Below are 57,482 nucleotides of genomic sequence, written 5' to 3'. Positions count from 1 at the left end.
GCGTCGCGGCCGCCCTGGGTCTCGGAGTAGCCCGCGAAGTGCTTGGCGGTGGCGAGGATCGCGGTCGGGTCATCGAGGCCGTCGCCCTGGTAGCCGGCCACCATGGCCGATGCGAGCTCGCCCAGCAGGTAGGGATCCTCGCCGAAGGTCTCGGACACGCGGCCCCAGCGCAGGTCGCGCGCAATGCACAGCACGGGCGAGAAGGTCCAGTGGATGCCGGTGGTCGAGACCTCGACGGCCGTGGCGCGCGCCACGCGCTTCACCAGGTCGCGGTCCCAGGTGGCGGCCAGCCCCAACTGGGTCGGGTAGATCTCGGCCCCCTCGAAGAAGGAGTGGCCGTGGATGCAGTCCTCACCGACGAGCAGCGGGATGCGCAGGCGAGACCCGCGCACGGCGGTGTCGGCCTCGAGCATCGCCTCGGGGGAGACGTGAAGGATGGAGCCCACGTGGAAGTCCTCGATCGCCGCGGTCACGTTGTCCTTGGCGTTGAGCTGCATCATCTGCCCGACCTTCTCTGGCAGGGTCATGCGCGACACGAGGTCGGCGACGCGTTCCTCGGTCGGCAGCGATGTGTCGAGGTAGGCCACGGTCTCCATGAGGGTCCTTTCGAGGGCGGCGGTGGGGCCGCGTCGATCGTATCAACATTCCTTACCGCATGGTAAGTTTCCTGCCATGACGGAGACCGAGCCGCTCGACGGGCGCCAACAACGTGGCCGCGACACGCGTGCTCTCATCATCGCTTCGGCCATGGAACAGTTCTCGGAGTCGGGGTATCGAGCGAGTTCGCTGCGCGACATCGCTGCGCGTGCGGGCATGACGCACCCGGGGGTGCTCTACCACTTTCCCACCAAGGAAGCGCTGCTGATGGCAGTGCTCGAGCAGCGCGACCAGGTGGGCGCGATGGACTACCCAGTCCGCAGCGAACTGGGCCGCGACGCCCTGCGGTCCATGGTGGGCTCTGCTAGGAACAACGAGTCGCAGCGGGGTCTCGTAGACCTGTTCGCGACGCTGTCCGCCGAGGCCACCAGTGCCGAGCATCCCGCGCACGAGTTCTTCGTGGCGCGCTACGAAGCGCTCCTGGCGAGCCTGGTGGGCGCCTACGAGGTCGCGCTGGCAGCGGGAGACCTTCGCGATGGCGTCGAGCCCGAGATCGCAGCGGCGCAACTCGTCTCACTCATGGACGGCTTGCAGGTGCAGTGGCTCATGGGAACACTCGCGGCTCCCATGCACCAGGTCATCGAGGCGCACCTCAATCTGCAGTTGCGGACTCCGCTGTAGCCGGTTCGCCCGTCGCGCCCGTCGTATCGAGCACGGCGAGCCACGCAGCGTAGGCCTGCGTGCTGAACTGTCGCCCGAGGAAGTCCTCGACCAGCTCGGCGGCCGGGCGCGAACCGCCGGGCGCGAGGATGGCGTCGCGGTAGCGCAGGGAATGTTCCTCGTTCAGCAGGTCTCCCGCGTCGAACCCCGTGAACAGGTCGCGCGCGATCGCAAGGCTCCACTGATACGTGTAATAGCAGGCCGAATACGTCGTGAGGTGGCCAAAGTTGGCGTACTGATGAGTGCCGCCCAAGGGAGTGCGCACGTCGTAGCGCTCTTCGATGGCGGCGGCAAACGCCGCGAGGTTCTCGGGCACGTCCCGGTGAAGCTGGTAGGACAGCTGCGCGTAGACCAGTTGGCGGCAGGTCAGTAGCCCATGGCCGAGGTACCTGCTCGCCCGCAGGCTCTCGACCAGCGACTCAGGGATGGCGGCGCCATCGTCGTCGACGGCGAACCGAGCGAGGACAGCGTGGTCCCACGCCCATTCTTCGAGCAGTTGCGACGGCGCCTCGACAAAGTCCCACTCGCCCTTGTCTGACATGCCCGCCAGGCGCATCCAACGGCCCGATCCGGCCAGGATCGCGTGCATCAAGTGGCCGAACTCGTGCAGGAACGTTTCCACGTCGTCGAAGGTCATCGAGCCGCGCGGGAAGTTGCACACCAGGGCGCTCACCGGCAGATGGAGCCCCGCGATACCCGTGACGACGGGGAAGCAGGCCATGTGCCCGTACTTGCCTGCACGGGGGTGCATGTCGAGCAGGATCCGGCCGATGCGCTCGTCGCCCATCGCGACGTCGTACGCCTCGACATCGGCGTGCCAGCGCGGCGCGTCGGCCACCGCGGTGAACGTCAGCCCGAAGAGGTTCGCGGCGAGGTCGAGAATCCCGTCGCGCACGCGCGCGTAGTCGAGGTAGCGCCGCACCTCGTGAGGGTCGACCCCAAACCTCTCGGCCTTGAGCTTCTCGAGGTAGTAGGACGAGTCGGCGACGGTCACCGCATCGGCGTCGGGGTGGTCCGCGCGCAAGCGCTCGAGCAGCATCGCGGCGTCGGTGACGCCAGCGGGGCGGGCCGCTGCGTCGACCTGATCAAGGAAGGACTCGATGCCAGCGCCGTCCGGCATCATCATCCGGGCCGTGGCGTAGTCGGGCCAGCCGCCAAAGCCCAGCAAGGTGGCCTTCTCGTGGCGCAGGCGCAGCAGGCGACCCAGCACCTCGTCGTTCACGGGGTAGCCGCGCTCGTAGTCGGCGCGCACCAGCGCTTCACGGGCGCCGCGGTCGTGCGCCATGGTCAGGAAGGGGTCGAGGTCGGGGTAGTCGGTAGTGATCTCGACCAGGCCGTCGTCGCCGGGAGCGTGGGCGGCCACGTAGTCGTCGGGCAGGCCCGCGAGCGCATCGGGCGTCACGCGGATGCGGCCAACGTCCTCACGGATGTTCTCCGAGAACTCCGTCTCCGCTGCGGCGAGCGCCTGGTCGATCTCGGCGAGCCGCGCGCGCAGCGGTGCGTCGAGGTGAGCCCCTTGCAGCTCGAAGTCGCGCAGTACCAGTGCGCGCAGGTAGTCCGCACCGGCGGGCGCGGGAGCGTCCGACAGTGCCGCGAACAACTCAGGGTCGCCATCGCGCGCAGTGCGGAACGCGGCGACCTCGAGCAAGAGGTCGGTGCAGGAGCGCCGCACGTGCGCATCCGGGTGCACCTCGGAGACCGACTCGACCAACTGATACGCGTTGACCACGGCCGTGTCGGCGATGTTCCACGACTCCCAAGCGTCGGCGTCGGCCCGGTCACGCACCCGCTGCAGCGCCGTGCGCGCGACGTCAAGGCGCTCGCGGATGTACGACTCGACGAACGGGCCCCACGGCTCATCGGGCGCGGGAAAGTGGGGGATGGTCGCGGCGGTGCTCATGCCCTCATGCTAACCACGCACCGCTACCGAGAGCGTCGTCAATCCTGGCCTCACCTGGGGTGTCGCTGTACTTCCGTTTGCGCCCGGCGTAATGTCAAGAAAGGGTCAACGATGACCCGTGTCCCCGGCTTACCTCGTGATCTAGGAGTACGTCATGGCAGTCAACGACCACGCGATAGAGACACAAACGGGTCCAGTCGGTTCCCGTGCAGGCTGGGTGATGCTGAGCATCACCCGGATCACCATCGGTTTCTACTTCTTCTGGGCCTTCATCGACAAGCTGTTCGGGCTGGGATTTTCCTCGTGCCGCACCACGGCCGAGGACGGTACCTACACCATCGAAGTCATGTGCGAGCGTGCGTGGCTTAACGGCGCCCGCATCACCGAGGGCTACCTCGGCTCCTCCACCGGTCCGTTTGCGGACTTCTTCAAGGACCTGGGAACTCAGGCCTGGACGGACTGGCCGTTCATGCTCGGCCTGTGCGGCATCGGCCTGGCGCTGATGCTCGGCATCGGTACCCGCATCGGCATGTGGTCGGCGATCGTCATGCTCGCGATGATGTGGGTCTCGCACGCGTGGCCCGGCCAGGGTGGCAACACCACCAACCCGTTCGTCGACGACCACATCATCATGATCGTCGCCGTCGCCGCGGCCGTCCTGCTTGAGGTGCGCTACCAGGCGGTTGGCCTCGGTGAGTGGTGGAAGCGCCTCGACGTGGTCCAAAAGCAGCGCTGGCTGGTCTAGGTTCCACCGGTTCTCCGTCCAGGGGGCGTCGCTCGATGCGGCGCCCCCTGTTCCATGTCCGCACGCGGGTATCCAGCGAACTCCACACCTCTCAACAGTGTTCTGACGGGTATCAACCGGGTGGGGCGGGAGCACGAGTAAGGCGACTCAGCGCGCAGGGGCCAGGCGCCCGCGCTGGTCCGCGCGCAACTCATGGGCGACCACCTTCGCCACGTGCGGTATCAGGTCGCGGCTTCGCAGCGCCACCCACGGCACGCCGTTGCGCGCGAGCCACCACGCGCGCGACCACAGATCAGGACTCGGCGGCGCGCTCGGCACCGGCGCCACCGCCGGCCAATCGCCCTCGAGCAGGGCCGTGGCGGCCCCCGCGAGACGGCGATGCCCCAGCGGGGACGGGTGCACACGGTCGATGTGCCACGCTCGCGGCCCGGCAGCCCTGAAGACCGCGCCGCCGTCGATCAAGGTAGCCCCGGCACTCGCCGTCGCCGCGATGATCGCGCCGTTGGCTGCCGCCGCTCGTCGTGCCATCACGGAGGTCACCGCCCGCGGCAACGCCTCAAACAAGCCGATGCGGTCGATGCCGAGCACGAGCACGCGGCGCCCAGGCCGGTTCAGCTCGGCCAGCGCCGCCGACAGGCACCGCTCCACCTCGATGGGATCGAAGTCGCCGCGCAGCACATCGTTGCCCCCGACGCTCAGGAGCACCAGATCCGGGTCCAAGGCCACCGCGGCGGGTACCTGAGATGAGGCGAGATCGCGGGCGCGAGTGCCGTTGACGGCCAGGTTGATAAAGGTGGGCGCCCCCAACGAGGCGGCGACATGCGCCGCCCAGCCGCCACCCGCATCGGCCGTGCTGCTGTCGCCGACGCCGAAGGTGAGCGAATCTCCCAGCGCCGCCACCCGGGGGCCACGTGCCACGCCGGCCGTCCTAGTGGACAAGGCGCGCACGCTCGCGGCGGCGCACGATGAGCGGCAGTTCGGCGGTGACGAGACCAAGCGAGCGCGCGTGCAAGGTCAACATGGACTCCACTGTGGTGTTCCACGGCAGGTGCTCGGCGCGCCGCCGTGCGCACGCCCGCGCCTCCACGGGGTCTGCGTCGAGGGTGGTCTCGAGTGCATCGGCGAAGGCCTCAGGGGTGCCGTCGGCGGCCATGCCCGCGTCCCCCATGACCTGCGGCAGGGCCGAGTCGCGGTTGACGACCACGGGGGTGCCCGCCGCGAGAGCCTCGAGCGCCGCCAGACCAAAGGTCTCGACGGGGCCGGGGGCGATCACCGCATCGGCGCTGGCGAGCAGTCGAGCAAAGCGCTCGCGGCCCTCGACGAACCCCGCAAACGTGACGGGAAGCTCGTCGGCAAGCGCACGCATGTGGCCCTCGAGCGCGCCCGAACCGGCGCACACCAGGCGCACCCGACGGCCGCGCTCGGTGAGCACACGGATCGCGTTGATCGCGAGGTCAGGGCGCTTTTCGGCGGACAGGCGCGAGGCCATGACCACGAGTGCCTCGTCGGGGTGTGCGTAGTGAGCGCGGGTGGCGCCGTCACGCAGGCCAGGGTGAAAGGCCTCGAGATCCACGCCCAGGGGGATGGTGGTGACCGGGTAGGGGATGCGCGCGAACTCCTCGCCCGCGAAATCGGTGGTGGCCACGATGGTCGTGAACCGGCGGACCATGGCCCGGTTGTGGTTGTCGGCGAGGCTGCCCAGCGGCAGCAGTCGGTGGCTCCACCGGGGCAGGTGGGCGGCGAGCACGCCGTCCGCACGCTCGTGCGCAATGAAGACCGACGGAATGCCGCGCTGCTCCGCCCACTTGCCGAGAGACCGCAGCGTGGTGCGGTCCGAGACCTCGATGACATCAGGCGCGAAGTCCTCGAGCGCCGCACGCACCGCTGCAAGGCGCGTGATCATGCGATAGCCGCCCGAGCCGGGCAGGGCGGGGCTTGCGATGGTGGTGCGCAGGCCCGAGCGTGTCGGGACCGTGGAGTCGGCGACGCCGGGCACCACCATCAGCACCTCGTGACCGCGCTCGACATAGCCGCGGCCGAGGGCGTGCATCGCGGTGCGCAGACCGCCGGAGGTGGGGGAGTAGAAGTTGGCGATGTGCGCGATTCTCATGGTCGTGCGGCCTCTCTGGAACGGGGGAATGGCGACGGGCGCGAGGGGTGGGTGGGTGTCGACGCCTTGCCGCCCAGCGCATCGGCGTAATGGGTGATGAGGTCCTCGCACACGGACGGCCAGGTGCGGCCCAGCACGCTGACGCGAGCACGAGCGGACATGAGGGCACGCCAGTCGGCGTCGTCGACGAGTTCGCGCACCATGGCGACCATCTGGTCTGTGCGCCCGGGCTCGTACAGGTAGCCCGTGAGGCCATCCTCGACCAGGTCGATGGGACCTCCGCGGCGCGGGGCGACCACGGGTACTCCCGACGCGTGTGCCTCTTGGATGGCCTGGCAGAAGGTCTCGAGTTCGCCGCAGTGGACGAATACGTCGAGGCTCGCGAGGGCGCGGGCGAGGTGGTGACCGTCGAGAAACCCCGTGAAGGCGGCGTCGGGCATCAGGGCCTCGAGGCGGGCCCGGGACGGTCCCTCGCCGATGACCACCACGCGCACGCCGGGAAGGGCGCTCAGGCGCGCGAGATCCTCAACGCGCTTCTCGGGTGCGAGGCGACCGGCGTAGCCGACGATCACCTCACCGTGAGGTGCCCAGGCGCGGCGCAGGTCGGGGTCGCGGTGGTCGGGGTGGAAGCGCTCGGCGTCGACACCCCTGGGCCACAGTCGTAGGCGCTTGACGCCGCGAGAGGCGAGCTGATCGATGGCCGCAGTCGACGGGGCGAGGGTCAGTGTGGCGCGGTCATGGATGTCGAGCACGCGCCTCCACATGGGGGCCTCGCCCCACGAGACCTTGTAGCGTTCGGCGTAACTCGGCACGTCGGTTTGGTATACCGCGACGCTGGGGATCGCGAGCCGCTCAGCAGCCTTCACGCCTGACCAGCCCAGCAAGAACGGGGAGGCGAGGTGGACCACGTCCGGTTGCCAGTCCTCGAGTAGTCGGCCGATGCGCGTGGTGGCTGGAAGGGTCACCCGGACGTCGTCGTACCCTGGGCAGCTCACCGCGGGCATGCGGTGGACGGTGGCGATGCCGTAGCGGTCGGGGCCCGCGGAGTCCTTGGCTTCGGGGGCGATGACGAGGGCCTCGTCACCCCTGGTTTCGAGGTGGTCGAGTACCCGCAACAGCGAGTGGGTTACGCCGTTGACGTGGGGCAAGAACGACTCTGCGACCAGTGCGATCCTCACAACTTCCATTCTCGTGAGGCGCTCGCGGCACGCCAGGGGCCGGGCGTCAATGTCTGGTGAACCTTGAGTGACGAGAGGGTGGCGCAGGGCTGCCCGGGAATCCCGGTCGACGCGGGTATCGGGCGTGCACGCCTGGGGCCACGGGCGGCGAGACGGGTATCAACGGGGGAGGGGGACTGTCACAATGGCGCCATGCATCCCCGTGTCACTTTCCGTTCCGCTCGCCTGTCCCGTGCCTTCGCCACGCTCGCGGCCGTGATCCTCGCCGCCGTGGTGCTCGCGCCCGCTGCGCAGGCCCACACCGAGCTCAAATCGTCCACGCCCGAACGGGACTCGACTGTCGAGGAACTGACGGAGGTCAGGCTCGAATTCACGAGCCACCTGCTCGACATTGGCGCGGAGCTGTCACTCGTCGACATCAACGGCGATGCGCACCCGCTCGAGCCCACGTTCCCTGAGGACATGGTGGTCGTGGCAGCGGTCGATGCAGAGCTTCCCGCGGGCACCACGACGCTGGTGTGGCGGATCGTTGCCGAGGACGGGCACCCCATCGAGGGCACCGTGCCCTTCACGTACGCGCCCGCCGAGGCCGACCCGGGCACCCCGACGCCGACCGCCGTTGAGGAACCCACTGCCGCGGCGGAGCCCACGCCGCACGAGAGCGTGAGCGCCGTGCCGATCTCCGAGCCCATCAGCGCTGAGCCCGAGCCCGCCACCCCCGGTTGGGTGCTGCCGCTCATCGGACTCGCTGCGCTCGGTGCCGCTGTGGCGGCCGTGGTCCTGGTGGTGCGCAAGCGCGGATGACAGACCTTCCCTCGACCCTGGATGCCGGCACGCCGCGCTGGCGACTGCCACACACGGCGCGCGACCCGCGTGCCGGACAGGTGCTGGCCGCGTTTGCGGCGATCGGGTTCGGGATCGGCATCACCCAAAACGGTGCGGCGTCGGTCGTGGCGGACCAGGTCACCGACCTGTCGACGACCGTCGACCTGCTCGGTTGGACCATGGTCGCCTACTCACTCGGAGTGGTCGTGGGTGCGCCCCTGTTCATGGTGGGGCTGGGTCGTGTCGCCCGGCGCACGGTGCTGCTGTGGATGTCGGCGCTCTTCTTGGTGACCACGATCGCGACGGTGATCGCGCCCACGGTGGAGGCGCTCATGGCGATCAGGTTCTTCGCGGGACTGCCACACGGCGCGCTGCTCGGCACCGCGTCCTACGTCGCGATGACGGTCATGGGACCCGAGCGTCGAGGCAAGGCCGTAGCGATCATCATGCTGGGCCTGACGAGCTCGCTCGTGGTGGGTGTGCCCTTCATGCAGTGGCTTTCCGACGCGGTGAGTTGGCGTGCCGCCTATGGCGCCGTGACGGTCATCGCCGTCATCGGCTGCCTGGGAGTGTGGGCTTTTGCTCCCGATGTCCCTGGCAACCCTCATGCGTCACCGCGCGCTGAAATGCGCGCGCTGCGAGGCGCGCGACTGTGGACCGCCCTCATCGCCATCACTGTGGGCTTTTCTGGCCTGGGAGCGGTGTTCTCTTACGTGGTGCCGCTGCTTGAGGACACCAACGGGTTGGCCTCCTCGCAAGTGACGTGGGTGCTCGTCCTGTGGGGCGTGGCGATGACCACGGGTGCGTATCTTGGCGGCAAGCTCACCGACTTGTCGCACGTGGGGGCGGGGCGCCTGGGCTTGGCCGCCGCGGCGGTCGCGCTCCTGGGCATTGGGCTGGCGGGCGATACCCCTGCCGCGACTATCCCGCTGCTGGTGCTGTTGGGCTGCTCGATGCAGGTCTTCTCGCAGTCCGCTCAGGTGCACCTGATGGACGTCATGCACGGTTCCCCTTCGCTCGGGTCGGCGCTTGCGCACGCGGCGCTCAACGCCGCCACCGCCGTCGGCACGGGACTGGGCGCCGTCGTGATCGGTGCCGGCTGGGGCTATCAGGCGCCGGCCTGGGTTGCGCTCGCGTTGGCGATTGTCGCGCTGGTGTTGCTGTGGTGGGGAGTGGGCTTTAGAGGCCGTGGAGGCTGGCGTCAGCACACCGCCTGACTATGAAACGATGGGCGCCATGAGGCTTCGACTCGGCACCCGCGGTTCTGCGCTCGCGCGCACCCAATCCGGCATGGTTGCCGACCAGATCACCCAGGTGGCCGCTGCCGCCGGGGTGGATCTTGAGGTCGAGCTGGTGTCGATCACCACGCACGGCGACATCTCGCGCGGGTCTCTCGTGGGCCTGAGCGAGGTGGGCGTGTTTGTCGCGGCACTGCGCGAGGCGTTGCTGCGCGACGAGTGCGACCTTGCGGTGCACTCGCTCAAGGACATGCCCACTCAGTTGCACCCCGAACTCGAGGTGGCCGCCATTACTGAGCGTGCGGACATGCGCGACGCTTTGTGCACCACCGGTCCCACACTGCGCGAATTGCCCGAGGGTGCCCGCATCGGCACCGGCTCACCGCGTCGCGCGGCGCAACTGCTCGCGCTGCGCCCCGACCTCGTCGTCGAACCGCTGCGCGGCAACGTCGACACGCGACTGTCGAAGGTCGGCACGGAGCTCGACGGGGTGGTGCTCGCCGCCGCTGGCCTGCAGCGCCTGGGGCGTCTCGACGAGGCCACCGAACTGCTCGACCCGGCCGAAATGATGCCCGCGCCCGGTCAGGGCGCGCTCGCCATCGAGATTGTTCCGGGAGCCGACCCCGCCTGGGCCCAGTTTGTCCGCGCGCTCGATCACCCGGACACCCGTGCGGCCGTCACCGCCGAGCGCTCCCTGCTGGGCGTGCTCGATGCAGGGTGTTCGGCGCCCGTGGCCGCCTACGGCACGGTCGAGGCCGACGTGCTGACGCTGCGGGCGCGCGTGGTCGACACGGCCGGGAAGCTCGCGTTGAATGAGAGCGGCACCGCGCCGGCGTCCGAGGCCGCGGCGCTCGGTCGCTCCACGGGGTGGACGCTGATGAGCCGCGGCGCTGGCCGCCTGATGGGAAGGAACTGAGATGGATCTCAGTGCGCTGGAAGGTAAGCACCTGCTCGTCCCCGTGACGGCGCAACGCCGCCACCTCGCGGTGCGGCTCGCTGAGGCGGGCGCCATCGTCGAAGAGGTCGAGTTCATCGCGATCGAGGCCACCTCGCAGCCGGAGGAACTCGAGGAGGCCACCCTCGCGTGGTGCGCGGGCGACTTCGACTGGCTCGCCGTGACCAGCCGCAACGCGCTGTCCGCGATGGACGCGATTGCTCGCCGGCGCGGCATGGACCTCGCCGCACCGCTGCCCGAGGCCAAGGTTGCGACCGTTGGCGAGGCCACCCGCGCCGTGTGCGCGGACCTGGGCCTGGAGGTCGAGCTCGTGCCCACCAAGCGCCAGAACGCGCGCGGGATTGTCGAGGAGTTTCCCGAGGGGCCCGGCAAGGTGCTCGCGCCGCTGGGCAATCTCGCCGCCCCCGTGCTGGCCCGCGGGCTCGAGCGCAAGGGCTGGAGCGTCTCGACCGTTGAGGCGTACCGCACGGTCGAAGGATCGGGCGTGGGAAAGCAACTGCGCGAGGAGATGGAGGCGGGCCGCTTTGACGCCGTCTTGCTGACCTCGGGTTCCGTGGCCCAGCGCCTCGCAGATTCGGGCGCGGTTATTCCTGAGACCACCCTCGTGGTCGCGATTGGCGACATGACTGCTGCGGCAGCGCGAGGCGCGGGCCTTCCCGTCGCCGCGGTGGCGACGGCACCGTCCTACGACGGCATCGTGACTGGCCTGCTCGCCGCGCTCGACCCGGACCAGGTCATGGAGTTTGACGCCGACGACCACGAGCCCCCGTCCACCCCCTCCGAGGCAACTGATGTCCACGTGGAGGTTCCCGACGAGGCCATCGAGGCAACTGATGTCCACGTGGAGGCCCCCGACGAGGCCATCGAGGCAACTGATGTCCACGTGGAGGAGCCCGAGCCCGAACCTCAGGTAGTCGCCGGCTCTCCCGCAGACTTGTCCTTCGACGAGATCATCGCCGGTACGCAGGAGGAGGAGCCGTCCAAGTGACCTACGCCCCGCATCGGCGCCCCAGGCGGCTGCGCACCAGCCCGGCCATGCGTCGTCTGGTGCGCGAGACCAGGGTGGTGCCCGCACAACTGGTGCTGCCGCTGTTCGTGCACGAGTCACTCACCGAGCCCAAGGCGATCGAGTCCATGCCGGGCGTCGAGCAGCTCCCGCTCGACCACCTCGCAGGCGCGATCGACTCCGCTGCCGCCGCGGGGCTCGGCGGCGTGATGCTGTTCGCGATCCCTGCGCACCGGGACGCGACCGGCTCCCAGGGTTGCGACACAGACGGCATCCTCAACCGCGCGATCGAGCAGGCGGTCGCCGCAGCGCAGGGCCGCCTGGTCGTGATGGCGGACCTGTGCCTCGACGAGTTCACCGACCACGGCCACTGCGGCGTTCTCGCCGCGGACGGCACGGTTGACAACGACGCGACGCTCGAGGTCTATGGCCGCATGGCCGTCGCGCAGGCAGACGCCGGAGCGCAGGTGCTCGGCCTGAGCGGCATGATGGACGGCCAGGTGGCCGCCGTGCGAGCGGCGCTCGACGAGGCCGGCCACCTCGAAACCTCGATCCTTGCCTACGCAGCCAAGTACGCATCGGCCGCCTATGGCCCCTTCCGCGAGGCCGTGGAGTCTGAGCTCCAGGGCGACCGCCGCACGTACCAGATGGATCCTGCCAACCGCATTGAGGGCTCGCTTGAGGCCGCCCTCGACGAGGCCGAGGGTGCCGACTTCCTCATGGTCAAGCCGGCGCTGCCGTACCTCGACGTGCTGGCGGACGTCGCCGCCGAGGCCACCGTCCCCGTCGCGGCCTACCACGTGTCGGGGGAGTATTCGCAGATCGAGGCGGCCGCGCAGCGCGACTGGATCGACCGCCGCACCGCCCACCTCGAGGCGGTCACGAGCATCGTGCGCGCGGGAGCCAGCATCGTGCTGACCTACGCCGCCATCGACATCGCGCACTGGCTGCGCGAGGACTGAACGACCAGGGCGCGCAGCGCCCGCAGGAGGATCACGTGACCACGTTTACCGACCGTGCCAAGGACATTCTGCCCGGCGGCGTCAATTCGCCCGTGCGCGCCTGGAACGGGGTGGGCGGCGACCCCGTCCCGCTCGCCAAGGCGCTTGGAGCGCGCGTCGCTGACGCCAACGGCCGCGAGTACGTGGACCTGGTGGGTTCGTGGGGTCCGGCGATCCTCGGACACAGCCACCCCACGGTGGTGCAGGCAGTCCAGCTCGCGGCCGCGGACGGGCTGTCGTTCGGCGCGACCACTCAGCGCGAGGTCGAGCTCGCGGAGGAGATCCGCGGCCGCTACGCGCCTGCCGAGCGGGTCCGCCTGGTCTCGACGGGCACCGAGGCGACCATGACGGCCATCCGTCTGGCGCGCGGCGCGACCGGTCGTGACGTGATCGTGAAGTTCGCCGGCTGCTACCACGGCCACTCGGACTCGCTGCTGGTCGCGGCGGGCTCTGGCCTGGCTACCGCCGGTGTCCCGGACAGCGCGGGCGTCACCAAGGGCACCGCCGCTGACACCATCGTGCTGCCGTACGGCGACGAGACCGCCCTCACGGACGCCTTCGCCGAGCACGGCCAGTCCATCGCGGCCGTCATCACCGAGGCGGCGCCGTGCAACATGGGCGTGGTGCGCCCGCCGCGCGGCTTCAATCGCCTGATCGCGACGCTGTGCCGCAACGAGGGCGCCGTCATGATCCTCGACGAGGTGCTCACCGGTTTCCGTGCGGGCCCCTCGGGTTATTGGGGCGTCGAGCGCGACGAGGACCTCGCCGCCGGGGTCGAGCCCTGGCAACCGGACCTCGTCACCTTTGGCAAGGTCATTGGCGGCGGTATGCCGGTGGCGGCCATCGCCGGTCGTATCGAACTCATGGAGCAGCTCGCCCCGCTCGGCCCTGTCTATCAGGCCGGCACCTTGTCGGGTAACCCGGTGGCGACCGCCGCAGGCCTCGCGACCATGCGCCTGTTGACCGAGGACGTCTACGCGCGCGTCGCGGCGGGCGCGGACACCCTCGCCACCGGCGTCAGCGACATCCTCACGCAGGCCGGCATCGTTCACTCGGTGGGCAGGGCCGGCACCTTGTTCTCGTTCTTCTTGGGCCTGGCCGATGCGCCCGTCACCTTCGCTCAGGTGTCCACCCAGGACACCGCCGCCTATGCACGGCTGTTCCACTCGCTGCACTCCGCGGGCGTGTACCTGCCCCCGAGTGCCTACGAGGCCTGGTTCGTGTCGCAGGCCCACCGCGAGGAGGACCTCGCGAAGGTGCTCGACGCGGTTCAGTCGTGGGCTCTTGCGGAGCAGGCAGCGCTCCGCTGAGGCCCACGAAACATCACGTCACGTCCCCCGCGGGCGTGAGAACAGGGTGACAACGGCGCGATTTCCCGTCTGTTCACGCACCAAGACGCCTTCGAGCGCGCTCGCCCTCACATTCTCACGTCTGCGGACGTGAGAAAGAGTTTCATCAGGATTCACACAAGCCGCTGAGCGGCGAAACATCCCCTCCCTAGCGTGAGAAGTGCCCGGAAAGGTCACTGATGCGGAGTGACCGGTTGCCGACGACGGCCCCGGGCATCCACCACCACGGAACCCTGGGGAGGGGTCATGTCCGTACAGGACCGGCAAGAACAGACGGCGACCGCAGCTGTCGAGCCCGGCGTCATCGGCAAGGGTCGATGGATCGAGCGCTGGACCCCAGAGAACGAACTGTTCTGGGAGTCACGGGGCAAGAAGATTGCCCTGCGTAACCTCATCTTCTCCATCATCGCCGAGCACATCGGCTTCTCCATCTGGATGCTGTGGTCGATCGTCGTCGTCAGCATGTATGGCCGGTTCGACGATTCCGGTGCCCTCATCGCGACGGGCGCCAACGGCTGGGCCCTCACTGCCGAGCAAGGCCTCACGCTGCTCGCGGTCGCCTCAGGCGTGGGAGCCTTCATGCGCATTCCGTACACGTTCGCGGTGCCGATCTTCGGTGGCCGCAATTGGACTGTCATCTCGGCCTTGCTGCTGATCATCCCCACGGCGGGACTGGCGTGGGTCGTGGGCCGGCCTGACACCTCGTTCGGCGTGCTGGTCGCGATCGCCGCGACGGCCGGTCTCGGTGGAGGCAACTTTGCCTCGTCGATGTCCAACATCACCTTTTTCTACCCGGACAAGGCCAAGGGCTGGGCGCTGGGCCTGAACGCCGCAGGCGGAAACATCGGTGTCGCCGTCGCGCAGAAGCTTGTGCCCTTTGTCGTCGGACTCGGTGGACTCGGCCTCGCGATGGCCGGACTGGTCTACTTGCCGCTCGCCGTCATCGCGGCTGTCCTCGCGTTCCTGTTCATGGACAATCTGCGCGAGGCCAAGGCCGACCCCAAGCCCACCGGCCGCTCCATGCGCCACGGGCACACGTGGCTCATGGCCTTCCTGTACGTGGGCACCTTTGGCTCGTTCATCGGCTATTCGGCGGCGTTCCCGACACTCCTCACGGTGGTCTTCGACCGCCCCGACATCGCGCTCGGCTGGGGCTTCCTTGGCGCGCTGCTCGGCTCGCTCGCCCGGCCATATGGCGGCAAGCTCGCCGACCGCTTTGGCGGCTCGATCATTACCGTCACGGCCTTCTGCCTTATGGCCGTCGCGGGCTGGTGCGCTGTTCTGGGTGTCCAGGGCGAGAACCTGCCGCTGTTCTTCGCGAGCTTCCTCGCGCTGTTCCTCATCACCGGCCTTGGCAACGGCTCGACCTACCGGATGATCCCGTCGATCTTCAACCGCCTGCGCGAGGACAAGGGCGACGGCTCCGAGGAGTCCTTCCTCGACTTCAAACGCCAGAGCGCCGGCGCGGTGGGCATGATCTCCGCCGTCGGCGCCTTTGGCGGCTTCGCGATCCCCTTCGTCTACAAGTGGTCGCGGGAGGCTTTCGAGGGCTCGATCGTCCCCGCCCTGCAGATCTACATCGGTGTCTTCCTGCTCATGGCCGTCCTCACGTGGGTGTTCTACCTGCGCAAGGGCGCCCGGATGGCGGGAGTCTGATCGTGCCCGCATCGCACGGCGCCGCGTCGTCCCGGGGGCCCCTGCCCTCGGGCGACGCGGTCGCGACCCACTGCCCGTACTGCGCGCTCCAGTGCGCACAGTCGCTCACCAAGACGGCCGATGCGCCGGTTCCGGTGACGGTGGAAGGTCGCCAGTTCCCCACCAACAGGGGAGGGCTGTGCCAGAAGGGCTGGACGTCGGCCGAGGTGCTACGCGCCGCCGACCGCATCACATCGCCCATGCTCCGCACCGAGGACGGCGGCTTCCGCGAGGCCGACTGGGGCGAGGCGCTCGACCTGGTCGCCGGACGCATCGCCCAGTTGCAGGACGCCCACGGCCGCGAGTCCATCGCAGTGTTCGGCGGTGGGGGCCTCACCAACGAGAAGGCCTACGCGCTGGGCAAGTTTGCGCGCGTCGTGCTGCGCACGCCGTTCATCGACTACAACGGCCGCTTCTGTATGTCTTCTGCCGCGGCGGCTTCCAACCGCGCGTTCGGCATGGACAGGGGACTGGGGTTCCCGCTCGCGGACCTGGGTGGGGCCGATGCGGTGCTCGTCATGGGCTCGAACATGGGCGTCACGATGCCTCCCTTCGTGCAGCACCTTGCGGGCGTGCGCGAGCGCGGCGGGCTGATCGTGGTGGACCCGCGCGAGACGGTGACGGCGAAGCTTGCGAGCGGAGACCAGGGCATTCACCTTGCGCCCGTGCCTGGCGCCGACATGGTGGTGTTGCTCGCCCTCACCCACGTGGTGCTCGCCGAGGGACTCGCCGACCTCGACTACCTCGCTGCCCGCACCAACGGGCTGGGCGAGGTGCGCCGGTCGGTGGCCGCGTGGTGGCCCGAGCGTGCCGAGGCGGTGTGCGGCATTCCTGCCGACCGACTCCGGCACACCGCGCGCGTACTCGCGGCGGCCTCGCCCTCGCACGGCGGTCGCGGAGCGTACGTGCTGACCGGACGTGGGCTTGAGCAAATGAGCCAGGGCACCGACGGTGTCACCGCCGCAATCAACCTCGCGCTGTGCCTGGGACTCGTGGGACGCGAAGGCAGCGGCTTTGGCCCCGTGACGGGCCAGGGCAACGGTCAGGGCGGGCGCGAGCACGGCCAGAAGTCGGACCAGCTTCCCGGCTACCGGATGATCACCGACCCCGCCGCTCGCGCGCACGTCGCGCAGGTGTGGGGCGTGGACCCCGACTCGCTGCCCGGCCCCGGCGTCCCTGCAGTGAAGCTCTTGAACTCGCTCGGCGCCGAGGGCGGCCCCCGCGCGCTGCTGGTCCACGGCTCCAATGTGGTGGTCTCCGCTCCCAACGCCGATGCGGTCGTGGAGGCGCTGTCCCGCCTGGACCTGCTCGTGGTGTGCGACATGGTTCCCTCCGAGACGGCGCTGCTGGCCGACGTCATCCTCCCGGTCACGCAGTGGGCGGAGGAGGAGGGCACCATGACCAACCTCGAGGGCCGCATCATCCGCCGCCGCAAGGCCGTCGACGCACCGGGTGAGGCCCGCACCGAGCTGTGGATCCTGCGCGAGTTGGCCTCGCGGCTCGGAGTGGCGCAGGGCTTTAGCGACGATGCCGAGACGGTGTTCGAGGAGCTGACCCGCGCATCGGCCGGGGGGAAAGCCGACTACGCGGGCGTCACCTACGAGCGGCTTGATGCTGGCGAGGAACTGCACTGGCCGGTCCCGCATGCCGGCCACCCTGGCACGCCCCGCGTGTTTCTTGACGGCTTCCCGACGCCCGACGGTCGCGCGCGCATGGTTGCGGTGGATCACCACGCGCCAGCGGACGACGTGCGCGCGGGCTCGCCGACCTACCTGGTCACGGGGCGAGTGCTGCAGCACTACCAGTCGGGCGCGCAGACTCGCCGGGTCGCGGAACTCGTCGCGGCCCAGCCGGAGCCGTTCGTCGAGGTCCACCCTCTGCTCGCCCAACGCCTGAGCCTCGCCGAGGGTGGGGAAGCGATCCTCACCACGGCCCGCGGCCGTGCCATCGCACGCGTGCGGATCACCGAGGCCGTCCGCCCCGACACGGTCTTCATGCCCTTCCACTGGGCGGGTGCCGGCAGCGCGAACCGCCTGACCAACGACGTCACGGACCCCATCAGCGGCATGCCCGAGTTCAAGGTCACCGCCGTCTCGATCGTCGCCGCCACCGCGCCCGAGGTGGCCACCGCAACCCGGGAGGTGAGCGTCCGATGAACGTGGTCGTGATCGGCAACGGCATGGTGGGCTCGCGGTTTGTCGACGAGCTCGTCTCCCAAGACCCCGAGGTGCAGGTGACGGTGCTGGGCAAGGAGCGTCACCTGCCGTACAACCGCGTGCTGCTGTCGAGCGTCGTGGCAGGCAAGACGGACGCGGAGTCGCTCGCGATGGCGTGCGCCGACTCCGAGCGCGTGCGGGTACTCACGGGGGTGCCCGCGATTGACATCGACCGCGCCGCGCGCACCGTGACCGACGCGACGGGCGAGGTACACACATACGACCGCCTGGTGTTCGCGACCGGCTCGCAGGCGCGGATTCCGAACATCCACGGCATCGCGACCGACCGCGGCCTCATGCCGGGCGTGAGCGTCCTCAAGGACCTCGACGACGCGCAGGGGATCCTCGCGGTGTTGCCCAAGGCGCGCCGTGCGGTCGTGCTGGGCGCCGGGGTCCTGGGCCTCGAGGTCGCCACCGGCCTGGCCTCGCGCGGACTGACGGTGACGCTCGTGCACCATTCGGATCGCCTCATGGAGCGCCAGCTCGGCGATGCCGCGGCGACCATCGCGACTGGGTCGTTGCAGCGCCTGGGGGTCAAGGTCGTCACGCAGACGTCGGTCGCGCAGGCCCTGGACCGGCGCGGCGTGCTGGCCTCGGTGCGCCTGACCGACGGTTCCGAGTTGCTCACCGACCTGCTCGTGATGTGCGCCGGCACCATCCCCGAGGCCGCCCTTGCGCGGCGTGCTGGCCTGCCGTGCGAGCGCGGCATCCTCACCGGGGCAGACCTCGCGAGCCCCTCCGACCCCGCCGTATTCGCGATCGGCGACTGCGCGCAGCCGCCCGAGGGCGGCTCCGGCCTGGTCGCGCAGGGCTGGGAGCAGGCCTCTCGCCTAGTGGCCCTGTGGACGGCCGATGCGCCCGCTGAGCAGGCAGAACCTGCCACCCCCGCATCGGCCGGGCCCCACGTGGACGAGGACGTGCTCGACGTCACCAACGTGGTGCGCGTCAAGGCCATGGGCCTTGACGTGGTCACCATGGGACTGTCCGGCAAGTTCGACCACGGCGAGCGCGACCTGCGCGCCGTGAGGATGGCCGATCCCGCCATCGGCAGGTTCGTCGAGGTCGTCGTGTCTCACGGACTGCTCGTGGGCGCGACGGTCGTGGGGGACAAGCAGTGCGCCTCGGAGCTGTCCGCGATGTACACGCGCATGCTCCCGGTGCCGTCCGACCCGGCACACCTGATCGTGCGCCCGCTCGCCGGTGCTGCCCGGCCAGCCGCCGCATCGGCCGCCGACATGGCCGACGAGGACACGGTGTGCCAGTGCAATTCCGTGCCCAAGGGGCGCATTGTCGCGGCCGTGAAGGACGGCTGCACGAGCGTCGAGGAGGTCTCGCGCGCGACGCGCGCCTCGACCGGCTGCGGCGACTGCCGCTCGCTCGTGGGCGACATCATCCGTACCTGCGACGTCCCCGATCAGGGAGCGGACGCGGGCGAGGACACCAAGTTTCCCGCGCTCGCGGGCACAGGGGAGGTAGTGAGATGAACGACACCCAAAAGATCGTGGTGGTCGGTGGCGGCATGGTCGCGCACCGCTTCACCGAGGCGCTGCGCGACCGCGACAGCGAGGGCCGTCACCACATCACGGTGCTGGCCGAGGAGCCCCGCGCGCCGTACGACCGCGTGGCGCTCACGAGCTACTTCACCGGCAAGGACCCCGAGGACCTTGCGCTGGGCGACCCCGCTCTGTGGAAGGACCCGTTGGTCAGGCTTGAGCGTGATGCGCTCGTCGAGACCATCGACCGCGAGGCGCGCACGGTCACCGACAAGCATGGCAAGACCTACCCGTACGACCACCTGGTGCTCGCCACGGGCTCGTACGCGTGGGCCCCGCCTATGGAGGGCGCGGACCTGCCAGGCGTCTTTGTGTATCGCACCATTGACGACGTCGCGGCGCTGCGCATTTACGTGAACGAGCGGGCCAAGGCCCTGGGCCGCGTGGTGCGGGGCGCCGTCATCGGCGGCGGATTGCTGGGACTCGAGGCCGCCGGCGCGCTCCAGGAGTTGGGCGCGACGAGCACCGTCATCCAGTTCGCCGACCGGCTCATGAACCTGCAGGTCGACGAGGGGGGCGGTCACGCGCTCAGTCGCCTGATCGAGAACATGGGCGTCAAGGTGCGCTGCAACACTGCGACCCAGGCCATCAAGCCAGACAAGACCGGCCGCGCGGGGCGCCTGACGTTTGCCGACGGTGGCGAGCAGCTCGTCGACGTCGTGGTCTTTGCCACGGGTGTGCGGCCGCGCGACGAACTCGGGCACAGCTCCGGCCTCGCCATGGGCGAGCGCGGCGGCGTCGTGGTCGATGACACGTGCCTGACGGAGGACCCTGCCATCAGCGCGATCGGTGAGGTCGCGTGCATTCAGGGCTCGTGCATCGGCCTCATCGCGCCTGGTAACACGATGGCGGAGATCGCTGTGGACCGGCTGCTCGGCGGGGTCTCGACGTTCCCCGGCGCGGATACCTCGGCCAAACTCAAGCTGCTCGGCGTTGATGTCGCGAGCTTTGGCGACGCGTTCGCGACCACGCCAGGGGCGCTCGAACTGGTCTACGCGGACCCGGTCGCTGGCGTGTACAAGAAGCTCGTGCTCACGGACGACGCCCGCACGCTGCTGGGCGGCATCCTCGTGGGGGACGCGAGCGCGTACGCCTCCCTGCGGCCCATGGTCGGCTCCGACCTTGGCGAGGACCCCGCCGCCTGGCTGCTGCCCGAGGGATCAGGGGAGCGGCCCACGGTCGAGCTGCCCGACGAGGCCACCGTGTGCTCGTGCAACAACGTCACCGCCGGGGCCATCCGCTGCTCGGTGACCGACGAGGGCTGCACCGACATCGCGGGCGTCAAGGCCTGCACCAAGGCGGGCACCAGCTGCGGCTCGTGCCTGCCGCTCGTGAAGAAGATCATGGGCACCGAACTTGAAAAGGCCGGCATCGAGGTCTCGAACACGCTGTGCGAACACTTCGACATGTCGCGCGCGCAGTTGTTCTCCGCGATTCAGGTCAGCGAACTGCGCACCTTCTCCGAGATCATCGAGCGGTTTGGAACCGGGCGTGGCTGCGACCTGTGCAAGCCCGCGATCGGCTCGATCCTCGCGAGCCTGTACAACGAGCACGTGCTCGCCCAGGACCGCGCTGCGCTGCAGGACACCAATGACCGAGTCATGGCCAACATGCAGAAGGACGGCACCTACTCGGTGGTGCCGCGCGTGCCCGGCGGCGAGATCCTCCCCGAGCACCTGATCCTCATAGGCCAGATCGCCCAGGACTACGGGCTGTACACGAAGATCACTGGCGGCCAGCGCATCGACCTGTTCGGCGCGCGACTCGAGCAGCTGCCCGCCATCTGGCAGCGCCTGGTAGACGCCGGCATGGAGTCGGGACACGCCTATGGCAAGTCGCTGCGCACCGTGAAGTCGTGTGTGGGGTCCACGTGGTGCCGCTACGGCGTGCAGGACTCGGTGGGCCTCGCGATCGCGCTCGAACTGAGGTATCGCGGCCTGCGCAGCCCCCACAAGATCAAGCTCGGCGTGTCCGGGTGCGCGCGCGAATGCGCCGAGGCGCGCGGCAAGGACGTGGGCGTCATCGCGACCGACAAGGGCTGGAACGTCTACGTGGGCGGCAACGGCGGCTTCACGCCCAAGCACGCCCAACTGTTGGTCGAGGACGTGCCCGACGACATGGTGTTCACCGTGATCGACCGCTACCTCATGTACTACATCCGCACCGCGGACCGCTTGCAGCGCACCGCGCCGTGGCAAGAGGAACACGAGGGCGGACTCGAGGCCATCAGGGCCGTCATCATGGACGACTCGCTCGGCATCTGCGCGGATTTGGACGCCCACATGGCTCGCCACATCGACACCTACGAGGACGAGTGGGCGGCCGTGCTCAAGGACCCCGAGCGGCTCAAGCAGTTCACCGCCTTCGTCAACGCCCCCGACCAGGCCGACCCCTCGCTCGCGTACGTCGAGCAGCGCGGTCAGCGCCGTCCTGCGACCCGCGAGGAGCGCCGTGACGGCGCCGTCCTCATCGCCCCCTCGACTCTGGAGGTCCGCTCATGACTGTCCCCGCACCCGCGCCCGTGTCGGAGGCCCCGGCGCCTACCGCATCGGCCCTGGCTACCGCATCGGCCCTGCCCGGCGAACCGACGCGTGCGGCGGTGTGTACCTACGGGCGTCTCACGCCCGACCTCGGGGTCGCGGCGCTCGTGGTCGACACCCAGGTGGCGGTGTTCCGGCTCGCCGACGGCACGGTGCATGCGGTGCAGAACCTATGCCCGTTTTCGGGGGCGTCGGTGATGTCGCGCGGCATCACCGGCTCTCGCGGGGACGAGCCCACCATCGCGTCGCCCATCTATAAGCAGGTGTTCTCGCTCCTGAGCGGTCAGTGCTTGGTGACCATGGACAAGCAGCCGGTCGCGGGGCTGTCGACCACCCTTGAGGTGTTCCACGTCGAGGTCACCGACGGCATGGTCTACGTCACCGTCCCCTCCCTTCCCGATGAAAATGGATCCATTTGACGGGAAGAGGGGGCTCTCCTCACGGTGAAAATGGATCCATTTGACGGTGGGGGGGAGGGCCGATGCGCTCGCCAGCAGGGCATGACGCGCCACCTCCGTAGCGGGCATAAGGTCACGGTTTTCGGGCGTTTTTCACGCATAGCCTCGGGTTATTCGGATCCCACCGCCGCGGCCCGCACACGGCGGGCCGGTCTGTCCCGGTGCAGGAGGGTTCCGGGAGGAGTAAAGCAATGAGTCCCGAGAAGGTCGTCGTCGTCGGTGCTGGCATGGTTGCCCACCGCTTCACTCAGTCGCTGCGGAGCAAGGACGTCGACGGACGCTTCAGCGTCGACGTCATCGGTGAGGAGACGTACGCGCCCTACGACCGCGTCGCGCTGACCAGCTTCTTCGCGGGCAAGAGCGCCCAAGACCTCGAGCTGGGCGAACCCGAACTGTGGGACGACCCGCTGGTGACCCTGCACCGCGACAGCCGTGCCGTGAGCATCGACCGCGCCGCGCGCAGCGTGACGCTCGCGGACGGCCGTGAGATCGGCTACGACCACCTGGTGCTCTCGACCGGCTCGTACGCGTGGGCGCCTCCCGTCCCCGGCGCTGACCTTCCCGGCGTGTTCATGTACCGCACGCTCGACGATGTCGCGCGCCTGCGCGAATGGGTCGAATCGCGCCGCGCCTTCTTCAACCGTCCGGTGCGCGGAGCCGTCATTGGCGGCGGACTGTTGGGCCTCGAGGCCGCCGGTGCGCTGCAGGAATTGGGCGCCACCTCCACCGTGATCGAGTTCGCCGACCGCCTGATGGCCTTGCAGGTCGACGAGTCCGGCGGCGAGGCGCTCAAGCGCCTCATCGAGCGGCTCGGCGTCACCGTGAAGTGCGGCATCGCGACCTCCGAGGTGCGCCCCGACCGCGACGGCAATGCCGGATCGCTGAAGTTCTCCGACGGCGGAGAGCAACTGGTCGACGTGGTGGTCTTCGCCACCGGCATTCGCCCCCGCGACGAGCTGGGCCGCGAGGCCGGCCTGAGCATCGGCCAGCGCGGCGGCATCATTGTCGACGACACCTGCCTGACCGAGGACCCACACATCAGCGCGATCGGCGAATGCGCCGCAGCGCCCGCGGACGGCCTGCTCAGCGTGGGGCTCATCGCCCCTGGTAACACCATGGCCGACGTCACCGTCGACCGCCTGCTGGGCGGCGAGGCCGCCTATGGCGGTGCTGACACGGCCACCAAGCTCAAGCTGCTCGGCGTGGATGTCGCGAGCTTCGGTGACGCGTTCGCCACGGCAGAGGGTGCGCTCGAGGTCGTGTACTCGAACCCGCTCAACGGCGCCTACAAGAAGCTCGTGCTGACCGACGATGCCTCGACGCTGCTGGGCGGCATGTTTGTCGGTGACGCCTCGGACTACGCGACGCTGCGTCCCATGGTGGGCTCGGAGTTGCCCGGCGACCCGTCGAGCTGGATCTTGCCCGAGGGCGCCGCTCAGCGCCCCGACCTCGAGCTGCCGGACACCGCGAGCGTGTGTTCGTGCAACAACGTCACCGCCGGCACCATCCGCGACGCCGTCAACGAGGGCGGCTGTCACGACCTGGGCTCGGTGAAGGCAGAGACCAAGGCCGGAACCGCGTGCGGATCCTGCCTGCCGCTGGTCAAGAAGATCATGAACGCTGAGCTGGCCAAGTCCGGCATCGAGGTCTCCAACGCCCTGTGCGAGCACTTCGAGATGAGCCGCGCGCAGCTGTTCTCCGCGATCCAGGTCAGCGGCCTGACGACCTTCTCCGAGATCATCGACCGGTTCGGTACCGGGCACGGCTGCGACATCTGCAAGCCGACCATTGGGTCGGTCCTCGCCTCGATCTACAACCAGCACGTGCTCGCGGACGACCGTGCGGCGCTGCAGGACACCAACGACCGCGTGATGGCGAACATGCAGAAGGACGGCACCTATTCGGTGGTCCCGCGCATCCCCGGCGGTGAGATTACGCCGGACAAGCTCATGGTCATCGCTCAGGTTGCCGAGGACTTCGGGCTGTACACGAAGATCACGGGTGGCCAGCGCATCGACCTGTTCGGTGCTCGCCTCGAGCAATTGCCCGCCATCTGGCAGCGCCTGGTAGACGCGGGCATGGAGTCCGGCCACGCGTACGGCAAGTCGTTGCGCACCGCGAAGTCGTGTGTGGGTTCGACCTGGTGCCGGTTTGGCGTGCAGGACTCGGTGTCCATGGCGATCGCGCTTGAGTTGCGGTACCGCGGCCTGCGCAGCCCCCACAAGTTCAAGCTGGGCGTCTCGGGATGCGCACGCGAGTGCGCCGAGGCGCGCGGCAAGGACGTGGGCGTCATCGCCACGGAAAAGGGCTGGAATGTGTACGTGGGCGGCAACGGCGGCTTCACGCCGGTCCACGCTCAGCTGCTGGTCGAGGACGTCGACGACGAGACCGTGTTCCAGGTCATCGACCGCTACCTGATGCTCTACATCCGCACCGCCGACCGGCTGCAGCGCACGGCGCCGTGGCAGGCGGAGTACGAGGGTGGACTCGAGGCGATCCGCTCGGTCATCGTGGACGACTCGCTGGGAATCTGCGCGGACTTGGACGCCCACATGGCCCACCACATCGACTCGTACGAAGACGAGTGGGCTGCGGTGCTCAGCGACCCCGAGCGCCTCAAGCAGTTCAGCTCCTTCGTCAACGCCCCCGACCTGGCCGACCCGTCGCTCGCGTATGTCGAGCAGCGCGGCCAGCGTCGCCCCGCGACCGATGCCGAGCGTGCCGACGGCACCCTTCTGACGCACTGACCCCCTGACTCATCGAGGAGATTCACGCCATGACCACCACCGCCCTTCCCTCCGGCGTTCGCGTGTGCGAGTACGACGCGCTCACTCCTGAGCTCGGCGTCGCGGCCATCGTCGAGGGCGTCCAGATCGCGCTGTTCCGCTTGTGGGACGGCTCGGTTCACGCCGTGCAGAACTTCTGCCCCTTCGCTGGAGCCGCCGTGATTTCGCGTGGCATCACCGGCACCAGGGGCGATGTTCCGACGATTTGCTCGCCTGTTTACAAGCAGGTGTTCTCGCTGGTGACCGGCGAATGCCTGGTCACCATGGACAAGGAACCCAAGGACGGCCACGGCGCCGACTTGGTCGTCTACCCCGTCACCCTCGACAATGGCCAGGTGTATATCGACCTGGCTGGTGGCAAGTGACAGCACTCTTCGGACTGGATCTGCGTGGCAGATCCGTCGTGGTCGCGGGCGCTGGCGCCGTGGCCTCCCGGCGAGTGCGCCGGTTTGTCTCCGAGGGAGCAGCCGTGACGGTGGTCGCGCCTGAGATCTCGGCCGACCTCGAGCGGCACGCGCTGCATGGTGACGTGACGCTGGTGCGCCGCGGCTTCATGCCCCGCGATCTGGATGGCGCGTGGTTTGTGCTGGCCGCCACGGACGACCCGGACCTGAACGACGCCATTGCGGCGTGGGCGCATGAGCGTCAGGTGTGGTGCATCGACGCTTCTGACGCCTCGCGCGGCAGCGCGCGTCAGGCCGCCATGTCCAAGCACGGCGACCTCGCGGTGGGAGTGCTGTCGCTCGACACGCCCGACCCTGGTCGCATCCGTGCGGTGCGCGACGCCGTCGCCGCCCACCTCGATGCGGGCGACGTGGACATGCGCCGCCGCCGTCCCGGCGCCGGGAAGGTCATTCTCGTGGGCTCGGGTCCGGGGGACCCGGGCCTCATCACGGTGAGGGGCCGTCAGGCATTGTCTGAGGCCGATGTGGTGGTCACCGATCGCTTGGGCGCCACCGAGTTGCTCGTGACCGTGCCGTACGACGTCGAGGTCATCAACGTGGGCAAGTCGCCCGACCGCCACCCGGTGCCACAGCACGAGATCAATCGGATCCTCGTCGAGCGCGCGCAGACGGGCAAGACCGTGGTGCGACTCAAGGGCGGCGACCCGTATGTGTTTGGACGCGGGGGAGAAGAAGTGCACGCGTGCATCGACGCTGGAGTCGATGTCGAGGTGGTGCCCGGCATCACCTCCGCGCTCGCCGTGCCCGCTCGCGCGGGTATCCCCGTGACCCAGCGGGGCGTCGCCACCTCGGTGCTCGTCACGACGGGTCACGCGGGGGCCGACAAGGCTGCCGTGGCAGCGATGGCTGCTGGCGCGACGGTGGTGTTCCTCATGGGCGTCAGCGCCCTGCCCGACATTGTGAAGGCGGCGCTCGCCGCGGGCTGCCGGCCCGAGACCCCCGTCGCGATCGTCGAGAACGGCACCACCGCGACCGAACGCGTGACCCACGGGACGCTCGAGGACATTGTTCTTCTTTGCGTCGAAACAGGGGTGAAACCTCCGGCCATTATCGTCGTCGGTGAGGTTGCGAGTCCCGGTCTCCTCGCTGGAGCCCTGGCCGCGACGCCCGAGCCGTAGGAGGACGGACGTGAGCCACGTGGGGGAGCCGCTTGCCGGTTGCGTGATGGTCATCACGGCGGATCGACGCAAGCGAGAGTTGGCGGCCGCGCTCGAGCGACGAGGCGCGCAGGTGCGCTTCGCTGCCGCGCTGTCGACCGTGCCGCACTTGAACGACGAGCGCTTGATCAAAGACACACGGGCGCTGATTGCGGCGCCGCCCGATGTGGTGGTCGCCACCACTGGCATTGGGTTTCGTGGCTGGATCGAGGCCGCCGATGCCGCGGGGATCGCAGAGGACCTGCTTGAGGTGTTGCGTGGCGCGCGGCTCATTGCCCGCGGCCCTAAGGCCCGCGGCGCCATCCAGCAGAACGGCCTAGAGGCGGACTGGGTGGCCGAAACCGAGACGGCTGCGGAGCTGCGCGACTATCTGCTGGCTGAGGGCGTCGATGGACTGCGGGTCGCCGTGCAGCACCACGGCAACGGCTCGGACGGGCTCGACGAGGCGTTCGAGGACGCCGGCGCGACGGTTCAGTCCCTGGTCATTTACGGCTGGGGTCTGCCGGCGGACCCGGTGCCGCACCAAGAGTGCATCAAGGCGGCCGCCGCTGGCGAGGTCGATGCCGTGCTGTTCACCTCGGCTCCCGGCGCGGAGGCCTGGATCGACGGCGTGCGTGACGCGGGCCTGCTCGAGGTGGTGCGCCAGCGGTCAGGTTCCGGCGAGCTGGTGCTCGCGTCGGTGGGACCGGTGACGGCCGCGCCGCTGGAAGACATGGGCTTGGCCACCTCCTACCCGGACCGGTGGAGGTTGGGCGCACTCGTGCGCGAACTGGTCAAGCACTACAGCGAGAACGCCGTCGGCATCGCTACCCCTGAAGGGCAGCTCGTGATGAGGGCCAGCGCCGCGGTGCTCGACGGCAGGGTGCTACCGCTGACCCCCACCGGCTTGGAGATTCTCCGGGCCCTTGCGAAGGCTGGAGGTAATGTGCTCACGCGTGAACAGCTCAGCGAACTGCTGCCCGGTGCTCAGGCGGGCCCGCATGCCGTGGAGGCGGCGATCAACCGGCTTCGTGAGAACGCGGGATCGCGCACCCTCGTGCGCACCGTCGTCAAGCGCGGCTACGCGTTGGCGGTGAGCGTCGCATGAGCGCCATCCTGATTGGCTGCGCCCACGGCACGCGTAGCGCCCAGGGCCAAGAGACGGTGCGGACCATCCTTCAGCAGGTGCGTGAGGCCATGGAGATCGACGTCAGGGAGGCCTTTGTCGACGTTCAGGAACCCACCATTGATGACGTGGTCGCCGCCATTCCCGCGAGCGAGCGGGCCGCAGCCGTCGTGGTGCCGCTGCTGCTGGGTGGCGGCTATCACGTGCACGTGGACATCGCGCGGGCGGTGAAGGACCGGCTCGACATTGTGGCCGCGCCCGCGCTCGGACCCGACTCTCGCCTGATCGACATTGTGTTGGACCGGGTGCGCCAAGCGGGTGTGCCCGACGATGCCACGCTCGTGCTTGCGGCGGCTGGTTCGTCCGATCCCCGTTCCCAAGCCGACACCGATGCCGCGGCAGAAATGCTGCGCTCGCGCTGGGAAGGGCCCGTGCGCATCGGCTTTGCGGCGGGGCCCAAGCCGTCGGTTGCCGAGGCGGTGGCTTCTGCGCGCGAAAACGGGGAGGATGGGATCGTGGCTGTTGCGTCCTACCTGCTCTCGCCCGGTCTGTTCCAGAACCGGCTCGCTGAGGCGGGCGCCGACTACGTCAGCGCGCCGCTCGCTCCCCATCCGATTTTGCTCGAGATCATCGCGGATCGCTTCGATGACGCCCTCTCCCTCTGACTCGCCGGGTCTGGACCCGTTCGTGCGCCAGCGTGCGCTGACGGGCTTTGGTGCCCGCGGGCAGCAGGCGCTGTCACAGGCGTCGGTCGCGCTGGTGGGGGTGGGTGGCCTGGGTTGCCCGGTCGCGCAGTATCTGGCCGCTGCCGGCGTGGGGCGGCTCACGCTTATTGACGCCGACCACGTCTCCGTCACCAACCTGCACCGCCAGATTCTCTTTGGGCCTGACTCCGTGGGACGGCCCAAGGTGCACGCGGCCGTGCGGGCGCTGCGCCTGATCGCCCCCGGAGTGGACGTGCGTCCGCAGCTCGTGCGGCTCGATCAGCACAACGCCAAGGACTTGCTGGCCGGACACGACGTGATCGTCGACGGCACGGACACCTTCCACACGCGACACCTGATCGCCGATGCGGCAGAAGAGTTGGGCATCCCCGTCGCCTGGGGAGCGGTGAGCGGGTGGCACGGCCAGGTCACGGTGTTCACGGGCGACGCACGCATGCGCGACCTATTCCCCGAGGAGCCGGGCCCCGACCTCGACACCTGCGAGGGTGGCGCCGTGCTGGGCCCGCTGTGCGGTCAGGTGGGCGCGGCGCTCGCCACCGAGGCCCTCAAGATTGCCTCGGGGACGGGTACCGCCCTCGCGGGCACGCTCGCGGTGGTCGACGCGCGCACGGGCCGCTGGCGCGAGATCGCCCTGGCCCCGGCGGCGCCCCGGAGCGCCGTGTCCTCGGAGCAGGCCCGTGCGTGATCTCGACGAGCACGTCGCCCACGCGCTGAGCCTCGTCGCGCCGCTTGCCCCCGTCACGGTGCCGTTGGCTCAGGCATGGGGCACCGTCGCCGCCGTCGATCACGTTGCCGTGAGCGCGAGCCCCGTCTTCGACAACTCGGCGATGGACGGGTATGCGGTCAGGGCCGCAGAGGTGGCGCAGGCTCGTGACGGTGCTCCGGTGACCATGCCTGTCACGGGGGAGACCGCTGCGGGTGGTGCACCGGGTGTCTTGGCGCCTGGCGGCGCCTGGCGGATCATGACCGGTGCGCCCGTGCCCGATGGGGCCGATGCGGTGGTCCCCGTAGAGATGACCGATGGGGGTCTCGAGACGGTCGCCATCACTGCGGCAGTGCCGCAGGGCAGGCATGTGCGCCTCGCGGGCGAGGACTGCGCGGTGGGCGACGTGGTGGTCAGTGCCGGAGCGGCGATGAGTGCGACGGCGCTGGCGGCGCTCGCCTCCGTGGGCGTGTCGCACGTCGCCGTCGTGGGTGCGCCGCGCGTGGCCCTTCTCACCACGGGGGACGAGCTCGTCGAGCCGGGTACCGCGCTGGAGCCCGGGCAGATTCCCGACTCGAATGGCACGCTGCTGTCGGGCTTGGTCCGTGAGGCTGGTGGCGTTCCCGTGGTGTTGCCGCGGGCGAGCGATGATCCCACGGGGCTGCGCGATGCCCTCTCCGGCGTCGACGCCGACCTGATCATCACTACGGGAGGCGTGTCCGTGGGCGCCTACGACGTGGTGAAGGCCGCGCTGTCGGGCGGCGACGTCGAGTTCGTCAAGGTAGCGATGCAGCCGGGCAAGCCGCAGGGAGTGGGTGTGCTCGATGGCACGCCCATCGTGTGCCTGCCGGGCAACCCCGTCAGCGTGCTGGTGAGCTTCGCGATGATCGTGCGCCCCATGCTGGATCGGCTTGCAGGGCGTGTCACAGGCGAGGTCACCGAGCACGCCACCGTCGTGGACGGGTGGCGCAGCCCTGAGGGGCGTCGCCAGCTCATGCCCGTGCGCTGGGTGGAGCCGGGTGCGGTGACCCCCGCGACGGCGGGCGGATCAGGCTCGCACCTGGTCGCGAGTCTCGCGCAGGCCCAGGCGCTGGCGGATGTGCCGGCCCACGTCGAGCACGTGGAGGCAGGCACTACGGTGAGGATCGTGAGGTGGAGCAGATGAGCGAGTTCACGCACTTGGACGGATCAGGCCAGGCGCACATGGTGGATGTGACCCACAAGCAGCCCACCGTGCGCGCTGCCGTCGCCGAGGGCTTCGTGGAGTGCGCTCCGTTGGTGGTGGAGGCGCTCCGGGACGGCGCGGTGCCCAAGGGCGACGTGCTCGCCGTCGCGCGGATCGCCGGCATTGCTGCGGCCAAGCGCACCCCTGAGTTGCTGCCGCTCGCGCACGTGATCGGCGTGCATGGTGTCACCCTCGATGCCGTGGTCGAGGACAGCGGCGTGCGCCTCACGGCGCGGGTGTCGACCGCCGACCGCACGGGCGTCGAGATGGAGGCGCTGACGGCGGTGTCCGTTGCCGCGCTCAACGTCGTGGATATGGTCAAGGGGCTCGACAAGTCCACCAGCATTCGTCAGGTGCGCCTGCTCGCGAAAGAGGGCGGTAAGTCCGGCACCTGGGAACGCCCCGCAGGCTCATGAGGGCCTTCGACGCGATCATCCTCAGCGGTGGCCGCGCGCAACGGCTCGGGGGAGTCGACAAGGGCGGCATCGACGTGGGGGGTCGCACCCTCATGGCCCACGCGCTCGACGCGACGGCCGGGGCGCGCGCCGTCGCGGTCGTGGGCCCTCCCATCGAGCGCTTTGGCATCATCTCCACGCGAGAGGATCCTCCCGGTGGCGGCCCGGTCGCCGGAGTTGCGGCTGGCCTGAGCGCCCTTGCGGGGGGAGTAAACACGGTGCTCGTGCTCGCCGTGGACGCTCCGCGAGCCGGTGCAGCGGTGCCCGACCTGCTCGCCGCGATCGACAGCGCAGAGGCGGCCATCGCGGTCGACGAGGACGGCAAGGATCAGCCGTTGCTCGCCGTGTACCGCCGCGCCGCGCTCGAGTCATCTCTTGCACGGCTCGGGTCGCCCGCCGGGGCATCCATGCGCCTGTTGGTGTCGCGGCTGGCGGTGACGCGTGTGCCCATCAAGCCGGGCGCCGCGCTCGACGCCGACACGTGGGCCGACGTGCGCGAACTGCGAGACAATCCATGGTGAGACGCACAACAGGGAAGTGGTGACGATGGCGAGCACGCAACTCGAATCTTGGTCCGACGCCGTGGCGCAGGAGTTGGGACTCGATCTAGCGCACGTCGATCCCGACGCGCTGCTGGACGTCGCACGTGATGCGGCGCACTCGGTGGCCCGGCCCGCGGCGCCGTTGACGACCTACCTCATCGGCTACGCCGTGGCCAAGGGCGCGAGCCTCGAGGAAGCCTGCGCGAGCGCATCGGCCCTCGCCCAGCGATGGACTCAGGAGATGCCTGGATGATGACCACCGTTCGACTCTTCGCCGCGGCCGCGGAGGCCGCCGGCACCGAACAGACCACCGTCGACGCGGGCACGGTGGGTGAACTCCGTGCAGCGCTCGTCGAGCTCCACGGCGAGGACCTCTCGCGGGTGTTGCGTCAGTGCGCGATCGTCGTGGGCGGCCACCGGGTGGACGACGACCACACCATCGGCGACGAACTCGTCGACGTGTTGCCGCCCTTCGCGGGCGGCTGACCAGCGCCCGTCGCTTACAGTCGAGTCAGGCTTCGTACGCCGCGAGACCGGGCGGCAGTGCAAACGCGACCGCTTGGCCTGGGCTCACCGCAAGTTCCGCCACGTCGATGTCTGCGGCGAGGTGCCGCCCTCGTACTCGCACGGCGTCGCCGCGTGGTTCGAGTGACACCACCTCGTCGTCGAGGGCTCCGGGGGTGCCGGACGCGACCAAGCGCACCGAGAGGGGCGAGATCGCGATCAGCGCCAGGGTGCCGTCCGCGATGCCTGAGGTGTCCGCGCTCACCCGTGCCCCCGATGCTATGACCATCGCGCCAGGCTCGGCCCGTCCCTGAAGGAGCAGGCGACCGGCGACCCGTGCGGCGAAGGGGGTACGGGGCCGCGCGAGCACTTCGTCGGTGGCGCCGTGCTCGGCGACCGTGCCCGCGTCGAGCACCATGACGTGTTGCGCGAGCAATCGTGCGTCGAGGGCGTCGTGTGTCGAGATCACCGTGGTGACGTCGCTTGCCACGCTCGCGAGCAGGTCGCGCACCTGTTGCGCGGCCTCGACGTCGATGCCGGCGAGCGGCTCGTCGAGCAGCAGCACGGCCGGCCGTGAGGCGAGCGCGCGCGCGATCGCGACGCGCCTGGCCTGCCCGGCGGACAGGTGCGTAGGACGCCTGCGCGCCATGTCCTCAAGCCCCACCCTGGCGAGCCAATCCGCGGCCTGAACCCGCGCATCGGCCCTGCTGGCGCCGCCGGCGCGCGAGGCGAAGGCGACGTTGTCGAGGACGGACATGGCGGGGAACAGGTCCTCGCCCTGGGTGACGAGCGCCATGCGCGGCCGATGCGCGGGCTGGCCGGACAGGCTGCTGCCAGGCAGCAGCCCTGCCAGCGCCGCCAGCACCGTGGACTTGCCGGACCCGTTGGGGCCAAGGAGGGCGAGCGTCTCGCCCTGGGGGACGGTGAGCGCGACGTCGACGCCGCGCTCGCGCACCACCACATGCGCGTCGAGGCTCATCGTGCCGCCTTGTGAGGCGTGGCGCGCTGGGCGAGCGGCCTGTAGGCGAGCGCCACCACGGTGACGGCCACGGCCACGAGCAGCACGGACAGCGCGACGGCCGCGTCGGCATCGGTCTCGCGCTGCAGGTAAATCTCGAGCGGCAACGTGCGGGTGACGCCAGGCATAGAGCCAGCGAAGGTCAGCGTCGCGCCAAACTCGCCCATCGCGCGAGCAAACGTCAGCACCGTGCCGGTCACGAGAGCGGGCCTGAGCGCCGGCAGCGTGATGCGCCACAGGGTGGTCGAACGGGACGCCCCCAAGGTGGTGGCGAGCGACTCGTGATGCCCAGTGCGGGCCCCGACCGCAGACTCCACCGACAGCACCATGAACGGCATGGCGACAAAGGTCTGGGCGAGCACGACGGCCGCAGTGGTGTAGGCGAGGGAGATGCCCCATGCCTCGAGGTGCTCGCCCACCAGGCCGCGGCGCCCGAAGGCGTACAGCAGTGCAAGGCCGCCCACGACGGGCGGCAGCACGAGCGGCGCCAGCACCAGTGCGCGCACCACGGGCTTGAGGCGCGAGTGCCACGAGGCCAGCGCGTAACCCAACGGGACCCCGAGCAGCAGGCACAGGCAAGTGGTCACGGCTGCGGTGCCGAGGCTGAGGGTGAGCGCGGAGACGGCGGATTCCGAGGTCAGCAGTTCCGGCAAGCGCGACCACTCGAGCCGCCCCACTGTCGCGGCCAGCGGCAGCAGCACCACCGAGGCCGCGACGAGCGCCAGCGGGACCAGCCAGCGCGGCATTGCTGAGGTCACGGCGCTCCGAAGCCTGCCGCCGCGAGAGTCTCCTGGCCCTCGTCGGACAGCACGAGGTCGACGAACGACTGCGCGAGGTCGGGGGAGTCGCCGTTCGTGAGTGGGGCGATGGGGTAGAGGTTGATGGCGGCATCGGCTCCGTCAATCGTGACCTGCTCGACATCCTCGGAGCGGGCGACGTCGGTGACGTACACGACCCCCGCATCGGCCTGCCCGGAAGCGACCTTGCCCAGGACGTCGGTCACCGAGTTCTCCTGCGAGGACGGCGCGAGGGCAATGCCCTGGAGGTCGGCGAGCTTCACCGTCGCGGCGCCACAGGGCACCTGCTCCGCACACACCACCGACACCACGTCTTCGCGAGCGAGGTCCCCGAGACCTGTGATGTTCAGGGGGTTGCCCGGTTCGACGATGACCGTCAGAACGTTGGTGGCAAAGATGCGAGGTTCGGCGGCGGTCTCCTCGAGTGCGACGTCCATCTGCTTCTCGTTGGCCGAGGCGAACACGTCTGCGGGCGCACCCTCCAGGATGGTTGCCGCGAGTTCGGAGGAACCACCGAAGACCGTGACCACGTCGATCTCGGGGTGGGCGGCCTCGTAGGCGGCTTCGAGGTCGCCGAAGACCTCGGTGAGCGATGCGGCGGCATAGACCGTCAGCACCCGCTCGTCGGGGGCGGGGGCGGGGGTGTCGGTGGCTGCCTGGTCCGCGTCGGCGGCGGAGCATCCTGCGAGGGTGAGCAGCGTGGCGGCCGCCGCGAGGCCCGTGACGAGTGTGCGCTTCATGACTTGTCCGATCGTTCGATGATGACGGTGGTGGCCTTGACGACTGCGGTGGCAACGGAGCCGGGCACCAGTCCCAGGTCCCGCACGGCCTCGGTGCTCATGAGCGAGACCACTCGGTGGGGCCCGCACTGCATCTCCACCTGGCTCATCACGACGTCCGAGGTGACGGCGGTGACGATGCCCACAAACGTGTTGCGCGCGGAGCGGGCGACCCCCGTGTCGTCGGGCGCGGCGTGGGCGCGCTGGGTCGCGAGCCGGGCGACGTCCACGCCGTCGATCAGGTGGCGGCCCGAGCCGTCGACAGTGGTGGGGATGGAGTCGGTGTCGATCCACCGGCGGACGGTGTCGTCGGAGACGCCGACGAGCGCGGCGGCCTCGGAGATTCTCAGATGCGGCATGGAATAAACCATATCGCCGCAGATGCGGGACGCGTGGCGGGACTTTGGTCCCGTTATCCGCCGATCGCGCTCATGGGTCGGTCGGGCTGCAAGAAGCCGGGGTCGTCGATGTCGTGCCCCGGCTGCTTGAGTTGCAGGCACGCCGCGATGGCCGCGGCGAGGTCCTCATCGGTCGCATCGGAGCGCACGAGCGCGCGCAGGTCTGACTCCTTGCGAGCAAACAGGCATGCGCGCAGTTGGCCGTCGGCGGTCAACCGCACCCGGTCGCACGTGCCGCAGAACGGCGCCGTGACGGAGGCGATCACGCCCACCGAGGCCGGCCCGCCGTCGATGTCCCACACTTGAGCAGGCGCGGCACCCCGATCGCCACGCTCGGTGAGCGTCCAATGCTCGGTCAACTGCGCGAGGATCTCCTCGCCCGTGACCATCTGCTGGCGGTCCCACGTGTGGCCCGCGTCCAGCGGCATCTGCTCGATAAAGCGCATCTGGTAGCCACGCTCGACACAGAACCGCGTGAGGTCGACGATCTCGTCGTCGTTGACCCCCCGCATGGCGACGGCGTTGATCTTGATGGGCTTCATGCCGCTCGCATGCGCGGCCTCGATGCCCGCGAGCGTCTCGGTGAGCTTGTCACGCCGGGTGAGCTCGTGGAATCGGTCGCGCCGCAAGGTGTCGAGCGAGACGTTGACGCGGGTGAGCCCGGCGTCGTGGAGCGCATCGGCCAGCGACGGCAGCCGCAGCCCGTTGGTCGTGAGCGAGATCTCGGGGCGGCCCAGCGGGCCGCTCAGGTGCGCGAGCCGGTCCACCACGTCGACTACGTCGGGCCGCAGCAGCGGCTCGCCGCCCGTGAGCCGAATCTCGTCGATCCCCATCTCGACGGCGACCCGTGCAATGCGCACCAACTCATCGGTGCTCAGCATGGTCTCGCGCGCGAGCCACGGCACCCCGTCTGCCGGCATGCAGTACGTGCAGCGCAGCGAGCAGCGGTCGGTGAGCGAAATGCGCAGGTCGCGGTGGACCCGACCAAAGCGGTCAGTCAGCCCGGGGTGGCGCTTGTCATTCACGAGATGCCTACCCAGGTGTGCGTGCCGTCGCGCAGAATCTCACGCTTCCAGATGGGGACCTCGGCTTTGACCCGCTCGACCACCTCGCGGCAGACCTCGAACGTCTCTGCGCGGTGCGAGCCCGCAGCGGCGACCACGATGGCCGCGTCGCCCACGGCGAGCAGCCCAATGCGGTGCGTGGCGGCCACGCTCACGGGAAAGGCCGATGCGCCCGTCACCTCGCGCACAATCCGCGCGAGGATCGCTTGGGCATCGGGATGCGCGGAGTAATCCAGGTGCGTGACCTCGCCCTCGACGGAGGGGTCGTGGTCGCGCACCTGGCCCAAGAAGGTGGTGACAGCGCCATGGGTGGGGCCGGTGACGGCGGCAATGTGCGCGTCGACCGACAGGGGAGCGTCGCTGATCCGGGCGAAGGCGACGGTCATCAGTGATCGCCTCCATCGACCTGGCTGAGCAGGTGTGGCACCACGGTGAGCAGTGTCGCGATGCCCTCGCTCGCACCCCGCTGCGAGCCGGGGAGGTTGACCACGAGGGCCGGCCGTGGTCCCGCGGTAAGCCCTGCACGGCCGCGGCTGAGCGCGGCGGCGGGTGTGGACTGCGCTCCCTCGCGGCGGAGCAGTTCCGCGACCCCGGGAAGGTCGCGCTCGATGAGCGGCGCGGTGGCCTCGGGTGTGAGGTCGCGGGGGGCCACTCCCGTGCCGCCCGTCGTGACCACCACGCGTGCGCCGAGCGCGATCGCGGCCTCGAGTGCCATGCGCACGCTGTCGACCCCGTCAGGGACCACACGCGTGGTGACGTGCGCGCCTTGGCCAGCCAGCGCATCGGCAATCGCCGGGCCGGCGGTGTCGTCGGCCTCGCCACGCGCGCGCCTGTCAGACACCGTGATGACCACGGCGCTGAGGCCTGCCAGATCGCTCACGCGATACCTCCTCGGGGACTCTTGTCAGTGTAGGTCGGGGCATGTTGCCGACTCATTGCCGTGGCCTCGCAGCAGTCGGGACGCGGCAATGAGTCGGGTGGCGGCCTCAATCCCTGCGCGACGGCTCCCAGCCGCGGCGCGGGGCACGCGAACCCGTGGGGTGCGACTCGCGCTTGCGGTACACGATGTAGGGGCGTGCGAGGTACTGGATGGGCGCCGAGAACACGTGCACCAGCCGGGTGAAGGGCCACAGGGCAAACATGAGGAACCCGGCGACGACGTGCAGCTGGAAGATCATGGGCGCTGCTGCCATGGCCTCCGGCTGCGGCTGGAACATGAGGATGGAGCGGAACCACACCGCCACATCGGCGCGGTAGTTGTGGCCCTCGCCAAAGATGCCCGAGGCATACCACGACACCAGCACGCCCAGCAGGATGGTGAGCCCCAGGAAGACGTACATGAGCTTGTCGCTCACGCTCGTGCGCTCGAGCACCCGGGTCACGGTGCGACGGCGGTAGATCAGCAGTGCCAGGCCCACGACGGTTGCTGCGCCGGCCGTGAGGCTCAGCGGCACCGTGAGTTGGTGATACGTGTGCTCGGAAATGCCGATCGCCTCGGTCCATGACTCGGGGATCATCAAGCCAAGGATGTGGCCGGCGATGACCGCGAGAAAGCCAAAGTGAAACAGCGGGCTCGCAATGCGTAGCAGGCGCTTCTCGTACAACTGGCTCGAACGGGTGGTCCAACCAAACTGGTCGTAGCGGTAGCGCCACACCAGCCCCACGATGAGAATCGCGACGCACACGTACGGCAGTGCAATCCACAGCAGTTCGTTGGCGACGTTGGGCTCTGGGAACTCGGTGGCGTCGAGCGGGACAGCGAGGGCGTTCATCGACGGCCTCCGGTGGGTTCAAGGTTGGGCACGAGGGCGAAGGGATCGAGGCCGACGGCCTCCTGTGGCGCGCCCATGCGGGCCAGGGTGGCCATGCGGTCGCGAATCTCAGGGGTGATCTCCGGCAGAGTGGCCAGGACGGCCTCGACCACGTCTGCGTAGGGTGAGCCGTACGAGGTCAGCGCCTCGCGCAGCAACCCGATCGAGACACGATGCTCGACCAGCAGCGCCTCTCCGGTGAGCACGTCGCCACGGGCGGCGAACTCAAGCACCACCGACAGGTGGTCAGGCAGCTCCTCGGGGCCCAACTCGTAGCCGTGGCTCAGATAAGCCTGCTTGAAGCGCAGTAGTGCGAGGCCACGATTGCGGGTGTCGCCGTCGGTCCAGTAACTGAGGTACGGGCAGGCCCTTCGCTTGGTGTCGAAGGTCGCGACGTACTGGCGCTGCAGGTCGGTCAGGTCGCCCTCACGCAGTTGCTGCGTGAAGCGCAACAGCGGCTCGGAGACCTTGGGCGGGGCCTGAGTGGCGACCGCTTCGATCTGGTCCAGGCGACCCAGCAGTTCCTCGTCCGGGTACCACAGCAGCCAGGCCGCAGCCAGGCGGGCGGCGGCAATCGTCTCAGTCATCAGCCTTCCTCACCTTCGGCATGCCCATCGCAACGCCCTTGCCATTCCAATGCGGAAGGTCGGTGCGTGTCGACGTCACCGACACCGGCTCGCGCTGTTCCTTTTCCACGGCCTTGAGCAGGTGGAAGCTCTCGGCGGAGACCTTCTGGGGCCCGGGGGGCGCGGCGTACTGACCGGGACCACCCTCTTCGTCGAGCGCACAGCCCATGGCGTCGAGGTCCGCGGCCACCTCGGCGTGAGCCGAGGGGATCACGTAGCGGTCCTCGTACTTGGCGATGGCGAGCAGGCGATACAGGGCCAGCATTTGCGCCTCGGTGAGTCCCACGCGCTCGGCGAGAGACGCATCGGCCGTATCGCCCAGGTTCTGGTCGCGCATGTAGGAGCGCATCGCGGACAGGGTGTCGAGCGAACGCAGCACCGGTCCCACGTCGCCAGCGGTGAACAGTTCCGCGAGGTACTCGACCGGGATGCGCAGGCTGCGCAGCGCACCGAACAGGTTGTCGGCGTCCTCCGCGTCGTTGCCCGTCTCGCGCAGGGCGTCGACGATGGGCGATAGCGGCGGGATATACCAGACCATCGGCATGGTGCGGTACTCAGGGTGGAAGGGAAGCGCGACGCGGTATTCCTTGGCGAGCTTGTACACGGGCGACTTCTTGGCCGCCTCGAGCCAGTCTTCCTGAATGCCATCCTTGCGGGCCTGTGCCTGCACCTCAGGGTCGTTCGGGTCGAGGATGAGGTCGAGCTGGGCCTCGTAGAGATCCTGCTCGTTGGGCGTGGCGGCCGCTTCCGTGACGCGGTCGGCGTCGTACAGGAACAGGCCCAGGTAGCGCAGGCGGCCCACGCACGTCTCGGAGCAGACCGTGGGTTGGCCGGCCTCGATGCGGGGGTAGCACAGCGTGCACTTTTCGGCCTTGCCAGTGCTGTGGTTGAAGTAGACCTTCTTATAGGGGCAGCCGGTCACGCACATGCGCCACCCGCGGCACTTGTCCTGGTCCACCAGCACAATGCCGTCTTCGACTCGCTTGTACATCGCGCCGGACGGGCACGAGGCCACGCAGGCCGGGTTGAGGCAGTGTTCGCAGATGCGCGGCAGGTAGAACATGAACGCCTGCTCGAACTCGAACTTCACGCGATCCGTGACGTCGTCCTTGATCTTGCGGATGACCGGGTCCTGAGGGGCATACTCGGGGGCGCCGCCCAGGTTGTCGTCCCAGTTGGCCGACCAGCGGATCTTCATGTCCTCGCCCGACAGCGCCGACTTGGGCGTGGCGACGGGCGTGTGCTCAGTGCTGGGGGAGTTCAGGAGCGTGTCGTAGTCATACGTCCACGGCTCGTAGTAGTCGCCCACCTCGGGCAGCAGGGGGTTGGAGAAGATCGAGGCGAGTCGCTTGAGGCGACCGCCCTGCTTGAGCTTCAGGCGTCCCCGCTTGTCGAGTTCCCAACCGCCCTTCCACTTGTCCTGATCCTGGTACGTGCGCGGGTATCCCAGACCGGGGCGGGTCTCGACGTTGTTGAACCACACGTACTCGACGCCGTCGCGGTTGGTCCAGGCCTGCTTGCAGGTGACGGAGCAGGTGTGACAGCCGATGCACTTGTCGAGGTTCATCACCATGCCGACTTGAGCCATGACCTTCATCGGTACTGCACCTCCTGGTTGTCGCGGCGACGGATGAGGGTGACCTCGTCACGCTGGTTGCCTGTGGGGCCGTAGTAGTTGAAGGCGAACGCGAACTGCGCGTAGCCGCCAATGAGGTGGGTGGGCTTGAGGATCAGCCTTGTGAGCGAGTTGTGAATGCCCCCTCGCTTGCCGGAGCGTTCGGTCAGCGGCACATCCACCAGCCGGTCCTTGGCGTGGTACATGTACACCGTGCCGGGCGGCATGCGGTGAGACACGACGGCACGGGCCGCGACCACGCCGTTGCGGTTGTACGCCTCGATCCAGTCGTTGTCCTTGACGCCAATCGCTTGGGCATCCTCGACGGACATCCAGACGTCGGGGCCGCCTCTGGACAACGACAGCATGTATTGGTTGTCCTGGTAGTTCGAGTGAATCGACCACTTCGAGTGGGGGGTGAGGTAGCGAACGGCGACCGATGCCGCATCGGCTTGCGGACCATCCTGAGAGATGCGTGCCATGTTCAGCGGCGGCCGATAGGTGGGCAGCTGCTCGCCCAGTTCGGTGATCCAATCGTGGTCCAGGAAGAACTGCTGGCGCCCCGTGAGAGTGTGCCAGGGCTTGAGGCGCTCGACGTTGATAGCGAACGCCGTGTAGCGCCGGCCGCCGTGCTCGGAACCCGACCACTCGGGGCTCGTGATGACGGGCACCGGGCGGGACTGGGTGTCCGCGAACGTGATGCGCTTGCCCTCGTTGTCCTCGGCGAGGTCTGCCAGGCGCTGTCCCGTGCGCTTTTCCATGTCGCGGAAGCCCTCGACGGCGACGCGGCCGTTGGTGGTGCCCGACAGGGCGAGGATCATCTCGCAGGCCTCGGCCGCAGTCAGGATGGACGGGCGCCCGGCCATGGGGCCGTCGGCGATCACGCCATTGACCTGACCGAGCAGTTCGATCTCGGGGGACTGGTTGAACTTCACGCCCTTGGTCGCGGTGCCGAGCTTCTCGATGAGCGGGCCAATGGCCCCCATCTTGTCGCCGAGCGTGAGGTAGTCGCGCTCGACCACCACGAACTTGGGCGCGGTCACGCCAGGGATGACGTCGGTGCCCTCGTCCTTCCAGTCGCGCACCACGCCACCGGGCAACGCCATCGCGTCAGGGGTGTCGTGCTGAAGCGGCGCGCACACCAGGTCGTGCCGCTTGCCCAGGTGGCCCACCGACAGACGGCTGACCTCACGGCCGAGCTCCTGGAACGTGTCGTAGTCGGACTTGGTCTCCCACGGCGGCGAGATGGCCGGCGTGAAGGCGTGGACGAACGGGTGCATGTCGGTGCTCGACAGGTCGTGCTTCTCGTACCAGGTGGCGGCCGGGAAGATCACGTCCGAGAACACGCCGGTCGACGTCATGCGGTAGTCGATGTCGACCAACAGGTCGAGCTTGCCGCCCTCCGGATCGTCGCGCCACGTAACCTCGTCGGGGCGGCGCTGCTCGGGGGTCTGGTCGGCGTCGACCGAGTGGTCGGTGCCGAGCAGGTGCCGCAAGAAGTACTCGTTGCCCTTGGCGGAACTTCCCAACAGGTTGGCACGCCACACGGTGAGGACGCGGGGCCAGTTCTCTTCAGCGTCGGGGTCCTCGATAGCGAACTTGATCTCGCCGCTCTTGAGGCGAGGTGCCAGGTACTCTGCCGGCGTCTGACCAGATTCCTGGATGGCGTCACCGAGGTCGAGCGAGTTGACGTTGAGCGAGGGGAACGACGGCATCCAGCCCGAGCGGGCCGACTGCGCCAGCGTGCCGATCATCGACTTGCCGGCAAACATGCCCTTGCCCAGGGGAGAGGCGATCGCCTCGGGCCCGAGCCCGTCGTACTTCCACTGGTTGGTGTGGGTGTACGCCCAAGCGGTCGTGATCATGTGGCGCGGCGGGCGCGACCAGTCGAGGGCGTTGGCGAGAGCCGCCCAGCCGGTCTGCGGACGGCACTTTTCCTGGCCCACGTAGTGGGCCCAGCCGCCGCCGTTGACTCCCTGGCAGCCCGTGAGGGTGATGAGGGCGAGGAATGTGCGGTACGTCTCGTCCGAGTGGTACCAGTGGTTGGTGCCTGCGCCAAGGATGATCATCGAGCGGCCGCCGGACTTCTCGGCGTTGTCGGCGAACTCGCGGCCCACGCGCTCGACCAGCGAGGCCTTGACGCCCGTGATCTCTTCCTGCCACGCGGGCGTGTAGGGCTCGGGGTCGTCGTACCCGGTGGGCCACTGGCCGGGCAGGCCGTCGCGGCCCACGCCGTACTGGGCGAGCATGAGGTCGTACACCGTGGTGACCTTGCGCTCGCCCGTGGTGGTCTCGAGGGTGCCGGTGGGGACACCGCGCCGATGCGCCGAGCCGCCCTCGTTGTCGTCCTGGTTCACGTCGAACCGCGGCAGCATGACCTCGACGTTTTCGGTACCCGTCGCTCCGTAGAGCGACAGGGCTGGGTCGATGCCCTCGAGGTCGAGGTTCCACTTGCCCTCGCCCTGCTCCCCGTAGCGATCACCCAGCGTGCCGTTGGGCACGCGGAGTTCGCCGGACTCGGCGTCGATGAGGACCGTCTTGAAGGCCGCGTTCTCACTCGTGTCGCCCATGTCGGCGGCCGTGACGAACTTGTCGGGAACCCACGAGCCTTCGTGCTCGCGCAGGGAGACCAGGAACGGCAGGTCGGAGTAGCGCTTGACGTAGTCGACAAAGCGCGGCACCTGCCGGTCGATGAAGAACTCCTTGAGGATCACGTGGCCCATGGCCATCGCGACCGCACCATCGGTGCCCGGGTGGGGGTTGAGCCATTCGTCGGCGAACTTGGTGTTGTCCGCGTAGTCGGGGGAGACGGTGACGACCTTTTGGCCGCGGTAGCGGGCCTCGGTCATGAAGTGGGCGTCAGGGGTGCGGGTCACGGGGACGTTCGCGCCCCACATGATGAGGTAGCTCGCGTTGTACCAGTCAGCCGACTCGGGCACATCGGTCTGGTCGCCAAAGACCTGCGGCGAGGCGATGGGAAGGTCGCAGTACCAGTCGTAGAACGACAGCATCGAGCCGCCGAGCAGCGAGATAAAGCGGCTGCCAGCGGCGTGCGAGGCCATCGACATGGCGGGGATGGGGGAGAAGCCAAAGACGCGGTCGGGGCCGTGGCGCTTGACGGTGTGCACGTGGGCGGCCGCGACAATCTCCTTGGCCTCCTTCCACGACACCCGCACCAGGCCACCCTTGCCGCGGGCGCGCTGGTAGCCCGTCCTGGCCACCGCATCGTCCTGAAGGGCCGCCCAGGCGTCGACGGGGTCGGGGTGCTGGGCCTTCTTGGCGCGGTACGCCTCGAGAAGGGTCGAGCGGATGTACGGGTACTTCACGCGCGTGGGCGAGTAGGTGTACCAGCTGAAGGCGGCGCCACGGGGGCAGCCGCGGGGCTCGTACTCAGGGCTGTCGGGGCCCGTGGTCGGGTAGTCGGTCTGCTGGGTCTCCCAGGTGATCACGCCGTCCTTGACGTAGACCTTCCAGGAGCACGATCCGGTGCAGTTGACGCCGTGAGTCGAGCGGACGATCTTGTCGTGGCTCCAGCGGTCGCGGTAGAAGACGTCGGAATCGCGGCCGCCGTCCAGGGTCACGGTGCGCTGGTCGTCGCTGACCTCGCCCTTGTGAAGGAACCTTCCCGCATTGATCAGGAAGCTGCCGGCGATCGAGGTGTCGGCGGGTTCGGTGGTGGTCATGCATGCTCCTCGGTGGGACGGGGCGTGGAGGGGGCCCCTACAGGGTGGCGGGGCTATTGGGGGTGGTGGGACTGCTCGGGATGGAAAAGACGGGCTGGACATCGGGGCGGGTCAGGCGGGCGCGGCACACGCCGGGGCGCACCCAGACGTCGACGCCGCTGAGCCTCACCGGCTGCTCGGAAGACTCGAGGACGGAGTGCACCAGTTCTGCGTGGATGGCGCAGATCTGAGGGTTGTCGGTGATGAGCTCGGCATAGGGGCAGCCGGTCATGGTGATCTCGTCGCCAATGCGGTTGCGGCTGACGTCGAATCCCACGTCCTGCAAGGCGGCGACGGCGTTGTCGACGGCCTGGTCGAGGTCGTCCGCCGGGCGTGCGTAGGTCGATCCTGGGGTCCAGGATTCCGCAGCGGACTTGGCGATCGCATCGGCTTCCGCCTGGGTGAGGGCGACCTTGAGCTCGGTCGCCAGTTCGTCGAGGGGGAACAACCGGCCAGGAATGGGCGCGTACTGGGTGCTGGGCCGGCCGCGACCGCCTGTGCGCACCCGCGTGCGGATCACGAGGCCGTCGTCGGCGAGCGATTCGAGGTGGTTGCGGACCGTGTTGGAGTGCAAGTCCAGTCGCGCGGCGAGCTCCGTCACGGTGACCGGTTCGCCGGCGGAACGCAGGCCCTGAACGACGCTGCGGCGAGTGGTCAGGGCGCCCGAGTCCGCAGCCATGCTGTGCTGGGACGCCGCTGTCCGCAGAGCATGTCCGATGCGCTCGCCGTCGGGGCTCATAACCACCTTCCTAGCACGCCGACACCGGTGTGCGCCTTTATTACACCACACGCTGGAGCAGATGTAATAAACATGTAGCATGTGCTGGGTAAGCGCAGTTGAGGTTTCCCCAATACCGTGATTTACGTGCGAGTTCAGTGTTGAAAATCGTGCATTGACCTCGTTCCTGTGTCGTGTCGCACATGGTGGCACGACCGTGAAAAAACGCCCGGCGACCGTCGCCGGGCGGGTCACAACCGGCCGCCGTCCCCGGGGCGCCTTTCACGTGGCACCGACGTCTGATTTCCGGCACTCTGGGAGAGTCCGGAGAGGGAAAGGCACTCACTCATGACCGATGCAACGGCGCAACCGCCCACCAGGACGGGACGGGATTGGCTTCAGCAGTGGGACCCCGAGGGGCCCGACTGGAACAAGGCACTCGCGTGGCGCACCCTATGGATCACCACGTTCAACCTGACGCTGTGCTTCATCGTCTGGTTCCTTGTCTCCGCCGTCGCTCCTGTCCTCAACGACTTGGGCTTCGACATCTCGAGCGCACAGCTGTACTGGCTCACCGCCATGCCGGGGCTCGCCGGCGGTCTACTGCGTATGGTGTGGACATTCCTGCCGCCCATCTGGGGCACGCGCAAGCTCGTCACCTACACCACAGCGATGCTGCTGATCCCGATCGTCGGTTGGGCGATCGCCGTTCAGAACCCCGGCACCCCGTTCTGGGTGCTCATGATCCTGAGCTTCCTCACCGGTATTGGCGGTGGCGCCTTCGCGGGCTTCATGCCGTCGACCTCGTACTTCTTCCCCAAGGCCAAGTCCGGCACCGCGCTGGGCATCCAGGCGGGCATCGGCAACTTCGGTGTGTCCGTGGTGCAGTTGGGCACGCCGTTCATCGTGAGCTTCATGCTGCTCGGCGGAGCCTTCCAGGGCATCATTGGTGACTCGCAGCAACTCGTTGACGAGGCCACCGGTGCGACGGAGGAGGTGTGGTACCAGAACGCCGGCTACGCGTGGGCCTCACTGACCGTCATCGGTGTGATCCTGGCGTGGTTCATGCTGCGCTCCGTGCCTGTGAAGGTCTCGAAGGTCTCCGACCAGTTCGACATCTTCAAGAACAAGCACACGTGGATCATGACCGTGCTGTACGTCATGACCTTCGGCGCATTCTCCGGATTCGCTGCGGTGTTCGCGCTGCTCATCAAGGACACGTACGGCACGGCCGTCTTTGGTGAGGCGGGTATCGACCCGCTCAAGTATGCGTTCTTGGGTGCGCTCGTGGGCTCCGCCGCACGCGTGCTGTTCGGCCCCGTGGCCGACCGCCTCGGTGGCGGCAAGGTGACCGTGTTCTCCGCAGTGGGCATCGCCGCCTCCTGTGCCTGGACAGCGCTGCAGCTGTCGCCTGACTCGGTCGATGACTTCCCCAAGTTCCTGTGGGGCATGCTCGCGATCTTCTTCTTCTCGGGTGTGGGCAACGCCTCCACCTTCAAGCAGATGCCCTCGATCTTCGACCGCCGACAAGCGGGCGGCGTGATCGGCTGGACGTCCGCGATTGCCGCCTTTGGGCCGTTCTTCTTCTCGGTCATCCTGGCCTCGACCCCCGACGCGGCCCTGTTCTGGTGGTGGACCGCCCTGTCGGTCATCGGTATCGGACTGGCCTGGTTCTACTACGCACGCAACGGAGCCGAAAAGCCCTCGTAACCCGCGCATCGGCCCTGCTGCCGAGCTAAGAGACGCTCAAATGCCAGGAGCGCCGGACCCCTGCCGGGGCCGGCGCTCCTGGTGCGTGGGTGCGGACTTACTGGACGGAACCGGTATTCGGGTCCGCGTCGTTGTCGCGCTCGTTGTCGAGCGAGTCGAAGACCTCGTTGTAGAGCAAGGCGTGGACCTTCTCGACATCGGGGATGTCCTCGAACTCGAGCGGGTCGTCGGACGCGGACTCGATGATGAGCGTGCCGGTGCGGAACATCCGGTCGATCAGGCCGTGGCGGAACTGCACGGTGTTGATGCGCTGCATGGGGATGTCGATGCCCGTCTTGGTGAACACGCCGGTGCGGAAGATCACACGGCGGTCGGTGATCACAAAGTGGGTGGTGCGCCAACGGATCCACGGCGCGACGGCGAGCCAGCCGATGAGTACGGCGAACACCACTCCCGCAGCGATGCTGAGGCCCATCTCGAGACCGTCATTGAAGTTGCTGTTGGCGAGCCACCACCACAACAGGCTCACGCCCGCGATGGTGAGGACTGAGACCACGATGGGCCAGAACAGTGCCTTCCAGTGAGGGTGGCGGTCAACGACGATCTCCTCGTCGGGAGCAAGCAACGCGCGTGGGTATCCCATGAGCGCGAACGTAGCAGGGCGGTGGGCGCCAGGGAAGGGGACCCGCGCGGCGCGCCTCACGGGTATCGGGCGTGCCTGCGGCGTCGCGAGGATGTTCAGACGGGTATCAACCGGCGGTGGCTGGCAACGGGGCTGACATACGCTCGCCACGCGCCCGACATGATCCCTGGTTAGCGTGGGGTCATGACGGCAAGCGACGACGCGACCCCGTGGGCTGGCTACACCCCGGCCGCAGCGTGGGACGAGGCAATGGACGTGGACGGCAACGTGCGCGAGCCCTACCGACGCGTGTACGCGGAGATCGGGCGCATGTCTGGCGACGACCTGTACTCGCGTGCGGAGGCGCTCGCGAACACGTACCTCGCTCAGGGCGTGACGTTCGACCATGCGGGCGAGGAGCGGCCGTTTCCCCTGGACATCGTGCCGCGCGTGGTCGGCGCCGACGAGTGGGAGATCATCTCGCCCGGCGTGGGACAACGGGTCAAGGCGCTCGAGGCGTTCCTCGCGGATGTATATGGCTCGCAGCACTGCGTGCAAGACGGGGTGGTGCCGCGCCGGCTGATCGCGAGCTCGCAGTACTTTTATCGGTCGGTAGCCGGGGTCGAGCCCGCCGGTGGGGTACGGGTGCACGTGTCGGGTATCGACCTGGTGCGCGACCAACACGGCATTTGGCGGGTGCTTGAGGACAACGTGAGGGTGCCGTCGGGGGTCAGCTACGTGCTGTCGAACCGCCGCGCGATGTCGCAGATGTTCCCCGAGATGTTCGGGGCTATGGGGATCCGGCCGGTGCTCGAGTACTCGCGGCGCCTGCGGGCCTCGCTCGCGAAGTGCGCACCGGATGGGGTCGACGACCCGACGATCGTGGTGCTGACGCCTGGCGTGTACAACTCTGCGTACTACGAGCACTCCCTGCTGGCACGGACGATGGGCGTCGAGCTCGTCGAGGGCCGCGACCTCGAGACGGTCAACGGCCGCGTCTACATGAGGACCACGGCGGGGCGCCGACGGGTGGATGTGATCTATCGGCGCGTGGACGACGAGTACCTCGATCCGGTTGTGTTCCGGCCCGACAGTGCGTTGGGGGCACCGGGGCTCATCAACGCGGCCCGGCTGGGCAACGTCACGATCGCGAACGCGATTGGCAACGGCGTCGCGGACGACAAACTCATGTACACCTACATGCCCGACCTCATCAGGTACTACCTGAAGGAGGACCCCATCCTGCCCAACGTCGATACGTGGCGGCTCGAGGAGCCGGCGGCGCGGGAGGAGGTCCTCGACAGGCTCGACGAACTGGTGGTCAAGCCGGTGGACGGCGCGGGCGGCAAAGGCGTGACGATCGGGCCCAAGGCGTCTGGCGAGGAACTCGCTCAGGTGCGGGCGCAGATCACCGAAGACCCGCGAGGGTGGATAGCCCAGCCCGTCGTGCAACTGTCCACGGTGCCTACGCTCACGGACGACGGGCTCGAGCCGCGGCACGTGGACCTGCGCCCGTTCGCTATCAATGACGGCGACGACGTGTGGGTGCTGCCCGGTGGGCTCACGCGGGTTGCGCTGCAGCGCGGACAGCTCATCGTGAACTCCTCGCAGGGCGGCGGGTCCAAGGACACCTGGGTGCTGGGTGGAGTCAGGCATCGAGGCTCGTCGCAGCCTCCGCCCGAGTCGCGGGTTGAGCTCGCGGGGCTCTCGCCCGTGCCGCAGACAGCTCACCCGGAGGACTACGTGGCCGGCCAGCAGCAACAGCAGCAACAGCAGCAGCGGCTGGACCTCCCCGAGCCTGACGGACGGGAGGCGTCATGCTGAGCCGCATCGCAGAGTCGCTGTTTTGGATCGGGCGCTATGTCGAGCGGGCAGACAACACTGCGCGCCTGCTCGACGTGCATCTCAACGTGCTGCTCGAGGACCCGTGGGTGGACGAGCCCAGCGCCAATGCGTCGTTGCTGTCCGTGATGAGCTGCCCCGTCGAGGGGACGGTCTCGCGCGTGGATGTCCTGCGCCACCTCGCCTTTGAAGAAGACAGCGCGACCTCGATCGCTGGCACGCTCACAGCGGCCCGCGAGAACGCTCGGCGGGCACGCGAGGTGATCTCCACCGAGGTGTGGGAGTCGCTCAACACCACCCGCATGGACCTGCGCCGCTGGACCCACGCGTCGCGACCCCACGAGTACTTCGTCTGGGTCAGGGAGCGCGCCGCGGTGGTGTGGGGGCTGTCCTCGGCCACCACGTCGCGCGACGATGCCTGGCACTTCATGGAGTTGGGGAGGTCGCTCGAGCGGGCCGACATGATCGCGCGGCTGCTCATGACGCGGTCGCTTGAGGGCACCACGGGGCCCAACTGGACCACGCTGCTGCGCACCTGTTCCGCACACGAGGCGTACCTGCGCACGGTGCGGGCACTGGTGACGGAGGAGCGCGCCGCCGAGTTCTTGCTCATCGACAGGCTCTTCCCGCGCTCCATCGCCTACAACCTCGACCGCGCGGAGTCGATCCTGGGACAGATCGAGGGCGCCGAGTCCAACCGCGCACTCGCGGGCCGGGCGCGCCTGGCGCTGGGGCGTGCGCGCACCAACCTCGAATACAGCCCCGTGCGCGATGTGCTGGATGACTTGGTGACTCAAATGCAGGAGGTCCAGCGGGCCTGTGCCACCGCATCGGACCTGATCCGTGACCGGTACTTCCTGCCAGCCGCGACCGTGACCTGGAACCAGGAGGCGCTGTGAGCACCTTGCGCATCGAGCACCGGACGCACTTTCGGTACACGAGCGAGATCGTGTCGTCGTACAACGAGGCGCGGCTGACGCCCGCGTGGCTGCCGCGGCAACGCGTGCTGGACTCGCGGATCGACGTCAGCCCGCTGACCTGGTCGACCACGTACCGGGACTACTGGGAGTGCGACGTGATGGCCTTCGAGGTGCTGCAACCGCATCGGACGCTGACCGTGACCGGATCGTCGCTGGTGGAGGTCTTGCCGGCTCAGTCGCGGGCCGAGCGGGCGTCGTGGGACGCGCTCGAGGGGCCTCGGTTCCGGGATCTGCTGTGCGAGTACCTCGACAACAGCGAGACCACGGCTCCGCCGGCAGACCTTGCCGACTACGCCCACGAGGCGGCAGCGAAACTGTCGCCCGACGCGGCCGCGCGCGCCGTGTGCGAGCACCTGCACGACCAGGTGAAGTACGTGCCCGGCGCCACGTCGGTGCACACGGCCGCGTCCGAGGCGTGGGAGGCGCGGTCTGGCGTCTGCCAGGACTTTGCCCAGCTGGCGGCCGGCGCGCTGCGCTCGATCGGGATCCCGGCGCGGTATGTGTCCGGGTATTTGCACCCCAAGCGCGACGCGGCGATTGGCGAGACCGTCCAGGGCGAGTCGCATGCCTGGGTCGAATGGTGGGCGGGGGAGTGGATGGGCTTCGACCCGACCAACGACCGCGAGGTGGGCGACCACCACGTGGTCGTGGGTCGAGCGCGGGAGTACTCGGATATCCCGCCGCTGTCGGGCGTGGTGGCAGGGGCGACCGAGGAGCTCGAGGTCACGGTGTCGGTGACGCAGGTGGCCTGACCGGCCCTGCCCCCGTCAAATGGATCCATTTTCATCGCTTGTGTGCCGCCTTTCCCCGTCAAATGGATCCATTTGCTCGTGTGGAGCGCCTGCCTGCCCCGTCAAATGGACCCATTTGGCTTGTGAAGGGCCGATGCGGGTGTGGGGTTTGTCCACAGTGTGGGGGTTTGCTCTGGCGGGGTGGGGGTGGGCTCGCTAGGGTCGCGTCATGACTCGACGCGGGTGGAGCGTGGGAATCGTTGGCGCTTTCGTGTGCCTGGTGGTGGCTGCTTGCGGTGGTGATCCGGGGCCGGTGGTGACGCCGTCTCCGTCGCTGACGCCTACTGAAGTGGCGGCGACGGTGTCGCCGGTGCCGAGTCCGACCCCGACGCCAAGTCCGAGCGCGACGACGCTGACGGAAGCCGAGATCCTCGCGGCGATCCCAGAGGATGCCCGGCATGAGGACTACCCGTCGTCCGTGGCGTTTGCTGCCGAGTATCTTCGTCGCGCCAATAACGCCACTACTACTCATGATCTGGATTGGCTCGAGTATGTGTCGGACGCAGAGTGTGCGTACTGCACGCTTACCCGGCACCTCATCGAAACGGACATGGTCGCTGGCGTGTCGCGCCGAGGAGGGGACATGATGCTGGACGCGGCGGCCGCTCTGGGTGGATTACAGGTTGACGGTCGCTGGCGTGTAGAGCTTCCGGTCGAGACAACGGACGCCACCTACGTGGGTCCCGATGGTGTCGTCGTAGATGAAGTACCGGGTGAAGAGCTGACCATGTGGGTGTTCCTCGAGTACGTGAACGGTCACTGGAAGGTCATCGAGGTTGCGCTGTGATGGTGGTAGCGCTTTCTGTGCTGGTGACGTCCGCACTCGGACTTTCGGGCGCGACGCCATCTGGGGGCGTTGGGCTGCGTGTCGCCGTGCCGGAATGCGAGCTAGCTCACCTTGATTCGAGTCGCGAGCAAGCCGCAAGAGCATGCAAGGACAGGTTGGAGTACGCGGTGGAGCTGATCGACGGCGGCGGATCGAGCGGCAGTTCCATGCGTTCCGCGGTCGTGGTGAACGCGCGATATCAGAGGCATCACAGTTGCGTCGACTGGTTTAGTACGCCTGGGGCGTCGGCGTCGGGGTTGTCGTGGGTGTTTGAGATCCCGACGTGTGTGGAGGTTCCGGATCTTGCTGGCTTCTGTCCGGATGGGGCCGCTCCGGTGCTGCCGTTGTGGCGTTCGATTGAGCAGCCGGACGACTCCTGGGGGCCGTGGACTCAGGTGAGCACATACTCGTGTCCAGTGGACCCCCTCCCGCCAGCGATCTTCGCTGCGTGGGAGCAGATGGTCATCGACCCGTCCCATGTGGCCTTCTACCCAGACAACGGGTGGGCGATCGCGGGGTTCGGCATCGTGCCCGAGATTGTTGAGGATCCGCAGACGGAAGCGGTGACGGTGTTGGGCACTGACGTGATCCTGCGTGCCACACCGACCGCATACAGCTGGTCCACCTCGGATGACACTGCACTGTCCATCGGTGCCACGGGCAAGGGCACGGAAGACAACGCGCTGAAGTTCGCTCGCAACCAACACCGGGCCACCATCTCCGTGACCACCACCTGGGAAGGCCACTACAGCCTCGATGGTGGCAGCACCTGGCGGGAGGCGCCGGGAGAGGCAACCACCGCATCGGCCCCAGTGGAGATTCACGTTCTGGCCCCGAGGGTCCGACTGGTGGACTGTGACCTGGAGGGTCGGTGCGGTTCAGGAAGGGCTGCGCCGAAAACCACGTTTACGCTGACCGACCCGGATGCTGACGGCGTCGACAACCACACCATCCCGTCAGACCAGATCGAGGACTACCTCGACACCCGAGAACGGGATCGCGCCTGGCGCCACAGCGAACGAGTCGACCTCACCGACCGCTAGCCGCGAACCGCCAACCCCTTTCACGATGAAAATGGATCCAATTGACCGTCGGCGGCAGCTCCGAGACCGAGCAAATGGATCCATTTGACGGAGAAGGGGCGGGGTGTGAGCGCTGAGGTGACCCGCGCATCGGCCCTCAACGGGGAACGCGCTACGCTGGGGGACATGAGTACGAGCGCGCGCCCCGCCATGCTGGCCGGCGCTGTCGCCGTGCCACGGGAGTCGGACGCGCCGATGCGCTCCGCACCTTCGCTGTTTATGTAGGCCCAGGGAGAACCCCTGGGCCGCCTAGGCGCAACTACGCCGCCTCGCCTGACCCCGCAACGCCACGCCACCCCACCACGCCCTCGTCGCGATGAAAATGGATCCATTTGACGGAGGGGCGGAGGGCGGAAGGCCGGGGTCGCGCCACGACACCGCCGGTAGACTTCCACCCGATCCCCCCAAGCCCCTGGAGTGGCTCCCATGACTGATCTGTCCCCCCTCGACGGCGCGGCCGTCGACGCGGCCGTCGAACAAGCGCTCGCCGCGATCGACGCCGCCACCACCCTCGACGAGCTCAAGGAAGCGCGCCTGGCCCACACGGGCGACAAGGCGCCGTTGACGGCCGCGAACAAGCGCATCGGCGGTCTTGAGCCTGCCGACAAGGCCGCGGCCGGAAAGACCATGGGCAAGGCCCGCGGTCGCGTCAACCAGGCCATCGCCGCGCGCCAAGAGATTCTTGAAGCAGAGCGTGACGAGCGCATGCTGGTCGAGGAGGCCGTCGACGTCACCTTGCCGGTCAACCGCGCGCTCAAGGGCGCCCGCCACCCCCTCGAGACCATGCAGGAACTCATGTGCGACAACTTTGTCGCGATGGGTTGGGAGGTCGCCGAAGGGCCGGAGATGGAGGCGGAGTGGTTCAACTTCGACGCCCTCAACTTTGACCCGGATCACCCTGCGCGCGAGATGCAGGACACCTTCTTTGTGGACCCGCCGGAGGCCGGGATTGTGATGCGCACGCACACGTCGCCCGTCCAAGTGCGGGCCGCCCTTGAGCGCCGCGACGCGCTCGAGCAGGAGGGCCGCGGCATCTACGTGGTGTGCCCTGGCAAGACCTTCCGCACCGACGAACTCGACGCGACCCACACCCCGGTGTTCCACCAGATCGAGGGCCTCGCGGTCGACAAGGGCCTCACGATGGCCCACCTCAAGGGCACCCTGGATGCCTTCGCAAGAAGCCTTTTTGGCCCGGAGGCCGTGACGCGGCTGCGCCCCAGCTTCTTCCCGTTCACGGAGCCCAGCGCGGAGATGGACCTGCGCTGCTTCATCTGCAACGGCAAGGACACGGAGTGCCGCACGTGCCGTGGCACCGGCTGGATTGAGTGGGGCGGCTGCGGCATGACCCACCCCAACGTGCTGCGCGCTGCGGGTATCAACCCGGACAAGTACACGGCTTTCGCGTTCGGCATGGGTATCGAGCGCACGCTCATGTTCCGTCACGGCGTCAAGGACATGCGTGACATGGTTGAGGGAGACGTGCGCTTCTCCCAGCAGTTCGGGATGGAGTTGTAATGCCCAAGATTCCGCTCAAGTGGCTTGAGGAGTCCGTGGACCTGGTCCCCGGACACACCGCTGAGGACGTCGCCGTCGCGCTGGCCAAGGTGGGCCTCGAGGAAGAGGGCATCGAGGGCGGCGGCATCACCGGCCCGCTCGTGATCGGCCGCGTGATCTCGCAGGTCAAGGAGGTCGCCTCCAACGGCAAGACCATCAACTACTGCCGCGTGGACGTCGGCGAGCACAACGATCCGGCCGGCCCGGGTCACAAGCCTGACAACAAGGAGGACTACCCCGAGTCCAAGGGCATCGTGTGCGGCGCGCACAACTTTGTCGAGGGCGACTGGGTGGTCTGCATCCTGCCCGGCGGCGTGCTGCCAGGCCCGTTCCCCATCGGCGGACGCAAGACGTACGGCCACTGGTCGGACGGCATGATCTGCTCGGTACGCGAGCTCGGCCTTGGCGATGACCACGACGGCATCATCGTGCTGTCCTCGCCCTCGGGCGAGTCCGCCGAGACCTTCCCCGGCCTGGTGAGCGCCGACTCTCTGGTGCCGGGCGGATCGGCCATCCCACTGCTGGGACTCGACGAGCAGACGCTCGAAATCAACGTCACCCCTGATAGGGGCTACAGTTTCTCGATTCGCGGCGTTGCTCGCGAATACAGCCACTCCACCGGGCAGGTCTTCAGGGATCCGGCCGATGCGCCCGTCACCGGGCAGGTCGGCGACGGTTTCGCTGTGGTCATCGAGGACGGCGCGCCCATTCGCGGACGCGTGGGTTGCGATCGCTTTGCCGCACGCGTGCTGCGCGGATTCGACCCGACGGCGGCGAGCCCGTCGTGGATGAAGCGCCGTCTTGAGCAGTCGGGCATGCGCTCGATCTCGCTCGCGGTGGACGTGACCAATTACGTGATGCTCGAGCTCGGTCAGCCGCTGCATGCCTACGACCTGGCCAAGGTGACGGCCCCGATCGTGGTGCGTCGCGCATCGGCCGGCGAGACGCTGCTGACCCTCGATGACGTGACGCGCGAGCTGCACGCCGAGGACCTGGTCATCGCGGACTCGGCCGGTGGGCACGGCGCGCGCGCCGTGGGGCTTGCTGGCGTGATGGGTGGCGCGGACACCGAGGTGTCGGACACGACCACGGACATCGTGCTCGAGGCCGCGCACTTTGACCCGATTACGGTGGCGCGCACGGCGCGTCGTCACAAGCTGGGTTCGGAGGCCTCGCGCCGGTTCGAGCGCGGTGTCGACACGGCGTTGCCGCCCGTCGCGATCGAGCGCGCGCTGCGGCTCATGCAGGAGTTCGGTGGGGGAGTCATCGAGGACGTGTACACGGACCTCGACTCGACCGTCGCCGCCGAGCAGATCGCGATGGACGTGGCGTACCCTGGCACGATTGTGGGCGTCGAGTACGCGCCCGACGAGGTGGTGCGGGCGCTCGAACTGGTGGGCTGCGACGTCGACCGTGACGCCGAGAGCCTGCTCGTGACGCCGCCCACGTGGCGCCCCGACCTGGAGGCCGCGATCAACCTGGTCGAGGAGGTCGCGCGCCTGCAGGGCTACGACGACCTGCCCTCGGTGCTGCCCGTCGCGCCGCCCGGGCGAGGGCTCACGCATTCGCAGAAGGTGCGCCGTTCGGTGGCGCGCACGCTCGCGGAGTCAGGGCTGACCGAGGTGCTGACGTACCCGTTCATCTCCGAGTCGCGGCTCGACGAGTTGGGTATCCCCGACGAGGATCCGCGTCGCGACTGGGTGGCGCTGGCGAACCCGCTGTCGGCGGAGCAGCCCTTCATGCGCACGACGATGATCGCGACGCTGGTGGACGCGGTGAAGGTCAACCTGGGCCGTGGCGAGCAGGATGTCGCGGTGTACGAGTTGGGCCGGTCGTACCAGGCCAAGGAGATCGGCGAGGTTGCGCGGACCTTCTCGGGCAGCGCGATCACGCCCGACGACGTCGAGGCGCTGAACAAGGCTCTGCCCGGTCAACGCCGCCGCGTGGGCGGCATCATGGCTGGCAACCGCGTGCGTGCGGGCTGGAATGGTGGTGCTGTCGCGTGGGATTGGGCCGATGCGCTCGCCGCTATCGAGCGGATTGTCGAGATCCCGGGTGCTGAGGTCACGATTACTCAGGGTGCGCGCATGCCGTGGCACCCGGGGCGTTCGGCGACGTACTGGCTGGATTCGGGGATGTTTGTTGGCCACGCGGGCGAGTTGCACCCCAAGGTGTGCGAGCGCTTGGGCCTGCCAGCGCGGACCGTGGCGTTCGAGGTCGTGCTCGACCCGCTCATTGACGCGACCGAGGGGCGCATTGCCGCGGCCGTGCCCGTGTCGCAGCAGGTGCTGGCCAAGGAGGACTTCGCGTTCGTCGTGGCCTCTGATGTGGCGGCGGGCGACCTGGTGCGCGTGGTGCGTGCCGCCGGTGGCGACGTGGTCGAAGACGCGACCGTGTTCGACGTCTACCAGGGTGCCCAGGTGGGTGAGGGCCTCAAGTCGGTCGCGGTGAACGTGCGCCTGCGGGCCGCGGACCACACTCTCTCTGCGGACGAGGTGCTCGCGGTGCGTGAGGCGATTGTCGCTGCTGCGGCGGCGGAGCTGGGGGCGGTGCTGCGGTAGGGCCGAATCGGGGAGCGCACCACGCCCGTTCGTTTCAATGCGCTCGCCTCGCAACCATTCTCAGCGCCGCGCCTCGCTCAGGCATTTCAGTCCCGTGGCATGTACCGCCGAATGAGACCGTGCTAGCAACGCTCCGCATCGATCGATCAGGTGTGGACAGGTCATACCCGAGTGCAACGCTTTCCTCCACGGCACCCGTGTGCACTGTCGCGGGCGTGCGGAATGCCCATGTGGCTTTGGTCGTGCCCCGCATGTCACCGCGGCCTGGGCAAACTCATACCCGTCGAGTTTGAGATGATCTACAGGACCGCAATCGCGGCCGGACGACTACACACCCCAAGCGTCAAGTGAACTCAGGGCAGACCGTGCGACGAGGAGAGTCGCGAATGGATTGCAGCAGCAACAATGGTGCCGATGGCCCAAAGTGGCGTGGCGTTGTCCTCAATCAACAGCCATGACTCCCGTAGCGCGCAAAACATGCGTCCGTCCCTGTCGTTCCAGTAGTTCTTGACTCTCGCGCCGGAGAACATACTGGCATCTCGACTTGCGGCACGGCGGCACGGACGGGGCGCCCTGCCGCTGGTTGTCGGCTCATGTAGTCGTCGACCTCTGACCCGGGCTCCTGCGCACCAGAACTGCTAACTGAGAGGCTTTAGACTTTTCGGGTGAGCTCTCAGGAGGTGGTCGGCGCGCGTTGCGCCGGCATCAGGTAGTCCCGCCCCGGGCTGCGCCATCCGGCGCGGCCCACAGCGTCGACCCTGAAAACTCCGCCCGCGTGTACTCCATGTGCGCCGCGGGCATCGCAGAAAGCGACACCTCATGCTTCCCCTGAACGACAAGGCCGTCCGCGCCTCCCTCATCAACGCGTCCCGTAAGGAGGTCTCCGACCTCACCATGCCCGCCGACTTCGACACCCTCGACTGGGACCGACTCGACCTCCTGGGCTGGCGCGACCCCAAGCTGGCGCGCCGCGCCTACGCGATCGTCCCCACGCTAGAGGGCGACCTCATTGGCATCCTGTTCCGCCACCCCGGTTCGATGCCGCGTACCCGTGCGCAGTGTTCTTGGTGCAACGACGCGACCCTGCCCATCGACGTGGTGCTATACAACGCGAAGCGCTCGGGCAAGGCCGGCAAGAACGGCAACACCCTCGGCTCGCTGATCTGCGAGGACTTCCAGTGCTCCGCCAACGTGCGGCGTCCTCCCAAGACCTG

The 57,482-nt window shown here is 68.6% G+C and carries 51 protein-coding genes and 1 pseudogene (1 of these 52 running past the window's edge); 34 read left to right on the top strand and 18 right to left on the bottom strand.

The window, feature by feature from the left end; all coding sequences use genetic code 11:
• Positions 1-596 carry the beginning of a glycoside hydrolase family 3 N-terminal domain-containing protein gene (locus ACK5NO_RS13050; protein WP_416813113.1) on the bottom strand. It extends 1,642 nt beyond the left edge of the window, so only the first 596 of its 2,238 coding nucleotides appear in the window; its start codon is at positions 594-596; its stop codon lies beyond the left edge, outside the window.
• On the opposite strand from ACK5NO_RS13050, the pseudogene ACK5NO_RS13045 reads away from it, so the two are divergent.
• Both ACK5NO_RS13045 and ACK5NO_RS13040 read left to right on the top strand, forming a co-directional pair.
• Positions 595-813 (top strand): annotated as a pseudogene (locus ACK5NO_RS13045) (TetR family transcriptional regulator); the annotation flags it as partial. The gene ACK5NO_RS13050 and the pseudogene ACK5NO_RS13045 overlap by 2 nt on opposite strands.
• Positions 814-864: 51 nt before the next feature.
• A complete protein-coding gene (locus ACK5NO_RS13040; RefSeq protein WP_416813187.1) occupies positions 865-1,278 on the top strand; it encodes a TetR family transcriptional regulator C-terminal domain-containing protein in 414 nt (137 codons plus the stop codon).
• On the opposite strand, the gene ACK5NO_RS13035 is transcribed toward ACK5NO_RS13040, so the two are convergent.
• Positions 1,250-3,217: a M3 family metallopeptidase gene (locus ACK5NO_RS13035; RefSeq protein WP_416813112.1), complete on the bottom strand. Its 1,968-nt coding sequence runs from the start codon at positions 3,215-3,217 to the stop codon at positions 1,250-1,252. The genes ACK5NO_RS13040 and ACK5NO_RS13035 overlap by 29 nt on opposite strands.
• A 154-nt stretch (positions 3,218-3,371) precedes the next feature.
• On the opposite strand from ACK5NO_RS13035, the gene ACK5NO_RS13030 reads away from it, so the two are divergent.
• Positions 3,372-3,962: a DoxX family protein gene (locus ACK5NO_RS13030; RefSeq protein WP_416813111.1), complete on the top strand. Its 591-nt coding sequence runs from the start codon at positions 3,372-3,374 to the stop codon at positions 3,960-3,962.
• Positions 3,963-4,109: 147 nt separating this feature from the next.
• Here ACK5NO_RS13030 and ACK5NO_RS13025 read toward each other — a convergent pair whose 3' ends face one another.
• From ACK5NO_RS13025 to ACK5NO_RS13015, 3 genes are read right to left on the bottom strand one after another with little or no spacing between them, the layout of a single operon-like run.
• A complete protein-coding gene (locus ACK5NO_RS13025) occupies positions 4,110-4,880 on the bottom strand; it encodes an SGNH/GDSL hydrolase family protein (RefSeq protein ID WP_416813110.1) in 771 nt (256 codons plus the stop codon).
• Positions 4,881-4,890: 10 nt separating this feature from the next.
• On the bottom strand, positions 4,891-6,072 hold the full coding sequence (locus ACK5NO_RS13020) for a glycosyltransferase (protein ID WP_416813109.1): 1,182 nt from the start codon (positions 6,070-6,072) through the stop codon (positions 4,891-4,893).
• The gene (locus ACK5NO_RS13015; RefSeq protein WP_416813108.1) at positions 6,069-7,250 is read right to left on the bottom strand and encodes a glycosyltransferase family 4 protein; all 1,182 of its coding nucleotides are present in this window, start codon (positions 7,248-7,250) and stop codon (positions 6,069-6,071) included. Before ACK5NO_RS13015 ends, ACK5NO_RS13020 begins: the two co-directional genes overlap by 4 nt.
• A 192-nt stretch (positions 7,251-7,442) precedes the next feature.
• Here ACK5NO_RS13015 and ACK5NO_RS13010 point away from each other — a divergent pair, with 192 nt between their 5' ends.
• The 22 genes from ACK5NO_RS13010 (at position 7,443) to ACK5NO_RS12905 (ending at position 31,734) form a co-directional block, all read left to right on the top strand.
• Complete coding sequence (locus ACK5NO_RS13010; RefSeq protein ID WP_416813107.1) at positions 7,443-8,054, top strand: copper resistance CopC family protein; 612 nt, start codon at positions 7,443-7,445, stop codon at positions 8,052-8,054.
• Positions 8,051-9,292 carry an MFS transporter gene (locus ACK5NO_RS13005; RefSeq protein WP_416813106.1) on the top strand — a complete coding sequence of 414 codons (1,242 nt, stop codon included), beginning with the start codon at positions 8,051-8,053 and terminating at the stop codon, positions 9,290-9,292. Before ACK5NO_RS13010 ends, ACK5NO_RS13005 begins: the two co-directional genes overlap by 4 nt.
• Positions 9,293-9,311: 19 nt before the next feature.
• Positions 9,312-10,229 carry a hydroxymethylbilane synthase gene (hemC, locus tag ACK5NO_RS13000; RefSeq protein ID WP_416813105.1) on the top strand — a complete coding sequence of 306 codons (918 nt, stop codon included), beginning with the start codon at positions 9,312-9,314 and terminating at the stop codon, positions 10,227-10,229.
• 1 nt (position 10,230) lies between these two features.
• Positions 10,231-11,256: a uroporphyrinogen-III synthase gene (locus ACK5NO_RS12995; RefSeq protein ID WP_416813104.1), complete on the top strand. Its 1,026-nt coding sequence runs from the start codon at positions 10,231-10,233 to the stop codon at positions 11,254-11,256.
• Entirely contained in the window at positions 11,253-12,236 is a 984-nt protein-coding gene (gene hemB / locus ACK5NO_RS12990) for a porphobilinogen synthase (protein ID WP_416813103.1), read from the top strand. The genes ACK5NO_RS12995 and hemB overlap by 4 nt, the downstream gene beginning before the upstream one ends.
• 35 nt (positions 12,237-12,271) lie before the next feature.
• Positions 12,272-13,585 (top strand): glutamate-1-semialdehyde 2,1-aminomutase, encoded by a 1,314-nt coding sequence (hemL, locus tag ACK5NO_RS12985; protein ID WP_416813102.1) that lies wholly within the window; start codon positions 12,272-12,274, stop codon positions 13,583-13,585.
• 285 nt (positions 13,586-13,870) lie between these two features.
• Positions 13,871-15,280 (top strand): MFS transporter, encoded by a 1,410-nt coding sequence (locus ACK5NO_RS12980; protein ID WP_416813101.1) that lies wholly within the window; start codon positions 13,871-13,873, stop codon positions 15,278-15,280.
• Positions 15,281-15,321: 41 nt separating this feature from the next.
• Positions 15,322-17,475: a molybdopterin oxidoreductase family protein gene (locus tag ACK5NO_RS12975; protein ID WP_416813186.1), complete on the top strand. Its 2,154-nt coding sequence runs from the start codon at positions 15,322-15,324 to the stop codon at positions 17,473-17,475.
• Positions 17,472-19,019: an FAD-dependent oxidoreductase gene (locus ACK5NO_RS12970; protein ID WP_416813100.1), complete on the top strand. Its 1,548-nt coding sequence runs from the start codon at positions 17,472-17,474 to the stop codon at positions 19,017-19,019. Before ACK5NO_RS12975 ends, ACK5NO_RS12970 begins: the two co-directional genes overlap by 4 nt.
• Entirely contained in the window at positions 19,016-21,589 is a 2,574-nt protein-coding gene (gene nirB / locus ACK5NO_RS12965; RefSeq protein ID WP_416813099.1) for a nitrite reductase large subunit NirB, read from the top strand. Before ACK5NO_RS12970 ends, nirB (ACK5NO_RS12965) begins: the two co-directional genes overlap by 4 nt.
• A complete protein-coding gene (gene nirD, locus ACK5NO_RS12960; protein WP_416813098.1) occupies positions 21,586-22,047 on the top strand; it encodes a nitrite reductase small subunit NirD in 462 nt (153 codons plus the stop codon). Before nirB (ACK5NO_RS12965) ends, nirD (ACK5NO_RS12960) begins: the two co-directional genes overlap by 4 nt.
• Before the next feature lie 230 nt (positions 22,048-22,277).
• Positions 22,278-24,833: a nitrite reductase large subunit NirB gene (gene nirB / locus ACK5NO_RS12955; protein ID WP_416813097.1), complete on the top strand. Its 2,556-nt coding sequence runs from the start codon at positions 22,278-22,280 to the stop codon at positions 24,831-24,833.
• 29 nt (positions 24,834-24,862) lie between these two features.
• Entirely contained in the window at positions 24,863-25,237 is a 375-nt protein-coding gene (gene nirD, locus ACK5NO_RS12950) for a nitrite reductase small subunit NirD (RefSeq protein WP_416813096.1), read from the top strand.
• Positions 25,234-26,454: a uroporphyrinogen-III C-methyltransferase gene (gene cobA / locus ACK5NO_RS12945; RefSeq protein ID WP_416813095.1), complete on the top strand. Its 1,221-nt coding sequence runs from the start codon at positions 25,234-25,236 to the stop codon at positions 26,452-26,454. The genes nirD (ACK5NO_RS12950) and cobA overlap by 4 nt, the downstream gene beginning before the upstream one ends.
• Before the next feature lie 10 nt (positions 26,455-26,464).
• Positions 26,465-27,580: a uroporphyrinogen-III synthase gene (locus ACK5NO_RS12940; protein ID WP_416813094.1), complete on the top strand. Its 1,116-nt coding sequence runs from the start codon at positions 26,465-26,467 to the stop codon at positions 27,578-27,580.
• Positions 27,577-28,263, top strand: a complete 687-nt coding sequence (locus tag ACK5NO_RS12935; RefSeq protein WP_416813093.1) for a sirohydrochlorin chelatase — start codon at positions 27,577-27,579, stop codon at positions 28,261-28,263. Before ACK5NO_RS12940 ends, ACK5NO_RS12935 begins: the two co-directional genes overlap by 4 nt.
• Positions 28,244-29,008, top strand: a complete 765-nt coding sequence (locus ACK5NO_RS12930; RefSeq protein WP_416813092.1) for a HesA/MoeB/ThiF family protein — start codon at positions 28,244-28,246, stop codon at positions 29,006-29,008. Before ACK5NO_RS12935 ends, ACK5NO_RS12930 begins: the two co-directional genes overlap by 20 nt.
• Positions 29,001-30,191, top strand: a complete 1,191-nt coding sequence (glp, locus tag ACK5NO_RS12925; protein WP_416813091.1) for a gephyrin-like molybdotransferase Glp — start codon at positions 29,001-29,003, stop codon at positions 30,189-30,191. The genes ACK5NO_RS12930 and glp overlap by 8 nt, the downstream gene beginning before the upstream one ends.
• Positions 30,188-30,667 carry a cyclic pyranopterin monophosphate synthase MoaC gene (gene moaC / locus ACK5NO_RS12920; RefSeq protein WP_416813090.1) on the top strand — a complete coding sequence of 160 codons (480 nt, stop codon included), beginning with the start codon at positions 30,188-30,190 and terminating at the stop codon, positions 30,665-30,667. Before glp ends, moaC begins: the two co-directional genes overlap by 4 nt.
• Positions 30,664-31,227 carry a molybdenum cofactor guanylyltransferase gene (gene mobA, locus ACK5NO_RS12915; protein ID WP_416813089.1) on the top strand — a complete coding sequence of 188 codons (564 nt, stop codon included), beginning with the start codon at positions 30,664-30,666 and terminating at the stop codon, positions 31,225-31,227. The genes moaC and mobA overlap by 4 nt, the downstream gene beginning before the upstream one ends.
• A 25-nt stretch (positions 31,228-31,252) precedes the next feature.
• Complete coding sequence (locus tag ACK5NO_RS12910) at positions 31,253-31,501, top strand: DUF6457 domain-containing protein (protein WP_416813088.1); 249 nt, start codon at positions 31,253-31,255, stop codon at positions 31,499-31,501.
• Positions 31,501-31,734 (top strand): MoaD/ThiS family protein, encoded by a 234-nt coding sequence (locus tag ACK5NO_RS12905; protein WP_416813087.1) that lies wholly within the window; start codon positions 31,501-31,503, stop codon positions 31,732-31,734. The genes ACK5NO_RS12910 and ACK5NO_RS12905 overlap by 1 nt, the downstream gene beginning before the upstream one ends.
• Positions 31,735-31,759: 25 nt before the next feature.
• Here the strand turns inward: ACK5NO_RS12905 and ACK5NO_RS12900 are convergent, their stop codons facing one another.
• The 12 genes from ACK5NO_RS12900 to ACK5NO_RS12845 form a co-directional block, all read right to left on the bottom strand.
• A complete protein-coding gene (locus ACK5NO_RS12900) occupies positions 31,760-32,731 on the bottom strand; it encodes an ABC transporter ATP-binding protein (protein ID WP_416813086.1) in 972 nt (323 codons plus the stop codon).
• A complete protein-coding gene (locus tag ACK5NO_RS12895; protein WP_416813085.1) occupies positions 32,728-33,528 on the bottom strand; it encodes an ABC transporter permease in 801 nt (266 codons plus the stop codon). The genes ACK5NO_RS12900 and ACK5NO_RS12895 overlap by 4 nt, the downstream gene beginning before the upstream one ends.
• The gene (modA, locus tag ACK5NO_RS12890) at positions 33,525-34,307 is read right to left on the bottom strand and encodes a molybdate ABC transporter substrate-binding protein (RefSeq protein WP_416813084.1); all 783 of its coding nucleotides are present in this window, start codon (positions 34,305-34,307) and stop codon (positions 33,525-33,527) included. Before modA ends, ACK5NO_RS12895 begins: the two co-directional genes overlap by 4 nt.
• Positions 34,304-34,705: a TOBE domain-containing protein gene (locus ACK5NO_RS12885; protein ID WP_416813083.1), complete on the bottom strand. Its 402-nt coding sequence runs from the start codon at positions 34,703-34,705 to the stop codon at positions 34,304-34,306. Before ACK5NO_RS12885 ends, modA begins: the two co-directional genes overlap by 4 nt.
• Before the next feature lie 53 nt (positions 34,706-34,758).
• On the bottom strand, positions 34,759-35,769 hold the full coding sequence (gene moaA / locus ACK5NO_RS12880) for a GTP 3',8-cyclase MoaA (protein ID WP_416813082.1): 1,011 nt from the start codon (positions 35,767-35,769) through the stop codon (positions 34,759-34,761).
• Positions 35,766-36,194, bottom strand: a complete 429-nt coding sequence (locus ACK5NO_RS12875) for a molybdenum cofactor biosynthesis protein MoaE (RefSeq protein ID WP_416813081.1) — start codon at positions 36,192-36,194, stop codon at positions 35,766-35,768. The genes moaA and ACK5NO_RS12875 overlap by 4 nt, the downstream gene beginning before the upstream one ends.
• On the bottom strand, positions 36,194-36,688 hold the full coding sequence (locus ACK5NO_RS12870; RefSeq protein WP_416813080.1) for a MogA/MoaB family molybdenum cofactor biosynthesis protein: 495 nt from the start codon (positions 36,686-36,688) through the stop codon (positions 36,194-36,196). Before ACK5NO_RS12870 ends, ACK5NO_RS12875 begins: the two co-directional genes overlap by 1 nt.
• 106 nt (positions 36,689-36,794) lie before the next feature.
• Positions 36,795-37,580: a respiratory nitrate reductase subunit gamma gene (gene narI / locus ACK5NO_RS12865; RefSeq protein ID WP_416813079.1), complete on the bottom strand. Its 786-nt coding sequence runs from the start codon at positions 37,578-37,580 to the stop codon at positions 36,795-36,797.
• Positions 37,577-38,206: a nitrate reductase molybdenum cofactor assembly chaperone gene (gene narJ / locus ACK5NO_RS12860; protein ID WP_416813078.1), complete on the bottom strand. Its 630-nt coding sequence runs from the start codon at positions 38,204-38,206 to the stop codon at positions 37,577-37,579. The genes narI and narJ overlap by 4 nt, the downstream gene beginning before the upstream one ends.
• Positions 38,199-39,842 carry a nitrate reductase subunit beta gene (gene narH / locus ACK5NO_RS12855; RefSeq protein ID WP_416813077.1) on the bottom strand — a complete coding sequence of 548 codons (1,644 nt, stop codon included), beginning with the start codon at positions 39,840-39,842 and terminating at the stop codon, positions 38,199-38,201. The genes narJ and narH overlap by 8 nt, the downstream gene beginning before the upstream one ends.
• On the bottom strand, positions 39,839-43,543 hold the full coding sequence (locus tag ACK5NO_RS12850) for a nitrate reductase subunit alpha (RefSeq protein WP_416813076.1): 3,705 nt from the start codon (positions 43,541-43,543) through the stop codon (positions 39,839-39,841). The genes narH and ACK5NO_RS12850 overlap by 4 nt, the downstream gene beginning before the upstream one ends.
• A 37-nt stretch (positions 43,544-43,580) precedes the next feature.
• Positions 43,581-44,321 (bottom strand): helix-turn-helix transcriptional regulator, encoded by a 741-nt coding sequence (locus ACK5NO_RS12845; protein WP_416813075.1) that lies wholly within the window; start codon positions 44,319-44,321, stop codon positions 43,581-43,583.
• A 327-nt stretch (positions 44,322-44,648) separates the two neighbouring features.
• Here ACK5NO_RS12845 and ACK5NO_RS12840 point away from each other — a divergent pair, with 327 nt between their 5' ends.
• Positions 44,649-46,010 carry an MFS transporter gene (locus tag ACK5NO_RS12840; protein WP_416813074.1) on the top strand — a complete coding sequence of 454 codons (1,362 nt, stop codon included), beginning with the start codon at positions 44,649-44,651 and terminating at the stop codon, positions 46,008-46,010.
• A gap of 97 nt (positions 46,011-46,107) precedes the next feature.
• Here the strand turns inward: ACK5NO_RS12840 and ACK5NO_RS12835 are convergent, their stop codons facing one another.
• Complete coding sequence (locus tag ACK5NO_RS12835) at positions 46,108-46,653, bottom strand: PH domain-containing protein (protein ID WP_416813073.1); 546 nt, start codon at positions 46,651-46,653, stop codon at positions 46,108-46,110.
• A gap of 183 nt (positions 46,654-46,836) precedes the next feature.
• Between ACK5NO_RS12835 and ACK5NO_RS12830 the strand changes: the two genes are divergently transcribed.
• The 8 genes from ACK5NO_RS12830 to ACK5NO_RS12795 form a co-directional block, all read left to right on the top strand.
• Positions 46,837-48,456 carry a circularly permuted type 2 ATP-grasp protein gene (locus ACK5NO_RS12830; protein WP_416813072.1) on the top strand — a complete coding sequence of 540 codons (1,620 nt, stop codon included), beginning with the start codon at positions 46,837-46,839 and terminating at the stop codon, positions 48,454-48,456.
• Entirely contained in the window at positions 48,450-49,373 is a 924-nt protein-coding gene (locus ACK5NO_RS12825) for an alpha-E domain-containing protein (protein ID WP_416813071.1), read from the top strand. The genes ACK5NO_RS12830 and ACK5NO_RS12825 overlap by 7 nt, the downstream gene beginning before the upstream one ends.
• Positions 49,370-50,206 carry a transglutaminase family protein gene (locus tag ACK5NO_RS12820; protein ID WP_416813070.1) on the top strand — a complete coding sequence of 279 codons (837 nt, stop codon included), beginning with the start codon at positions 49,370-49,372 and terminating at the stop codon, positions 50,204-50,206. The genes ACK5NO_RS12825 and ACK5NO_RS12820 overlap by 4 nt, the downstream gene beginning before the upstream one ends.
• A 208-nt stretch (positions 50,207-50,414) precedes the next feature.
• Positions 50,415-51,032 carry a hypothetical protein gene (locus ACK5NO_RS12815; RefSeq protein WP_416813069.1) on the top strand — a complete coding sequence of 206 codons (618 nt, stop codon included), beginning with the start codon at positions 50,415-50,417 and terminating at the stop codon, positions 51,030-51,032.
• Between the two features lie 455 nt (positions 51,033-51,487).
• Positions 51,488-52,114: a hypothetical protein gene (locus ACK5NO_RS12810; protein WP_416813068.1), complete on the top strand. Its 627-nt coding sequence runs from the start codon at positions 51,488-51,490 to the stop codon at positions 52,112-52,114.
• A gap of 465 nt (positions 52,115-52,579) precedes the next feature.
• Positions 52,580-53,668, top strand: a complete 1,089-nt coding sequence (gene pheS, locus ACK5NO_RS12805; protein WP_416813067.1) for a phenylalanine--tRNA ligase subunit alpha — start codon at positions 52,580-52,582, stop codon at positions 53,666-53,668.
• Positions 53,668-56,268 carry a phenylalanine--tRNA ligase subunit beta gene (pheT, locus tag ACK5NO_RS12800; protein ID WP_416813066.1) on the top strand — a complete coding sequence of 867 codons (2,601 nt, stop codon included), beginning with the start codon at positions 53,668-53,670 and terminating at the stop codon, positions 56,266-56,268. Before pheS ends, pheT begins: the two co-directional genes overlap by 1 nt.
• Positions 56,269-57,087: 819 nt before the next feature.
• A partial coding sequence (locus ACK5NO_RS12795; RefSeq protein ID WP_416813065.1) for an FBP domain-containing protein occupies positions 57,088-57,482 on the top strand: 395 nt, incomplete at its 3' end.

Origin of the sequence: Demequina sp., from assembly GCF_047975725.1 — a bacterium.
In the GTDB taxonomy this organism is placed as follows: domain Bacteria; phylum Actinomycetota; class Actinomycetes; order Actinomycetales; family Demequinaceae; genus Demequina.
This window is presented reverse-complemented; position numbering and strand designations above follow the sequence as displayed.

Bases quoted from the DNA above. Each gene is read 5' to 3' on its own strand.
- ACK5NO_RS12935 (WP_416813093.1), top strand. From the start codon at position 27,577: ATGAGCGCCATCCTGATTGGCTGCGCCCACGGCACGCGTAGCGCCCAG.
- ACK5NO_RS12835 (WP_416813073.1), bottom strand. From the start codon at position 46,653: ATGGGATACCCACGCGCGTTGCTTGCTCCCGACGAGGAGATCGTCGTT.
- ACK5NO_RS12815 (WP_416813069.1), top strand. From the start codon at position 50,415: ATGACTCGACGCGGGTGGAGCGTGGGAATCGTTGGCGCTTTCGTGTGC.
- ACK5NO_RS13030 (WP_416813111.1), top strand. From the start codon at position 3,372: ATGGCAGTCAACGACCACGCGATAGAGACACAAACGGGTCCAGTCGGT.
- narI (WP_416813079.1), bottom strand. From the start codon at position 37,580: ATGAACGCCCTCGCTGTCCCGCTCGACGCCACCGAGTTCCCAGAGCCC.
- ACK5NO_RS12840 (WP_416813074.1), top strand. From the start codon at position 44,649: ATGACCGATGCAACGGCGCAACCGCCCACCAGGACGGGACGGGATTGG.
- ACK5NO_RS13020 (WP_416813109.1), bottom strand. From the start codon at position 6,072: ATGAGAATCGCGCACATCGCCAACTTCTACTCCCCCACCTCCGGCGGT.
- narJ (WP_416813078.1), bottom strand. From the start codon at position 38,206: ATGACTGAGACGATTGCCGCCGCCCGCCTGGCTGCGGCCTGGCTGCTG.
- ACK5NO_RS12970 (WP_416813100.1), top strand. From the start codon at position 17,472: ATGAACGTGGTCGTGATCGGCAACGGCATGGTGGGCTCGCGGTTTGTC.
- ACK5NO_RS12900 (WP_416813086.1), bottom strand. From the start codon at position 32,731: ATGAGCCTCGACGCGCATGTGGTGGTGCGCGAGCGCGGCGTCGACGTC.
- modA (WP_416813084.1), bottom strand. From the start codon at position 34,307: ATGAAGCGCACACTCGTCACGGGCCTCGCGGCGGCCGCCACGCTGCTC.
- ACK5NO_RS12875 (WP_416813081.1), bottom strand. From the start codon at position 36,194: ATGACCGTCGCCTTCGCCCGGATCAGCGACGCTCCCCTGTCGGTCGAC.
- pheT (WP_416813066.1), top strand. From the start codon at position 53,668: ATGCCCAAGATTCCGCTCAAGTGGCTTGAGGAGTCCGTGGACCTGGTC.
- moaC (WP_416813090.1), top strand. From the start codon at position 30,188: ATGAGCGAGTTCACGCACTTGGACGGATCAGGCCAGGCGCACATGGTG.
- ACK5NO_RS12885 (WP_416813083.1), bottom strand. From the start codon at position 34,705: ATGCCGCATCTGAGAATCTCCGAGGCCGCCGCGCTCGTCGGCGTCTCC.
- ACK5NO_RS13005 (WP_416813106.1), top strand. From the start codon at position 8,051: ATGACAGACCTTCCCTCGACCCTGGATGCCGGCACGCCGCGCTGGCGA.
- ACK5NO_RS12905 (WP_416813087.1), top strand. From the start codon at position 31,501: ATGACCACCGTTCGACTCTTCGCCGCGGCCGCGGAGGCCGCCGGCACC.
- ACK5NO_RS12930 (WP_416813092.1), top strand. From the start codon at position 28,244: ATGACGCCCTCTCCCTCTGACTCGCCGGGTCTGGACCCGTTCGTGCGC.
- ACK5NO_RS12995 (WP_416813104.1), top strand. From the start codon at position 10,231: ATGGATCTCAGTGCGCTGGAAGGTAAGCACCTGCTCGTCCCCGTGACG.
- ACK5NO_RS13035 (WP_416813112.1), bottom strand. From the start codon at position 3,217: ATGAGCACCGCCGCGACCATCCCCCACTTTCCCGCGCCCGATGAGCCG.
- ACK5NO_RS12980 (WP_416813101.1), top strand. From the start codon at position 13,871: ATGTCCGTACAGGACCGGCAAGAACAGACGGCGACCGCAGCTGTCGAG.
- nirB (WP_416813099.1), top strand. From the start codon at position 19,016: ATGAACGACACCCAAAAGATCGTGGTGGTCGGTGGCGGCATGGTCGCG.
- hemC (WP_416813105.1), top strand. From the start codon at position 9,312: ATGAGGCTTCGACTCGGCACCCGCGGTTCTGCGCTCGCGCGCACCCAA.
- mobA (WP_416813089.1), top strand. From the start codon at position 30,664: ATGAGGGCCTTCGACGCGATCATCCTCAGCGGTGGCCGCGCGCAACGG.
- ACK5NO_RS13010 (WP_416813107.1), top strand. From the start codon at position 7,443: ATGCATCCCCGTGTCACTTTCCGTTCCGCTCGCCTGTCCCGTGCCTTC.
- nirD (WP_416813098.1), top strand. From the start codon at position 21,586: ATGACTGTCCCCGCACCCGCGCCCGTGTCGGAGGCCCCGGCGCCTACC.
- ACK5NO_RS13040 (WP_416813187.1), top strand. From the start codon at position 865: ATGGCAGTGCTCGAGCAGCGCGACCAGGTGGGCGCGATGGACTACCCA.
- pheS (WP_416813067.1), top strand. From the start codon at position 52,580: ATGACTGATCTGTCCCCCCTCGACGGCGCGGCCGTCGACGCGGCCGTC.
- ACK5NO_RS12825 (WP_416813071.1), top strand. From the start codon at position 48,450: ATGCTGAGCCGCATCGCAGAGTCGCTGTTTTGGATCGGGCGCTATGTC.
- ACK5NO_RS12910 (WP_416813088.1), top strand. From the start codon at position 31,253: ATGGCGAGCACGCAACTCGAATCTTGGTCCGACGCCGTGGCGCAGGAG.
- ACK5NO_RS12850 (WP_416813076.1), bottom strand. From the start codon at position 43,543: ATGACCACCACCGAACCCGCCGACACCTCGATCGCCGGCAGCTTCCTG.
- narH (WP_416813077.1), bottom strand. From the start codon at position 39,842: ATGAAGGTCATGGCTCAAGTCGGCATGGTGATGAACCTCGACAAGTGC.
- ACK5NO_RS12830 (WP_416813072.1), top strand. From the start codon at position 46,837: ATGACGGCAAGCGACGACGCGACCCCGTGGGCTGGCTACACCCCGGCC.
- nirB (WP_416813097.1), top strand. From the start codon at position 22,278: ATGAGTCCCGAGAAGGTCGTCGTCGTCGGTGCTGGCATGGTTGCCCAC.
- nirD (WP_416813096.1), top strand. From the start codon at position 24,863: ATGACCACCACCGCCCTTCCCTCCGGCGTTCGCGTGTGCGAGTACGAC.
- ACK5NO_RS12845 (WP_416813075.1), bottom strand. From the start codon at position 44,321: ATGAGCCCCGACGGCGAGCGCATCGGACATGCTCTGCGGACAGCGGCG.